This is a genomic window from Pseudomonas nitroreducens (genome assembly GCF_024170165.1).
GTDB lineage: Bacteria > Pseudomonadota > Gammaproteobacteria > Pseudomonadales > Pseudomonadaceae > Pseudomonas > Pseudomonas nitroreducens_C.
In genome coordinates this window covers 393,028-447,984 of the sequence record NZ_JALJXP010000002.1, presented here as the reverse complement: position 1 = coordinate 447,984, position 54,957 = coordinate 393,028, and the positions used below count along the sequence as shown (strand labels likewise).

Genomic DNA, 54,957 nt, shown 5'->3' with positions numbered 1-54,957 from the left:
CACATTGCCGACCCGACGGCCGAGGCGATCCGCGCGGCGGGTGTTGCCACGGTCGGCCTGCTGGGCACGCGCTTCACCATGGAGCAGGCGTTCTACAAGGATCGCCTGGTGGAGAAGTTCGGGCTGAAGGTACTGACGCCGAACGAAGCCGAGCGCCAGGTGGTGCACCGGATCATCTACGAGGAACTGTGCCTGGGGCGGATTCGCGATGAATCGCGGGAAGACTACCGGCGCATCATCGCTGCGCTGGTGGAGCAGGGCGCCGAGGCGGTGATTCTCGGCTGCACGGAGATTTCCCTGCTGGTCGGCCCGGCGGACGCTTCGGTGCCGCTGTTCGACACCACGGCACTGCATGCCCTGCACGCGGCCGACGCCGCCATTTGAGGAGAACTCACAGCATGAGCTTCATCAGCCTGAGGGTGCGTGCGGCGTTCATCATGCACGGCTACGACGAGCAGAACCGCGAGGTGATCGAGCAGGTCGCGGACCCGGACTTCGTCGAGAAGCTGGTGCGCATCGAGCGCATCCAGTCGATCAGCGAGAAGTACGTGCTGGTGACCGCCAGCGATGGCCGGCTGGCGTACTGGGAATACGACGGCGAATTCGCCGTGCTGAAGGCGCGGCTGGTGGCGGCGGGGCTGCTGGTCTGACGCCGCCCAGTAGGGCGCATAACGCGCCAGCGTTATCCGCCGCGACGGCTTCGGCGGATAACCTGTCCCAGGTTATGCGCCCTACGATCTGGTTTGAGGTTTCCGGTTGCGCAGGAGCGGACGTTGTCCGCGATAGGTCCGAATCGCACCGGATAGCGATCGCGGACGGAATCCGCTCCTACGTTGCAGGCTGCATATCGGCCGGGGAGGCGGCTATCAATCGCCGCTGGAGCCGCCCGGATAGGCACAACCGCGCATGACCTTGTTGTCCAGGCGCAACTCGGCGGACAGGTTGCTCAGCGCGCCGCTCATGCTGTCCTGGCAGCGCGCCGGAGCGACCCACAGTTCGACCTTCTCGCCGTTGGCCTCGCTGGAATAACTGGTGCTGCCGTCGGGCACGCCTTCGGCGATGTAGGGCAGCGCCAGCGATTCCTTGCCCGGCTGCTCGATCAGCATGCCCTGGCTGTTCACCAGCACGCTCCAGCCCGGCTCGTTGCCGTGGGCGCGGACCACCGCGCGCTTGAAGTTCGGGTCGTCGCAGCCGGAGCCTTCGTTCTGCAGGCGATAGACCTTGGCCACTTCCAGCTTGCCATCGGTGCCCTGGGCGCTGCTGCCGCTGAAACTGCCGCGCAGGTCGGCGTACAGCGAGCTGGCGCCGTCGTTGAACATCTCCAGCGCATCGCGGGGCAGACCGGTGTTGCCGGTGTCTTCGATACTGAAGCGGCGCTGCTCGGTGCAGCTGCGGAACACCAGCTTGCCGTCCTGGCGGGTCAGTTCGCCCTGCAGGCGGGTGGAGGCGTTAAGATCGGTCTTGTTCGGCGTCCACACCTGGCACGCGGCGAACAGGGGCAGCAGGCTGAACAGAATGAAACGGCTGGATCGCATGGAACGGGCTCCCTCGAAAGTGCGCCCACGTTACCCAGCGAAGCCGGCCACCTCAAGCTGACACGGAGGATTTCGGATGATTCGTTGCAAGCGCGCCTACGAACCGGCGGCGCAGGAAGACGGCCAGCGGGTGCTGGTGGACCGTCTGTGGCCAAGGGGGATTCGCAAGGAGGACCTGCACATGGCGCAGTGGGCCAAGGAGGCGTCGCCGTCCAACGAACTGCGCCAGCGCTTCCACCACGACCCGAGCCTGTTCGAGGACTTCCGCAAGGCCTACCACGGCGAGCTGAATGCCCACCCGGAGCACTGGATGGGCCTGCTGGACCTCGCACGCAAGGGCACGCTGACGCTGCTCTACGGGGCCAGGGACGAAGAGCACAACAACGCCCAGGTGTTGGCGGAGTTTCTCGAGGACGAGTTGGAGAAGCAGGGCGAGGGCAGCTCGCCCGTTTGCTACGCCGGAAAGTCCGAGTAGCGTACATACTCTACGTCTTCCTGATCGCTTGTACCTGGGCTTTGCCCTCTCCCCCGCCCTCTCCCTGAAGGGAGAGGGAGCCGATCGGCGCTGTCGGTTAGCACGGTGTTTCGCTTGAAGCTGAACAGTCCCCTCTCCCTTCAGGGAGAGGGTTAGGGAGCGGGAGTCCGAGCGTCGGAGTTTCTCTGGAGCGGCCATCACCAGATCTTGTACACCTGCCCGCTCTGCTTGCCTTCCACGCTGCGGGCGAAGCCCAGGGCGGCGTCGGCGGCGGGCACCGGCTTGAAGCCGCGGAAGAAAGGCCCGTATCCCTCCATTGATTCCACCAGCACGTTGGGGCTTACCGCGTTGATCCGCTGGCCGCGCGGTAGTTCCAGGGCGGCACTGCGCACGAAACCTTCCACCGCGCCATTGACCAGGCTGGCCGAACTGCCCAGCACGATGGGCTGTTCGCTGAGGATGCCGGTGGTGAGGGTGAAGGAGGCGCCGTCGTTGGCGTACTGGCTGCCGATCAGCACCAGGTTCACCTGGCCCATCAGCTTGTCCTTGAGGCCGACCGCCATTTCCGCCTCGCCCATTTCCGCAAGCTTGCCGAAGTGCACCTTGCCGGCGGCGCTGATCAGCGCGTCGAAGCCGCCGACCTGTTCGAACAGCGCGCGGATCGAGGCGCTGTCGGTGATGTCCACGCGATAGTCGCCGCTGCTGCGGCCGACGCGGATGATTTCGTGGCGCTGGCCCAGTTCGTTGGCGACGGCCTGGCCGAGGGTGCCGCTGGCACCGATCAGGATGATTTTCATGAATGCTCCGAAGGGATTTGGCTGAAGACAGCTTCAGAGTAGAGTGGTCTCCTGTTTTAATAATCACGCCAATCGACAACCTTTGGTTTTCATATGGAAACAATCCCCAGCGATCTGCAAGATCTTTCCGCCTTCGCCGTGCTGCTCGAATGCGGCAGCTTCACTAGCGCAGCGGACAAGCTCGGCTGCAGCAAGGGCCAGCTGTCCAAGCGGATTGCCGCGCTGGAGCAGGCGCTGGGCGCCACCCTGGTGCACCGCACTACAAGGCGCCTGTCGCTGACCGCCGCGGGGGCCGCGCTGTTGCCCGAGGCCCAGGCGCTCAACGCCCAGGCCGCGCGGGCACGGCAGGCGGTGCTGGCGTTGCAGGAGGAGGCGCAGGGCAAGGTGCGGCTGAGCGTGCCGGTATCCCTCGGCGAAACCTTCTTCGATGCCTGGCTGATGGAGTTCTCCCGCCAGTACCCGGACATCCGCCTGGAGCTGGACCTGTCCAACGAACGCCGCGATCTGGTGGCCGACGGCTTCGACCTGGCGATCCGCTCCGGCAGCCTGGCGGTGGACGAGCGCCTGGTGGCGCGGCCGCTGTTCGCCCTGCAGGAGCTGACCTGCGCCACGCCGGAGTACCTCGCCGAGCACGGCGTGCCGGAAGTCCCGGCGGAGCTGGCCGGGCATTCCTGCCTGCAGAACACCCATTATCAGGATAGCGACGTCTGGCTCTACCAGCGCCACCACGAACTGTTCCGCGTGACGGTGAACGGCCTGCTGGCGAGCAACCACTACACCTTGCTGAAGAAGGCGGCGCTGGCTGGCGCGGGTATCAGCCGGCTGCCGTCCTACATGATTCAGCAGGAACTGGCTGAAGGCAGCCTCGTCTGGCTGCTGCGCGACTACCAGACCCGGACCCAGCCGGTATTCCTCATCCACGCCTACCAGAGCCGCCTGCCGCGCCGCACGCAGCTGCTGGCGGACTACCTGCTGCGCTGGTTCGAGCGCAGCCGGATGCAGTTGGTCGCCCTGGAAGGCTGACTTCTTTCAGTACATTCATTCAGTCGTTCAGCTTCGTTCAGCATTGGTTCAGAGAGGGTTCAGGGGGAGTTCAGGGACCGATCGTTAGGCTTTCACCATCACTTTTGAGAGCCTTCCGAGGTCAACATCATGAACCGTCCCACTCTGCTTCTGACTGCCCTGTTTGCCAGCGCCGCTCTGCTGAGCGGCTGCGCTTCCAACCTGTCGGGTTCTTCCTACTCCCGTGCTGACGCCCGCACCGTGCAGAACGTGCGCATGGGCACCATCGAATCCCTGCGCCCGGTGCAGATCGAAGGTACCAAGACGCCCATCGGCACCCTGGCCGGCGCGGCGGTCGGCGGCATCGCCGGCAACTCCATCGGCGGTGGTCGCGGCAAGGCCATCACCACCATTCTCGGCGGTGTCGCTGGCGGTGCGGCGGGCTCGGCGGTGGAAGAGGGCATCACCCGCACCCAGGGCGTCGAAATCGTGGTCCGCGAGGACGACGGTGGCACCCGCGCCTATGTCCAGGCGGTGGATGCCAACCAGCAGTTCCGCATCGGTGATCGCGTGCGCATCATGTCCGTGAACGGCGCCAGCCGCGTCACCCTCTGAACGGAGGACGCCCCATGCGCCGCCTGTTGATTGCCGCGCTGGTCCTGCTCGGCTGTGGCATTGCCATGGCCGACGACGGGGGCTTCTGGTACCTGCAGACCAGCGTCTACACCACCCACTGGAACCACGATCCGGACCACAACAACCACCAGGAGCTGATTGGCCTCGAGCGCAACCGCGCCGATGGCGTGGTCTGGGGCGGAGCGACGTTCAAGAACTCCTTCAGCCAGCGTTCCAACTATGTCTACGCCGGCAAGCGCTTCGACTGGGAAGGCACGCCTTTCTACGCCAAGGTCACCGGCGGCGCGCTGCAGGGGTATCGCGGCGAGTACCGCGACAAGATCCCGCTCAACCACCTGGGCGTGGCACCGGCGATCATTCCTTCGGTCGGCGCGCACTACGGGCCGGTCGGCGCCGAGTTCGTCGTGCTGGGTAACGCAGCCGCCATGGTCAACGTAGGCGTGCGCTTCTGATCCTCCGATAGCTGAAACGAAACGGGCCGCGATGAGTGTTCATCGCGGCCCGCGTCGTCTCTGAAGGGAAAAAACGTCAGGCAGTAACGTCCTTCAGCGACTTGTCCAGGCAATCGATGAACAGCTCGGCATGTTCCTGCTCGAAGGCCAGCAAGGGGCGGATCTTCAGGATATTTTCCAGCGGCCCGGCCGCGCTGATCAGCACGCCGCGTTCGCGCATGCCGTTGACCACCTGGCGGGTCTGGTTGGCGGCGGGTGACTTGGACGCGCGGTCGGTGACCAGTTCGACGCCGAGGAACAGCCCCGCGCCGCGAACATCGCCGATCAACTCATGGCGCTCGGCCAACTGGCGGATGCCGTCGGCGAGGAAGGCGCCGATGCGCTGGGAGCGCTCCTGCAGTTTTTCGTCGCGGATCACGTCGAGCACTGCCTGGGCTGCCGCGCAGGACACCGGGTTGCCGCCGAAGGTGTTGAAGTAGCGCACTTCGCGACCGAAGCTTTCGAGGATTTCCGGGCGTACCACGACGCCGGCGATAGGCTGGCCGTTGCCCATGGGCTTGCCGAGGGTGACCAGGTCCGGCTGCACGCCGTGGCGCTGGAAGCCCCACATGGCGTCGCCGGTGCGGGCGAAGCCGCTCTGCACTTCGTCGGCGATGTAGAGCAGGCCCTCGTCCTGGGCGACTTTCACGGCCTCGGCGAGGAAGCCGGCCGGTCCGGCCAGCACGCCGTCGCTGGCGAAGATGCCATCGAGCAGCAGCGCAGCGGGTTTGATGCCGTGGGCGCGCATGTCGGCGATGGCGGCGCGCACGTCGGCGGCGAACAGCTTGCCGACGTTCTCCGCACCCAGCCGGTAGGCGTCCGGCGCAATCACGGTGCGCGCGTGGGCGGGCAGGGTGATGCCGGCGCCGAGGGACGGCGACAGCTCGGAAATGGTCCCGGTGACGCCGTGGTAGGCGAAGCGGGTGATGATCACCCCGGTGCCGCCGGTGTACTGGCGGGCGATGCGCAGGGCGAGGTCGTTCGCCTCGCTGCCGGTGCAGGTGAACATCACCTGGTCCAGGCCGTCGGGGAAGGTGGCGAGCAGGTCTTCGGCGTAGTCGAGGATGCCTTCCTGCAGGTAGCGGGTGTGGGTGTTCAGCACTGCTGCCTGGCTGGAGATGGCCTGCACCACGCGCGGATGGCAGTGGCCGATGGAGGCGACGTTGTTGTAGGCGTCGAGGTAGCGGTTGCCCTGGTTGTCGTAGAGCCACACGCCTTCGCCACGCACGGTGTGCAGCGGGCGCTCGTAGAACAGCCGGTAGGCCGGGCCGAGCAGGCGCGCGCGGCGTTCGATCAGGCGACGCTCCTGTTCGCTCAGGCGCTCGGCGTCGGCGGCGCTGAATCCGTTGGGCATGGTCATGGGCGGGGCTCCTGTTGGCAGGCGGTGAAGATCTGCTCCTGCGCCTGTTCCCGGCTCAAGCCGGCCAGGCCCTGCAGGCTCTGCCAGGCGTGGCGGGTGTTGCGCAGGATGTAGTCGCGGTTCTCGGGGTGCAGGCTGGCGCGCCAGGCAGTGATGCTCAGGGTCATGATCAGCCGCGTGGCGATCAGGTCGGGGAGGATTTCCTGCTCCTCGGCCAGCAGCGGGCAGCGCCGGTGATAGGCGGCGATCATTTCGCAGGCAGTGGCCAGCGGCGCGTCCGCTTCGCCCACTTGGTAGGCGGCGGCGACGCCGAGGTCGTTGATCAGCGGCGCATGGACCATGTCGCCGAAGTCGAGGATGTTGCGCACCCGGTCCGGATGCTGCGCATCGACGATGACGTTGTGCGGGTTCAGGTCGTTGTGGATGACCTGGGCGCGCAGCGTGGCCTGGTGGGGCAGGGCGTGGCGTTCGAAGTTGTCGAGGAAGCGCTCCACCAGCGCGCGCTGCTCGCGGTCTTCGATGTAGGCCAGCAGGTTGCGCAGGCGCGAGGCGTGCTTGAGGTCCCAGAGCAGTTCGTGGTCGGTGGCGGCCGGGTGTTCGAAGCCCTTGAGCGCCAGGCCCAGGCGCGCCAGGTCGTCACCCAGGTTTTCGCGCAGGGCGCGACTGCGTTGCGGGACGCGGTGCAGCGGGACACCGTCGACGAAGGAGAACAGCCGGGCAATCATCGGCTGGCCGTCGACGACCAGGGGAATCTGGTGCTCGCCGTTCAGCGCGGGGTAGACGCGCTGGACCGCCAGGGTCGGGTCCTGTGCCTCGACACGGAGCAGGGCGCGGGTCTGGAAGTCCACGACCTGCGGGTCTTCCAGCGGGTGCGAGAGCTTCAGCAGGCGGTCGTCGCCATGGCCGTGGGCGATGTGGAAGTTCAGGTCGCGCTCGCCGGCGAGGCGGTGCAGGGTGCCGTGCTGGCCGAAGTATTCCTCGGCGATGGCAGCGGCCTGGGCGTCGCTCACCTGGGCGGGGGCCGCTTCCAGCAGGTGGTCGTGAACGGGAGCGGTATTGAGAGGCACGGGTACTTCTCCAGCAGAGATAACGGGTCCAGCAGGGATAACGGGTCAAGCAGGGTTCAGCGGTACAACGGTATTGCGATGCTTCAGTGAGGTGGTTGCTCCCGCCCGGCGCCGGGCCGGGCGGGAGCTTGCGAGTTACTTGCTCGCCCAGGCGTTGAAGCGCTGTTCCAGCTCCTCGCCGTGGTCGATCCAGAACTCGGTGTCCATGGCGCGCGCGTTTGCCAGATTCTGCGGCGCGGTGGGCAGCTTCGGCGCGATGGCCGGGTCGATCAGCGGAATGGTGTTCTTGTTGGTCGGGCCGTAGGGAATGCTCTCGGCGAAGACCTTCTGGTGCTCGGGCTTGTTGGCCAGTGCGATGAACTGCTCGGAGAGTTCCTTCTTCGGGCTGCCCTTGACGATGGCCCAGTGGTCCAGGTCGTAGATGCTGCCGTCCCACTGCATGGCGAAGTCACGGCCTTCCTTCTGCGCGGTGGCGACGCGGCCGTTGTAGGCGCTGGTCATCACCACGTCACCGGCGGCCAGCCACTGCAGCGGCTGCGCACCGGCTTCCCACCACTGGATGTACGGCTTGATCTCGTCAAGCTTCTTGAATGCACGGTCCACGCCTTCCTTGGTGCCCAGCACCTTGTACAGGTCGGCCTGCTTCACGCCGTCGGCTTCGAGGGCGAATTCCAGGGTGAACTTGGCGCCACGGCGCAGGCCGCGCTTGCCGGGGAATTTCTTCACGTCCCAGAAATCGGCCCAGCCGGTGGGGGCGCTGGCGAGCTTCTTGGCGTCGTAGGTGAGCACCGTGGACCAGATGAAGATGCCCACGCCGCAGTCACTCACGGCGGCGTCGAGGAAGTCCTCGCGCTTGCCCAGCTTCGACCAGTCGAGCTGCTCGAACAGGCCTTCGCTGCAACCGCGCATCAGTTCCGGGGATTCCACCTCGACCACATCCCAGCTGGTCTTGCCGGTGTCGGCCATGACCTTGATCTTGGCCATCTCGCCGTTGTACTCGGCGCCCTGGACGGTGACCTTGGCCTGCTGCTCGAAGGGTTTGTAGAAGGCCTTTTCCTGGGCCACCTTGTTGTCTCCACCGAAGGACACCACGGTGAGTGTTTCGGCATGCAGCTGGGCGGCGCCGCCGGCCAGCATCATCAGTGCTATGGCTTTCTTGAACATGCGATGACTCCTGAGCGGGCCAATCCGGCCCATGAATAAGAGGGCAGCTTCAAGAGTGGGGCGCTACGCCGGGCCAGGCTGAAAGGCCGGCTGATACGCCCTCGGACATCAGGGAGAAGAACGGGCGGAACGGGTGTGGTCGATCATTGGAATGTGCTCCGTTTCTTGTTGTTGTTCGGATAGCTCGTTGTAGGACCAAGCTGAGTCGATTAAAACACCTTCCAAAACATGATGCATCATGTTTTTATTGGCGCCAAGGCTTCACGGATGTTCACAGATCGCGCGCCCCGACTGATGGCGCAGACAGCGCTCAGATTAGCGGCTCGAATTAGAGAGGGAAGACCATGAACCAGACCCGCACCCTGCTGCTCACCGGCGCCAGCCGCGGCATCGGCCACGCCACGGTGAAGCACTTCAACGCCGCCGGCTGGCGCGTGTTCACCGCTTCGCGCCAGGACTGGAGCGCCGAATGCCCCTGGGCCGAAGGGCTGATCAATCACATCCACCTGGACCTGGAAGACATCGACAGCGTGCAGGCCAGCCTGCCGATGATCCGCGAGAAGCTCGGCGGCTCCCTGCATGCGCTGGTGAACAACGCCGGCATTTCGCCCAAGGGCCCGGAAGGCGAGCGCCTGGGCGTACTGGGCAGCGACTACGGCACCTGGCTCAAGGTGTTCAACGTCAACCTGTTCTCCACCGCCTTGCTGGCGCGCGGGCTGTTCGACGAACTGAAGGCGGCCAAGGGCTCGGTGATCAACGTCACCTCCATCGCCGGCTCCCGCGTGCACCCGTTTGCCGGTGCCGCCTACGCCTGCTCGAAAGCCGCGCTGGCGGCGCTGACCCGCGAGATGGCCCACGACTTCGGCCCGCACGGCGTGCGCGTCAACGCCATCGCGCCGGGGGAGATCGACACGGCGATACTCTCCTCGGGCACCGAGCTGATCGTCGAGCGCGACATTCCCATGCACCGCCTGGGCAAGCCGGAGGAGGTCGCCTCGCTGATCCACTTCCTTTGTACCAGCGGTGCGTCCTACGTGAATGGCGCGGAAATCCACGTCAATGGCGGCCAGCATGTGTGATCCTGCTGGCATCGCGCGTGCGCAATCCGCATCATGCGCGCCGCAAATGCCGCAGCACGCGATGAGAAAGCGATGAACTACCCGATCGAAGGCCTGAATCACTCCTACCTTGGCAGCGGCGTCTACGCGCTGCTGCGCGAGGCTTTGATCACCGGTCGATTCAAGCCGGACGACCGCCTGCGCATCCGCGACCTGGCCCAGCAACTGGGCACCAGCGTCACCCCGGTGCGTGATGCCATCCTGCAACTGGCCAAGGAACAGGCGCTGGTGCTCAAGACCCCGCGCGACATCCGCGTGCCGCTGCTCAGCCGCGAGCAGTACCTGGAGATCCGCAGCATCCGCGTGGCGCTCGAAGGCCTGGCTGCCGAGACCGCCGCCGCACGGGCCAGCGACGGGCAGCTGGACGAGCTGGAAGCCAACATCCGCGAGAACCTCGAGGCGATCCACGCCGATGACATGGTTCTGGCGCTCAAGCTCAACCAGGCCTTCCACTTCGCCCTGGCCGACATTGCCGGCATGCCGCTGCTGCGCGCCTTCCTCGACAGCCTGTGGATGCGCACCGGCCCGCTGATCGCCCAGGCCTATGCCGACTTCAATGAACGCATGGCCATCGAGCACCACTGGGATGTCCTGCGTGCCCTGCGCGAACGCAACGGCGCTGCCGCCCGTGAGGCGATCCACGCGGACCTGCTGGATGGTAGCGAGAAGATGCTGGAGTTCATTGCCCAGACCGAAGAGCCGGAGCAGGAAGCGGGCTAAGCCTGATTGCTCCCTGTAGGAACGGGCCACGCCCGTGATCGCGGGCATGGTCTGCTCCTACAGGTTTGGATGTCAGACCGCCCCATCCTTGCGCAGCGCCGCGATGGCCGCGGCGTCGTAACCCAACCCGCTCAGCACTTCATCCGTATGCTCGCCCAGCTTCGGCCCGATCCACTCGGCGCTGCCGGGGGTGTCGGAGAGCTTGGGGACGATGCCCGGCATGCGGAAGGATTTGCCGTCCGGCAGCTTGGCCGAGAGGAACATCTCCCGCGCCAGGAATTGCGGGTCGCTGAACATGTCCTCGGCGGAGAAGATGCGGCTGGCCGGCACCTCGGCTTCGTTGAGCACCTTGAGCACGGTATCCAGCGATTCGGAACGCGCCCAGCGGTCGATGATGCCGTACAGTTCGTCGCGGCGCGCATCGCGGCCGTCGTTGCTGGCCAGGGTCGGGTCTTCGGCGAGGTCGAGGCGGCCGATGGCGGTCATGAAACGGCGGAAGATGGCGTCGCCGTTGGCGGCGATCTGCACGTGTTTGCCATCGGCCGTGGTGTGCACGGAGGAAGGGGTGATGCCGGGCATGATGTTGCCGCTGCGTTCGCGGATGAAGCCGAACACGTCGAACTCCGGGACCATGGATTCCATTATGGCGAATACCGCTTCGTAGAGCGCCACGTCCACCACCTGCCCGGCGCCGCCGTTCACCTCGTGGTGACGAAGCGCCATCAGCGCGCCGATCACGCCCCACAGCGCGGCGATGGAGTCGCCGATGGAGATGCCGGTGCGCACCGGCGGGCGGTCCTCGAAGCCGGTGATGTAGCGCAGCCCGCCCATGGACTCGCCCACCGCGCCGAAGCCCGGCTGGTCCTTGTAGGGGCCGCTCTGGCCGAAGCCGGACAGGCGTACCATCACCAGCTTCGGGTTCAGCGCGTGGATCACGTCCCAGCCCAGGCCGAGCTTCTCCAGCACGCCGGGGCGGAAGTTCTCGATGAGGATATCGGCCTCCGCCAGCAGCTTCTTCAGCACCTCGCGGCCGGACTCGTGCTTGAGGTTCAGGGTCAGCGAACGCTTGTTGCGCGCCTGCACGAACCACCACAGCGAAGTGCCCTCGTAGAGCTTGCGCCACTTGCGCAGCGGATCGCCGCCATCGGGCGATTCGACCTTGATCACCTCGGCGCCAAATTCCGCGCACAGGCGCGAGGCGAAGGGGCCGGCGATCAGGGTGCCGAGTTCGATGACCTTGAGGCCGGCGAGGGGTTTGGCGGTGCTGTTCATCGGTCTGTCCGAGCAGAGGGGAATCGCCGGACTCTAACGCTTGTGCGGCGCTTCGAACAGGCCGCCGGGCAGACGCCTGGCAACGGCGCTTTGCGCCGACCTTTGGCGCGCGTAGAGTAGCTACATTCAGATGCTTCCTACTTCAGCTCGCCCGGTTTCGGGCAGGTAAACCCTGATGCGTTCGTCCTCTTCCACACAGCCCGTAGCTCTGGCGGCATTCCTCGACGAATGCGCGCAGGCGGGTGGCGAGGGGGCTGCATGACGTTGCATTTGCCGACGCTGGTTGTCGTCGACCTCTATGTACTGACCCTGGTCGGTGTGCTGATGGCCTTCGCCTGGCACAGCGGCCGCCGCGACCCGACCCTCGGCTACATGAGTGCCGCGCTGCTGCTGGGCGCCATCGGCACCTTCCTTGCCACCTTGCGCGGCATGGGCATCGACTGGGTGGCGATCCTGCTCGGCAACGTCGTCCTGCACCTGTGCTCGGCGCTGACCTGGACGGCCATGCGGGTGTTCGCCGGGCGCAGGCCGAACTGGCCGCTGATCGGTGCGGGCGCGGCGTTCTGGGCGGTGCTCTGCCTGGTCCCGGCCTTCTATGAGTCGCTGGCGGCGCGGGTGCTGGTCAGCACGTCGATCACCATTGTCTATTGCCTGGCGTCCCTCGCCGAACTCTGGCGCAGCCGCCTCAAGCTGGAAGTGGAGCTGCGCCCGACCCTGGCGCTGCTGATCTTCCACACGCTGGTCTACGGCGTGCGCCTGGCAGTGGACCGCGGCATGCCTTTCCAGAGTGTGGCGAACAACGGCCAGGGCTCGACTTTCTTCACCTTCCTGGTCTTCGAGACCATGCTGTTCGCCATCGGCATCGCCTTCGCCACCCTGGCGATGGTCAAGGAGCGCGCCGAGCTGCAGTTCCGCAGCGCCGCCCTGAGCGACCCGCTGACCGGCGTGGGCAACCGCCGCGCCTTCATGGAAACCGGCGAGCGCCTGCTGCGCCTGTGCGCCGAGCGCGGTGAGCAGGCCTCGTTGCTGCTCTGCGACCTGGACAACTTCAAGCGCCTCAACGATTCCTTCGGCCATCCCGCCGGCGATCGCGTGCTGGTGGAGTTCAGCCGCATCACCGCCTCGCGGATGCGCAAGCACGACCAGTTCGCCCGCATCGGCGGCGAGGAATTCGCCTGCCTGCTGGTGGCCGCCGATACCGAAGGCGCCTGCCAGGTCGCCGAGCGAGTACGCCGCGAGTTCGCCGAGCTGCCGTTCATGGCCGAGGGCCAGCTCAGCGTCAGCATCGGCATCGCTACCACGCGCGAGGCCGGGCATGACCTGCTGCGCCTGCTGTCGCTGGCCGACCAGGCGCTCTACGCCGCCAAGGCCAAGGGCCGCAACCGCATCGAACTGGCCGCACCGGAGCCGGGAGCCGACCGGCGTCCACGGACTTGAGCCACGGCACCTGTGCTTTCGCGGTAGACTTGCCGCCTTCGAAAATTCGCCGGGAACCCCCATGGCCCTGTCCGCCACGCCCTACAAAGCCGATATCAGCCTGACCGACCTCGACCGTGGGGTCTACGAGACCCTGCGCTTCACCGTCGCCCGTCACCCTTCGGAAACCGAGGAACGCCTGGCGGTGCGCCTGCTCGCCTACGTCATCTGGTACAACGAGCAACTGGCTTTCGGGCGCGGCCTGTCGGACGTGGAAGAGCCCTCGCTCTGGGAAAAGAGCCTGGACGACCGCGTGCTGCACTGGATCGAAGTCGGCCAGCCCGACGCCGAGCGCCTGACCTGGTGCTCGCGCCGCTGCGAGAAGCTGACCCTGGTCGCCTACGGCAACCTGCGCGTGTGGACCACCAAGGTGCTCGACAGCGTGCGCCACCTGAAGAACCTCAACGTCGTCGCCGTGCCCCAGGAGCCGCTGGAGGAAATCTCCCGCGATCTGCCGCGCTCGATCAACTGGACCGTGATGATCAGCGAAGGGACCCTCTTCGTCACCGACGAACGCGGCCAGCACGAGCTGCAAGTGGAATGGCTGATGGGCGAGCGTTAACAGCCCGCAATGCCCGCTGCAACCAGGGCGCCGGGATCGGCGCCTGAATGAATCGACTGGAACACCCATGCGCATCGAATCCCGCCCCCTCCCGCCAACCCTGCCCAACCTGGGCGACCTGCCGCCGCTGCTGACCCGCCTCTACGCCGCCCGTGGCGTACAGAGCGCCGACGAGCTGGACAAGGGCCTGGCGCGGCTGATCCCGTACCAGCAGCTCAAGGGCGTGGACGCGGCAGTGGACCTGCTGGTCGATGCATTGGAGAAGGGCCAGCGGATTCTCTACGTCGGCGACTTCGACGCCGACGGCGCCACCGCCAGCAGCGTCGGCGTGCTGGCGCTGCGCATGCTCGGCGCGGCCTGGGTCGATTACCTGGTGCCCAACCGCTTCGAGTACGGCTACGGCCTGACCCCGGAAATCGTCGCCGTGGCGCTGGAGAAGCGCCCGGAACTGCTGGTGACCGTGGACAACGGCATCTCCAGCATCGACGGCGTCGCCGCCGCCAAGGCCGCCGGCCTGCGCGTGCTGGTCACCGACCACCACCTGCCGGGGCAGGAACTGCCCGCCGCCGACGCCATCGTCAACCCGAACCAGCCCGGCTGCGACTTCCCCAGCAAGGCCATGGCCGGCGTCGGCGTGATCTTCTATGTGATGCTCGCCCTGCGCGCGCGCCTGCGTGAGCGCGGCTGGTTCGCGGCGCGCGGCATCGCCGAGCCGAACCTCGCCGAACTGCTTGACCTGGTGTCCCTGGGCAGTGTCGCCGACGTGGTGCCGCTGGACGCCAACAACCGCATCCTGGTGCACCAGGGCCTCGCGCGCATCCGCGCCGGCCGCGCCCGTCCGGGCCTGCGTGCGCTGCTGGAAGTGGCCGGGCGTGATTGCCGGCGGATCACTTCCACGGACCTCGGCTTCATCCTCGGCCCGCGCCTGAACGCCGCCGGCCGCCTGGACGACATGTCCCTGGGGATCGAACTGCTGCTCTGCGAGGACGAGGCCGTCGCCCGCGACATGGCGGTGCAGCTCGACCAGCTCAACCAGGACCGCAAGGCCATCGAGCAGGGCATGCAGCGCGAGGCGCTGGCCCAGCTCAAGGAACTGCCGGTGGAGGAGATGCCCTTCGGCCTGTGCCTGTTCGACCCGGAATGGCACCAGGGCGTGATCGGCATCCTTGCCTCGCGCCTGAAGGAGCGTTACCACCGTCCGACCATCGCCTTCGCCGATGCCGGCGACGGCACGCTCAAGGGCTCGGCGCGGTCGGTGCCGGGATTCCATATCCGCGATGCGCTGGACGCCGTGGCTGCGCGCCATTCGGGGCTGATCAGCAAGTTCGGCGGCCACGCCATGGCCGCTGGCCTGTCGCTGCCGCAGGAAAACTTCGGCGCCTTCGCCGCCGCTTTCGATGCCGAAGTGCGCCGCCAGCTGGATGAGGAAGACCTCACCGGCCGTCTGCTCTCCGACGGCCAGCTGGGCGCGGAGGAATTCCACCTGGAACTGGCCCGCGCCCTGCGCCAGGCCGGCCCGTGGGGCCAGCATTTCCCCGAGCCGCTGTTCCACGGCATTTTCCAGATCGTCCAGCAGCGGGTGGTTGGCGAGCGTCACCTGAAGCTGGTGCTGAAGACCGAGTGCGGTTCGCTGCAGCTGGACGCCATCGCCTTCAACATCGACCGCGAAGTCTGGCCCAACCCCACCGTGCGTTGGGCGGAAGTGGCCTACAAGCTGGACGTCAACGAATTCCGCGGCAACGAGACGGTGCAGCTGATGGTGGCGCATATCGCGCCGCGTTGAGCCTTTCGCAGGAGCGAGGGGGACGCCATCGTTATTGCTCGCGAACCGGCTCGCCGGTTGTTCCGCTGCAGGGACGGGTTCGCGAGCAAGCTCGCTCCTACGCTGACGGAAACGCCTTGGCTGACCTGTAGGAGCGGGCCATGCCCGCGATCGCGCGCATGGCGCGCTCCTACAATGGACGCGTCGCTATACGCCTCAGATGCCTTTGATCTCGCTCGGCTCCACTTCCACCATGTACCCCGGCCCGACGTCGAAGAGGATGTAGAAATCCCCGCTCGGCCGCTTGAAGGTCAGGCTGGAGTCCGCGCCCAGCTTGCCGGGGATCAGCACCTGGTTGTCGCTGCTCATCACGTCCAGGGTCACGCCCGGCGCGGCGCTGCCGTCGGTGAAGCCGCCGACGCAACGGATGGTGTCGGCATCCAGCGCCGTGCATTCGCAGAAGGGCGCGTGGGCGAGGGCGCCGGCGCTGGCGGTCAGGCCGAGCAGCAGGGCGCTGTACTTGAGGATCGTGTTCATTGGTTGCTCCGGGTCTTTTCCAGCCAGGCCACCAGCGAGGGCGAGGCCTTGTCCAGGGGGATCTGCGTCTGATGCACGGCGCCGTCCCAGCCTTCCACTGTCAGCCACAGCTCGTCGGTCGGGGTGACGCGGGCCGGGATGGTGACCTCGGCGAACTGCTGGTGGCGCGCACCGGCGAACAGCCCTCCGGCGGCGCGCAGGCTGCGCGGCTGGCCGATGCGCAGGTAGGCGGCCTTCACCTGGTGAAAACAGCTGTCGCAGAAGGCCAGGGTGAATGCCTTGACGAAGCCGGCGCGGCCTTCGTCCTCGGGCTCGCCCACTTCCCATTCGGCCATGCGCGCGGTCCACGGGCCGACCTGTACGGCGCCGATCTCGCGCTCGCCCAGGCCGCGCGAACCGCGGTCCAGCCTGGCGTCATGGAAGTACTGCGGCATGAAGCCCAGCGGGATCAGCACCAGCAGGGCACTGAGGTGGAATCGCCAGCGCAGCCACTGGCGGCGCAGCTTGCTGTTGCCGCTCATTGGCTGGCCTCCGGGGTGGCCGCGACGGCGATCCGTTCGCGTGCCTTCTGCTTCTTCAGTTCCTTGGCGGTGGCGATCAGGGTGCGCTTGCTCCAGATCATCAGGCCGCTGAGCACCATCATGCTGAGGATCAGGCCGAACACGAACCAGATCAGCTTGACCCACACGCCGCCGAAATCGCCGGTGTGCAGCGGGCGCATGGACTCGGTGACGAACTCCAGGCCCGAGCGGTCGCCCAGCAGGCGGGTCGAGGCGATGCTGCCGTCATAGGGGTTCACCTGGGCGCTTTCGAACATCAGCGGGTACCAGGCCTTGCCGAAGATGGTCACCGGATCGTAGGCGCTGGAGGGCAGGCGGAAGAAGTTCGGCTCGAAGCCGGGAATGCGCTGCTGGGCGACCAGCACGGCGGCGTCCAGGCCGATGCGCGGCGGCGCCTTGCCGTCTGCGCTCACGGGGATGCTGTCGCGCTGGATGATGGTCGGCACACCCTCGCTGGAGATGGAGATGCTGTTGTCGAACAGCGTCGCCTGGATCAGGAACCAGGTGCCGGTGATGGAGATCACCGCGATGAACCAGATCGACCAGATGCCCATCAGCCGGTGCATGTCGCCCCAGAAGATGCGCGCGCCCTGGCGCAGGCGCAGGGTCGGCTTGAGGAAGCCGCGCCAGAAGCGCTTGTACACCACCAGGCCGGTGACCAGCGACGCCAGCATCGGCAGGCCGAGCAGCGACACCAGGTACCAGCCCCAGCTGAAGCCATGGTTGAACGGCACCAGCCACCAGCCGTGCAGCGCACGGGTGAACTGGCGGAAGTCGAACAGCGGCATCCTGCCCTGGATGACCCCGGTGTAGGGGTTCACGTAGAGCATGGCGGTAGCGCTGTCCGGATAGGTGACGCTGACCCGCAGCGCGAAATGCGTTTCGCTGGGCGCGCTGATCATGCGCACGGCGGCCTGCGGTTGTTGCTGGGCCATGGCCGCGAGCACCTGGTCGTAGCCCAGGCGCTGGGCGTCGTCGTCTGGCGGGTTGGCACGCACGGAGGGGTCGGCGAGCCAGATGATTTCCTGGCTCACGGTGGCCAGGGTGCCGGTGATGCACACCAGGAAGACGAAGAACCAGATGGGCAGGGCCAGCCAGCTGTGGACCAGGAACCAGAGCCTGGAGCGGGATTTCTTGGACATGGGAATCACGGCCACGCAAAAGGGGACAAAGGAAAAGGCCCCCCGCCGGACAGGGCCGACGAGGCGCGAAGACACCAAAGGAGCAGCGGTGTTCTAGGAGTAAGGACGGATGAGATCGAAAAACCGGCCATCTGCAGTTGCAAACAAATGTTTCGGCGCCGGTTTCCCGGCCTTTTCGATTTCTTTACACAATTTCTGTGCGTGTTTTTCGCGGCTCATCCGTCTTGTTATGTGAAAGCGATCGATTCGCAACGGAAGCGAGCGACGTTTCTTTCGAGTAGCGCCCTCAGACAGGAGAATCCCCCCGCATGAACGTTTCCCTTCGCCAGCCCGTGCTGCTGGCCCTGGCGCTGAGCTGTGCGCCACTGGCCAACGCGGACTACCTGTGGCTGGAACGCAGTGCCGGCCAGAGCGCGAAAAGCTATTTCAGCGAGCTGCAGCCCGGCGAGCACCTGCCGGTAGCCCAGCTGGAGAACCCCCGCGTCGTGTTGGGCGAGGGCAAGACCGCGGACATGAAGGCCGGCATCGACTCCTTCGAGATCGGCAACGCGCCCACAGGCGACCTGCGAGTTGCTGCCCAGCGTGCCGAAGGCAACACCCTGACCATCTATCAGGCGCGCGACGGGCGGACCGAAACCCGGGCGCAGAATGATCTGGAGCTGGTGCCCACGACGCCCGGCGGCAACACCTTCGCCCTGCACTGGAAAGGCACCGTGGTGCCGGCCTCGCAGGTCAACGTGTACACCTCCGAGCAGTGGACCCGCAGCCTGAAACCGGCGGCGGACGGCACGGTGACCCTGGTGACGCCGTTCCCGGCGCGCTACGTGCTGGAGGTCTCCGCCCAGGTCAACGGCGGTGCCAGCGTCGACGGCAAGCGCTATGACAGCGTGATCCATGTTTCCACACTGTCTTTCGAGGTGCGCCAATGAGAGTTGCAATCAAGGTCAGTACCCCGGTGCAGCCGCGTCTGCCGCGCCCAGCCCGGCAACTGCTGGAGCACGCCGGCCTGCGCAGCAGCCTGCCGCGGCTGAACATCCTCGATGCGCTGGTGATCTGCGGCAAGGCCACTTCGGTCGAGCTGCACGCGTACCTGGAGGAGCCGGGCTTGCCCATCTCCCTCAGCTGCGTCAGCCAGACCCTGCGCCGGTTGCACCTGTCCGGCCTGCTCGAACGCGACACGAACAAGCGCTACAGCCTGGCCCCCGGTGCGGTAGCCGCGATGGGCAAGTCGAACGAGCTGCACTGACAGCACCAGGTACGTAGGAGCGGACTCCGTCCGCGATTGTTTTCCGCAGGCACACTCTCCGTCTGGGCGACGCCCATCGCGGATAAATCCGCTCCAACGCGAGCCCCGGAGTGCCTGAGTCGGCCTGCAGAGCGGGCCATGCCCGCGATCGCGCGCATGGCGCGCTCCTACGAGGAGCGCCGGCGTTTCCATCGTACTGCAGGTGTCCCGGCTGCGACGGAGCCACCTATCATCCGGGCCTATCCTTAGGCGATCCCGGTCTACAGTTGTAGGACAAGATCTGAAGACCAGAGAGGGAGTGCCACCATGAGCCAGTTGTTCGAGCCCCTGACCCTGCGCCAGCTGACCCTGTCCAACCGCATCGCCGTTTCCCCCATGTGCCAGTACTCCGCCCAGGACGGCCTGGCCAACGACTGGCACCTGGTGCACCTGGGCAGCCGCGCCGTGGGCGGCGCCGGTCTGGTGATAGTCGAGGCCACGGCGGTCGCCCCGGAAGGGCGGATCAGCGCCGAGGACCTGGGCATCTGGAATGACGAGCAGGTCGAGCCGCTGCGGCGCATCACCCGCTTCATCGAATCCCAGGGCGCGGTGGCCGGCGTGCAGCTGGCCCACGCCGGACGCAAGGCGAGCACCTGGGCGCCGTGGCTGGGCAAGCACGGTTCGGTGCCGATCAGCGAAGGCGGCTGGACGCCGGTGGCGCCCTCGGCCATCGCCTTCGACCCGCAGCACACTGCGCCCATCGCCCTGAGCGAAGAGCAGATGGCGACCATCAAGCATCAGTTCGTGCGCGGCGCCGAGCGCGCGCTGGCCGCCGGCTTCAAGATCGCCGAGGTGCATGCCGCCCACGGCTACCTGCTGCACCAGTTCCTTTCGCCGCTCTCCAACCAGCGCCGCGATCAGTACGGTACCTGCTTCGAGAACCGCATCCGCTTCCTCCTGGAGGTCACCGAAGCCGTGCGTGCGGTCTGGCCCCAGGAGCTGCCGCTGTTTGTCCGCCTGTCCGCCACCGACTGGGTGGAGGATGGCTGGAACCCCGACGAGACCGTTGAGCTGGCGCGCCGCCTGAAGAACCTGGGGGTGGACCTGATCGACGTGTCGTCCGGCGGTACCGCGGTGAACGCCGAGATTCCCGTGGGGCCGGGTTACCAGACGCAGTTTGCCGAGCGGGTGCGCAAGGAAGCCGGCGTCGCCAGCGGCACCGTGGGGATGATCACCGAGCCGGTACAGGCCGAACACATCCTGCGTACCGGGCAGGCCGACCTGATCCTGCTGGCCCGCGAACTGCTGCGTGACCCGTACTGGCCGCTGCATGCCGCCGATGAGCTGGGCGGCCAGCAGGTGCCGTGGCCGGCGCAGTACCTGCGCGCCGCGCAACGCGGTACGCCCAAGCGCAAGGCCTACGGGCAGGCCTGATCCGCTGTAGGGGACACGCGGGCTTGCCGAGTGCCCCCGAGTCCCCAATGGCGTTCCTGACGCCGTCGCGGCGCACCCGCCACGTGCCCCTGGGTATGTGCGCCGAGATGGCCGTGAGGGCGCCGTCCGCGCAATTCATGTCTGTGTCATCGATTCAGCGGCCAACTGCCTCTTCGAAAACCGGACCCCACATGGGATGTCCCGCTTCGGCTCTTTCGAGACGGAAAGATGGATTGGTCTGCACTGCACGTTCAAAGGCGAAACGACATTGATTCGGGCGCTCGGTCACGCAGTAACTGAACGCCAGGAACTTGAGCGCCTGCAGTTGCAGCGGCGGTGAGTCGACGCTCCAGATCTTCGGCGAGAGAAATTGCTCCTCAGCCGCGGCATAGTCTCCTGCTTCGAACGATCGTGTTGCTTCGTCGAAGGCCTGCTGCGCCTGTGTCAGGTCGGCGTCCGCGGGCACTTCCGCGAGGTTGTGCCTGCAACCTGTTGCAACTGCCAGGCAGACGATCAACAGAGGCATCGAGAGTGAGCGCAGAGACTTCATGGCTTGGTCCGTGTGGGGAGAGGGGCCGCTGCGTTTACGGAAAGCGGTGGCGAAGCGTCACCGACTGGCCGGAGCCAATCTGCACCTTCTGGCTGTAGCTGGGCAGAGCTGGGTTGCGCAGTTCGACCGTGTAGACGCCGGGTGGCAGTTGCAGCTTGAGCAGCGGCGGGCTGATGCCGCGCTTGTCGCCGTCGATCCAGACTTCGGCCCACGGCTGGACGGACACGATCAGCGTGCCGACCGCGGCGGGTGCAGGCGCGCTGCGCGGTTTGCTTGGGCTGGCCGGTTTCGTGCCGGTGATGGTCAGAGCGTCGCGGGGCGCCGGGCGAACCTTCGGCTCGGTGAGGGCACGCGAGGTGGTTTTCGGCTGCTGGTGTTCCGCAGGCATCTGCGCCGAAACCGCAGCGGGAGAGGGCCTTGTTGCTGGAGCATGGGCGGGGGGGGCAACACTCTGCGCGGCGGGCTCGGTTTGCCTGACGGTGTCGGAGAAGTGCTGACGGTCGTGAGCCGCCGGGGCGGGAGGTTCGTCCGCAGCGGGCGCCGAGGAGGGAGCCAGCGCTGGCTCATCGTCCATGGGCTCCTGGGTAACGGTCACGGTGCTTTCTACCGGGCTGTCCGTGGGCTGCGTTCCTGCAGATGGCTGGGGGCTCGCTTCGTGGTTGGCCGGGGTGACGACGGTGTTGTCGAACGTGCCGGCCTTCCACAGCGCCAGCAGCAGCGCGCAGGCGGCAACGCCGACCATCAGCAACCCGTTCACCAATGGCCTGGGCGCGGGGCGGTTGGGGCTGGCCGCTGGCAGAACGGCAGGTGGCTCCTGCTGCGCCGCCTGTACGGATGGCCGGACAGGGGAAGGTGAAGCAACCGCAGGGCGTGGCATCACGGTGTAGGCGGTGCCAGGACCGTCCCAGGAACTCAGGGTATCGAAGGGAGCAGAACCGGCACGCGCAGTGCCCGGAGGTGTCCGGGTGTCGTGGGAGCGGGGGGCGTTCGCGGAGGGTTCCATCGTGCGGCATCTTCAAGGGGGTGACGAAGAGGCCTGGCCCTCGTACTGGAAGCGGGGCGCCGTGCGCGACGAGAAGCAGGCATTCAATGTTCGAAAAATGGCCGCGGATCATAGATAGCCGATTTCCACGGCTCAAATGCGCTCGGTGGTTTCCGTCGCCGGGGTGGGGATTTGAGGATCAGGTCGCGCTTTGTGGCGGCTTACGAAGTGCCCGTGCGGGAGGTGTGACCGAAAAGTCAGGAAAAGAAATGAAATGTGATATCTGTCGCGCAGTGGCGCTGTGATGCTACTCTCACCGCGCTCGCGCAAGGATTGCGCCACTACCCATCAGAGCACCTCTGGAGCACGCATGGACGCTTCTGCAACGCCTGCTGTCATCCCGCAATCGGAAATCGCCCTGCTGGCGAACATCCTCGCCCTCGCCACCCGCAACATGTCCAACCTCAGCACGCTGATCACCCAGTTGTCGGTGGAGCTCGGCCACAGCCCCGATCCGCACCTGCAGCGCGTGGGCCAGCGGGTGCTGGCGGATGTGGATGTGCTGGCGAAGTCCCTGGATACCCAGTGGGAGCTGATCGGCGCGCTGTCGCGCTTCTGCCCGCTGCTGTCGCGTACACCGCTGGTGAAGCCGGCGCTGGTGACGGAAATCCATATCACCGAGCTGCCCCAGCGGACGTAGGTCGAGCCAGGGTTCGCGAGCAAGCTCGCTCCTACAGCCTGTCCCCGCTCTGGAGCCGGCCTTGTAGGAGCGAGCTTGCTTGCGAACGGCGCCATCGTCTGGCGCTCATTCGCCGGCCTGCGCCAGCTCGAAGCTCATCATCAGCGCCCAGGGCGCATCGCTGTCGCCCACGCGGATGGGTTGCAGCAGTTGCACGCGGCGGCCCTTCACCTGTTCCCAGCTGCGGCCCTGGGCGATGGCGTTGCGCGCTTCCTGTGGCAGTTCGCTGGCCTGGTCGCCCAGACGCCTGGCATCCGGGTGGGTGACGTAGACGCCGGCGTTCGACAGCAGCGTGTACTGGCCATTGCCCATGGGCGTCAGCTTGCCGAGGTTTTCCTGCAGCTGGTGCAGGGTGTAGTCCGCGCCGAGGATGCCGAGGAAGCGGCCGTTGGCGGTCATGGGTGACATGAACGAAGTCATCAGCACGGTGCTGCCGCCGACGCTGTATTCATAGGGTTCCATGAATACGTCGCGGCCCTTGTTGCGCGGGACCTGGTACCAGTCGCCGCTGCCGTCGGCCTTGTCGTAGCCGACAAGGCATTCGCGCTGGGCCACGCCGCTGCCGCGGTGCCAGTAGGCCATCAGGCGCCCGCTGGCGTCGTGGCCGGGGGCGTCGATGAACTCGCGGTCGCGGCCGTCGAAGGCGTTGGGCTCGCAACCGCAGGCGAAGGCCAGCAGCTCGGGGTTGCGGGTCAGGTATTCGTGCATCACCGCGTCGATCTGCTCGCGCTGCGGGCCAAGGTTGCGGCTCTTCATGCCGAGGATGAAGTGCTTGAGGCCGTAGAGCGCGGTGGCCATCACGGCGAAGCGCGCCTCCAGGCGCTGGGTCTCGCTGGCCAGCACCACGCGGGCGGTGTCCAGCAGGCTGGAGTGCTCGGCCTGTTCGACATCGGCCAGGGCGCGGGCGCTCTCGCTCCTGATCGAGGCGACGACGTTGCCGATGTCGGCGGTGGCATTGGCCGACTGGGTGGCCAGGCGGCGCACCTCGTCGGCGACCACCGCGAAGCCGCGCCCGCTTTCCCCGGCGCGGGCGGCTTCGATGGCGGCGTTGAGGGCCACCAGATTGGTGTTCCTGGCGATCTGCTTGATGACTTCGGAGACCTTGCTGATCTCGGTCCAGCGCACGTTGAGGTCGGCGATCAGCTGCTTAACCTGGTCGATGGTGGAGCGCGTGCTGGAGCTGTCTTCGGCCTTGGCGGGCCGTGGTTCGAGTGTGATTGACATGGCTTGTGACACTGCAGTGGCGGAGGAGGGCAGGGGTAGGCGAGGGCTTCTTTCTGGTTATGTCGACCGCGCCCCGAGGCGTGGCCGGTGATGCTCTCTGTAGGAGCGGGCCATGCCCGCGATCGCGCCCATGGGGCGCTCCTACAAAGGCGGCGCAGGGCGGATGACGCCCTGCGTGCCCGACGTCTGTTACCAGCCCAGTTGCTTGTGCAGGCCCAGGGCGTCGTAGTAGTCGCCCTGGTAGACGATCTTGCCGTCCTTGACCTTCACGTAGCTCACGCCGTCGAACGACAGCGGCTTGTTGGTCGCCGGGGTCTGGGCATCCCAGGCGCCGGTGTTGGTGCCGCTGAAGGTCCACTGGAAGGCGATGCCGTCCTTGTCGACGATCGGCTTGCCGTTCATCTTCCACTTGAGGTCCGGAACGGCACCCACGAACACCTTGATCACATTGTCGCGCGCGGCTTCGCGGCCCTTCTGCGGGGTGCCGACGGTGACGTCGAAGTACTCCGCATCCTTGGCCAGGTAGCCGGCGGCCTTCTCGGCATCGTGGGCGTTCCACGCGGCCATGTAGGCATCGACGATCTGTTTGGGCGACTCTGCTGCCTGTACGAGGCTGGCAAAGGTGAACAGCGACAGCAGGTAAAACGCTCTGACGAGGTGACGCATGCTTGCCTCCGTTGCGGGCGTGCCCGCGGGTTGTCGGCCGGATGGCCGTTGAGTGCGGCGCCACGCAGGGCGTGGCGCCGGGTCTGTCAGGACAGTTCGCCCACCGCGCGCCAGGCTTCATCGATGGCGGCGTGGGCATAGGCGTCCCAGGCAGCATCGGAGTTGGCGATGGTGACGTTGCCGACCTGGGTGCGGGCCAGGTTCATCAGTTTTTCGCTCTCTTGCTCATCATCGAAGAGGCTGTTGGAGAAGTACGAATAGCCGTGCGACCAGCGGTTGATGGTGATCGCCTGGATATCCTTCTGATGGTCGAAGCCGGCCGGGCCGAGCATGGCCTGCAGCTGGTCGCGGATCATGCCTTCCATGTATTCGAAGCTCATGCCGTAGAGCTTGCCGCGGCCGGCGCGGGCCTGGGTCCGCGCGTCCATGCCGGAGTTGGGGCTGGTGGGCACGTAGACCATGTGCAGGCCGATGGGCTGGTTCGGGTCGCGCGGGTGGCTGTAGCCGCCGATGTCCACCGGGTAGTCCAGTTTCACGCGGCTGTACGGCTGGCTCGGCGCGTAGATCTCGTGCACGCCCAGCTTCATGAAGCTCTGCCAGTTGCGGATCACCACCTTGGTGTACACCAGCGGGAACTTCACGTTCTGCGCCAGGGCGTGGCTCTGCTCGGCGGGGAGGTCGCGCAGGATGTAGGGGATGATCATGTTGTAACAGGCCAGCACGCAGTGCCTGGCGCGCACGCGGTGCAGGGCGCCGGCGCGGCTGTAGCCGACATCCACGCCGCCATCGCGATTCTTCACGCTCACCGCGGTGCTGTTCAGGCGCAGGTTCACGGCGTTCTTCGGCTGGTCCAGCTTGGCGTAGTCGAAGGTGGCCAGGACGATGTCGTTCATGTCCTTGCCCGGCGCCACGCCGGGAATCAGGCCGCGCACCAGCAGGCGCGCGAGCGAGGCGTTGCCGTCGGGGAAGTGGTAGATGTACGGCTCTTCCATCTCCGCCTTGGCTTCCTCGCTGATGGGCGAGAGGTCCATGGCGGCGAAGCCGGGGAAGCCCACGGAGTAGGCCGAGTCGGCGGGGACGGCGTCGATGCTCAGTGCCGAGAAGTCGTTGGTGCGGCTGAGGAAGTAGCGGGTGGCGGCTTCGCTCAGGCCGACGTCCTTGCGCAGGAAGTCCTGGTAGCTGGTCTTGGCCAGGTGCGCTTCCTTCTCTTCGCGGGTCTTGCCGGCGAGGTAGTCTTTCGGTGCTTCGTGCAGGTCGATCAGCGCCTGGCGGTCGGCCTCGGGCAGCGGGAAGTCGGAGATGAACGCGCGCCAGCTGCGCGCGTTGAGTTTTTCCGGGGCGATGTCGTCGGCCACCATGGGCGTCGGGTCGCCGGACACCATCTTCGCCTCGCCGAAGCCGGCCTTGTCGAAGAACACCCCGCGGGACAGGCCCAGGTTCGGGTAGAAGTCGCGGTCGAAGGCGGTCTCGAAACGGTCCACGTCGACGTTGAGCTGCTTGAGCAGCTTGTTCACCGTGTCGCTGTACAGGTGCTTGGGCGACTGGAAGGCTTCGCTGCCGCCATAGCCGAGGATCATCCGGCCGCCGGCCTGGAATTCGTTGCGCTTGGCGTGGCCACCGAAGTCGTCGTGGTTCTCGATGATCAGCACGCGGGCCTTGGGGTGCTGCTGCCGGTAGAACCAGGCTGCGGACAGGCCGCTGATGCCACCGCCGACCACCACCAGGTCGTACTGCTCCTCGATCTTCAGGCCATCGGTGTCGAACACCTTCTTCTCCCAGCCCATCTGGTGCGCGACCTCGAACGCGCCGGGATGGCTGCCGCGCAGGCCGGTGAGGGCGGGCGGGTAGTAGCGGCCGGAGGGGGCGGCCTGGAGAAGTTGCAGCGGGGTGAGGCCCGCGCCGATGGTGAGGGCAACGCCGTTGAGGAAGTCGCGGCGGGTGATGGTCATGGGAAGTCCTTGCAAGGTGATGGCCCGGGGCACGGGCTGTCATGGTTTTGCCCTTCCGTCCGGAAGGGTTTGCGGCATGCGTGGCCGCGCGGCGGTCCCGGTCGAGCGGGGCGCCGTTTTGTAGCTTTGGATCTTTACGATGTTGCGAGGAGCCAACGACCGCGCGAGCTAGAGCAGGACGAGGCGGAAACGGGGGCGGGCCCAGGAGTTTACGAGCTGTAAATGACTGGGCCCGCCCCCGTTTCCAACGCTGTACTGCCTACGCGCAGCCGGTCGTTTTAGTGTTTGATCATGACGTGGCGGATGGCTGTGTAGTCTTCGAGACCGTACATGGACATGTCCTTGCCGTAGCCCGACAGCTTCATGCCGCCGTGGGGCATCTCGGTGGTCAGCATGAAGTGCGTGTTGACCCAGGTGCAGCCGTACTGCAGACGCGCGGACAGGCGATGGGCGCGGCCGATGTCGCTGGTCCAGACCGAGGAGGCCAGGCCGTAGTCGGAGTCGTTCGCCCAGGCCAGCGCCTGTGCTTCGTCCTCGAACTCGGTGACCGAAACCACCGGGCCGAAGATTTCGCGGCGGACCACTTCGTCGTCCTGGCGGGCGCCGGCGAGTACGGTCGGCTCGAAGAAGAAGCCCGCACGGTCGGCACGCTTGCCGCCGGTGACCACTTCGATGTGCGGCACCTGGCGGGCGCGCTCGACGAAGCCGATGACGCGCTCCAGGTGCTGTTCGGTGATGACCGGGCCCAGCTCGGTGTTCGGGTCGTCCTGCTCGCCGTACTGGATGCTGGCCACCGCTTCGCCGAGCTTCTCCACGAACTTGGCGTAGATACCCTTCTGCGCATAGATGCGGCAGGCGGCGGTGCAGTCCTGGCCGGCGTTGTAGAAGCCGAAGGTGCGGATGCCTTCCACGGCGGCGTCGATGTCGGCGTCGTCGAAGATCAGCACCGGGGCCTTGCCGCCCAGTTCCATGTGCATGCGCTTCACGGTGTCGGCGGTGCCGGCGATGATGCGGCTGCCGGTGGCGACCGAACCGGTCAGCGACACCATGCGCACTTTCGGGTGGGTGGTCAGCGGCTCGCCGACGCTCGGGCCACGGCCGAACACCAGGTTGACCACGCCGGCAGGGAAGATGGCGGCCATCAGCTCGGCCAGGCGCAGGGCGGTCAGCGGGGTCTGCTCGGAAGGCTTGAGCACCACGGTGTTGCCGGCGGCCAGGGCCGGGCCGAGTTTCCACGCGACCATCATCAGCGGGTAGTTCCACGGTGCGATGGAGGCAACCACGCCCACCGGGTCGCGGCGGATCATCGAGGTGTGGCCCGGCAGGTATTCACCGGCGGCGGAGCCCTGCATCACGCGGCAGGCGCCGGCGAAGAAACGGAACACGTCGGCGACGGCCGGCAGCTCGTCGTTCAGCGCGGCGGAGTAGGGCTTGCCGCAGTTATTGGATTCCAGGCGAGCCAGTTCCTCGGCGTTGGCGTCGATGGCGTCGGCCAGTTGCAGCAGGAGCATGGCGCGGTCCTTCGGCGCGGTCTGCGACCAGCTGTCGAAGGCGGCGTCGGCGGCCAGCACGGCGGCGTCGACCTGGGCCGGGGTGGCCTCGGCGATTTCCACCAGGGTGGTACCCAGCGATGGGTTCAGGACGGCGAGCTTCTCGCCTTCGCCAGCGACCAGTTGGCCGTTGATCAGCAGATGGGTTTGCATGGTTGAGTCCTCTTGTTCAGAAGCGTGGTGCAAATTCGGTTGGGGTGTTTCTTTTTAGGGGCCTGCCGGTTGTGGAGCGGCGGGCCTGAGGGGTTCTTTGGGTTGGGAGCGGGGGCTTTCCCTCTCCCTAACCCTCTCCCTGAAGGGAGAGGGGATATCCGTGCTGGGCGAACCTTCATGTCTGCCGGCGAACTCGGTGCTAACAGGGCACGCCGAACAGGCTCCCTCTCCCTTCAGGGAGAGGGCGGGGGGAGAGGGCCGCTTGGCACATGACTGTCACTTGCCGCTCCCCGCTACGCCCTCACCACCCTTGGTCAGGTAGTAGGCGCCGAGGATCGGCAGCATGGTCACGATCATCACCAGCATCGCCACCACGTTGGTTACCGGCACGTCGCGCGGGCGGCCCAGCTGGTTGAGCAGCCAGATCGGCAGGGTGCGTTCATGGCCGGCGGTGAAGGTGGTGACGATGATCTCGTCGAAGGACAGCGCGAACGCCAGCATGCCGCCGGCCAGCAGTGCCGAGCCGAGGTTGGGCAGGATCACGTAGCGGAAGGTCTGCCAGCCGTCGGCGCCCAGGTCCATCGAGGCTTCGATGAGGCTGTGCGAGGTGCGGCGGAAGCGCGCGATGACGTTGTTGTAGACGATCACCACGCAGAAGGTCGCGTGGCCGATGACGATGGTCAGGAAGCCCGGTTCGATGCCGAGGGTCTTGAACGCCGACAGCAGCGCGATGCCGGTGATGATGCCGGGCAGGGCGATCGGCAGGATCAGCATCAGCGAGATGCCTTCCTTGCCGAAGAAGTCGCGACGGTACAGCGCGGCCGCGGCCAGGGTGCCCAGGAGCATGGCGATCAGCGTGGCGACGCTGGCGATCTTCACCGACAGCTCGATGGCTTCGAGCACGTCCTGGCGCGCGAAGGCGACGCTGAACCAGTGCAGGGTGAAGCCCTTGGGCGGGAAGCTGAAGGCCGCGTCCTCGGTGTTGAAGGCGTACAGGAAGATGATCAGGATCGGGAAGTGCAGGAACACCAGCCCGCCCCAGGCGGCCGCTTTCAGCCCCCAGGATGCTTTCTCAGAGTGCATCGAAGGCCCCCAGACGTTTGACGATGGAGAGATAGACCGCGATCAGCACGATGGGCACCAGGGTGAAGGCGGCGGCCATCGGCATGTTGCCGATCGCGCCCTGCTGGGCGTAGACCATGCTGCCGATGAAGTAGCCCGGCGGGCCCACCAGCTGCGGCACGATGAAGTCGCCCAGGGTCAGGCTGAAGGTGAAGATCGAGCCGGCGGCGATGCCGGGGATCGACAGCGGCAGGATCACCTGCAGGAAGGTCTGCCGCGGGTGCGCGCCGAGGTCGGCCGAGGCTTGCAGCAGTGACGGCGGCAGGCGCTCCAGGGAGGCCTGGATCGGCAGGATCATGAACGGCAGCCAGATGTACACGAACACCAGGAAGCGCCCGAAGCTGGAGGTGGACAGGGTGTTGCCACCGACGCCCGGAATGCCCAGCAGCAGGTTCAGCACGGGCTCAAGACCGAGGTGCTGGACGAACCACATGGCGACGCCGCCCTTGGCCAGCAGCAGGGTCCAGGCGTAGGCCTTGACGATGTAGCTGGCCCACATCGGCATCATCACGGCGATGTAGAAGAACGCCTTGGTCTTGCCGGTGGTGTAGCGCGCCATGTAGTAGGCGATGGGGAAGGCCACCGCGCCACTGGCGATGGACACCGCGACCGCCATCAGCACGGTGCGCTGGATGATGTCGAAGTTGGAGCCACTGAGCAGCGAGCCGAAGTTGGCCCAGGTCAGGTCCGGCGTCACCGTCATGGTGAAGTCGTCGAAGGTGTAGAAACCCTGCCACAGCAGCGTCAGCAGCGAGCCGAGGTAGATGGCGCCGAACCACAGCAGCGGCGGGATCAGCAGCAGCGAGAGGTACAGCGTCGGCTTGCGGTAGAGCAGGTTGCACAGGCGGCGCAGCGGGCCATTGCTGGCCTGCGGCACCGGTGCGTTCATCGTCAGTTCCATCTCACGCGCCCTCGTTCAGCACCACCATCGCCTCGCGCGCCCAGCGGGCGGTCACGCGCTGGCCCGGCTGGTGGGCGAGGTCGATGTCGGCCCACTGGCTGTTGGCCTGGCTGAGGCAGAGGTTCTGGCCGTTGTCGAGACGGATTTCGTAGCGGGTCGCTGCGCCCTGGTATTGGATGTCGTGCAGCAGGCCGCTGATCTCGATGTCCGAGGCGCTGCGCTCGCCATTGGCGAAACGGATGTGCTCGGGACGGATGGAGAAGGGCTGGGCGTTGCCGGTCAGGCCCTGGGCGAGGTCGCCGCGCAGCACGTTGGAGGTGCCGACGAATTCCGCCACGAACGGGGTGGCCGGTTTCATGTAGAGGTTGCGCGGGGTGTCGACCTGTTCGATGCGGCCCTTGTTGAACACCGCCACGCGGTCGGACATGGACAGCGCTTCGCTCTGGTCGTGGGTGACGAAGATGAAGGTGATGCCCAGCTGGCGCTGCAGCTTCTTCAGCTCGCTCTGCATCTGCTCGCGCAGCTTGAGGTCCAGCGCGCCGAGGGGTTCGTCCAGCAGCAGCACGCGCGGGCGATTCACCAGGGCGCGGGCCAGGGCAACGCGCTGGCGCTGGCCGCCGGAGAGCTGCACCGGCTTGCGCACGCCATAGCCGCCCAGGGCGACCATGCCGAGGGCTTCCTCGGCGCGCTTGAGGCGCTCGGCCTTGCCGATGCCTTTCACTTTCAGGCCGTAGGCGACGTTCTCCAGCACGCTCATGTGCGGGAACAGCGCGTAGTCTTGGAACACCGTGTTGACGTCACGCTGGTAGGGCGGCAGGCCGGCGGCCTCCTCGCCATGGATGCGGATGGAGCCTGCGCTGGGTTGCTCGAAGCCGGCGATCAGGCGCAGGCAGGTGGTCTTGCCCGAGCCCGACGGGCCGAGCATGGAGAAGAACTCGCCGTCCTTGATGTCGATGGACACCCGGTCAACGGCCTTGACGTCGCCGAACTGGCGGGAGACCTGGGTGAATTGAACAGCGGGAGTGGTCATGGTGCACGCTCCAAGGGGCAGGAATCCGGCGTAGGGGAGCCCTGCCCGTGAATCTGAGATACGGGTGAATCGGTACGGATGTGGTTCGCGGGTAGGCGTTACGCCGAACAGCTCCCTCTCCCTTCAGGGAGAGGGTTGGGGAGAGGGCGGCCGGGCATCGGAGCCAGCGGCATCACCCTCTCCCCCAGCCCCTCTCCCTGAAGGGGGAGGGGAGCCAGTCATGCGCTCGGGGGAAACCCCTGCCTCAACGGCCGCCCATGATCCCGATGTAGTCCTGGGTCCAGCGGCTGTACGGGACGAACTTGCCACCCTCGGCCACCGGGGTCTTCCAGAACGCGATCTTGTCGAACTGGTTGTAGCCGTTGGTGGCGCAGCCTTCGCCGCCCAGCAGGGTGCTGGCCTTGCAGCCTTCGGGCACGGCCGGCACGGAGCCGAACCAGGCGGCCACGTCGCCCTGGACCTTGGGTTCCAGCGACCAGTTCAGCCACTTGTAGGCGCAGCTCGGGTGCTGGGCATCGGCGTGCAGCATGGTGGTGTCGGCCCAGCCAGTGACGCCTTCCTTCGGGAACACCGTGGCGATCGGCTGACCTTCGGCCTTCAGGGCGTTGGCCTGGTACGGCCAGGCGCTGGAAGCGGCGACGCCTTCGTTCTTGAAGTCGCTCATCTGCACGGTGGTGTCGTGCCAGTAGCGGTGGATCAGGTCATGCTGCTTGCGCAGCAGTTCGACCACGGCGGCGTACTGTTTCTCGTCGAGCTGGTACGGGTCGGTGATGCCCAGCTCCGGCTGGGTGGCCTTCAGGTACAGCGCGGCGTCGGCGACGTAGATCGGGCCGTCGTAGGCCTGCACGCGGCCCTTGTTCGGCTTGCCGTCGGGCAGGTTCTGGGCGTCGAACACGACCTTCCAGCTGTCCGGCGCGGTGGGGAAGATCTTGGTGTTGTACATCAGCAGGTTCGGGCCCCACTGGTACGGCGCGCCGTAGGTCTTGCCGTTGACCACGTACCAGGCGGCGTCCTTCAGACGCGGGTCGATGTTCTTCCAGTTGGGGATCAGCGAGGGGTCGATCGGCTGCACGCGCTTGCCGTAGATCAGGCGCAGGGAGGCGTCGCCGGATGCAGTGACCAGGTCGTAGCCGCCCTTGGCCATCAGGCTGACCATCTCGTCGGAGGTGGCCGCGGTCTTCACGTTGACCTGGCAGCCGGTGTCCTTCTCGAACTGGGTGACCCAGTCGTAGTTCTTGTCGGACTGGCCGCGCTCGATGTAGCCGGGCCAGGCGATGATGTCCAGGCGGCCTTCGCCCTTGCCGACTTCCTTCAGGGCCTCGGCAGCCTGGACGCCGGCGCTGGCCAGCAGGGCGGTGGTGATGGCACTGAGCAGTGCTGTCTTGCGCATCGGGTGTCTCCCTCTCGTTGTTGTCTCTATTGGTGGGGCAGTTCAATCGAGCAACAGCCCTCTCGCGGCTTACCGCGGGGGCGTTTCTTATGTGCCGGCGGGAGCCCCCGCCGGATGGTTCAATCCAGTTGCTGGCCGTGGCGCGCCATGATGTGGCGCACCACGCTGTAGTCCTGCAGCGAGTCGCTGGACAGGTCCTTGCCGTAGCCCGAGCGCTTGAGCCCGCCGTGGGGCATCTCGCTGGCGAGCATGAAATGGGTGTTGATCCAGGTGCAGCCGTACTGCAGGCGGTTGGCGATCTGGAAGGCCTTGTCCAGGTTCTGCGTCCACACCGAGGAGGCCAGGCCGTATTCGGAGTCGTTGGCCCAGTCCACCGCCTGTTCCAGCTGGTCGAAGCGGGTCACGGTGACCACCGGGCCGAACACTTCGCGCTGGACGATCTCGTCCTGCTGCTTGCAGCCGGCCAGCAGGGTCGGCTGGTAGTAGAAACCGGGGCCCGAATGCACGGCGGCGCCGGTGACGCGCTCGATGTGCGGCTGGCCGAGGGCGCGTTCGACGAAGCTGGCCACGCGGTCGCGCTGGCGGGCGCTGATCAGCGGGCTGATCTCGTTGTCGGCGTCGCGCTTGCGGGCGAAGCGGATGCTGGCCACGGCGTCGCCCAGCTCGGCGACGAGGCGGTCATGGATACCGGCCTGGGCATAGATGCGGCAAGCGGCGGTGCAATCCTGGCCGGCGTTGTAGTAACCGTGGGTGCGCACACCCTGGACCACGGCTTCGAGGTCGGCGTCGTTGCAGACGATCACCGGCGCCTTGCCGCCCAGTTCCAGGTGGGTGCGTTTGAGGGTGCGCGCGGCGGCCTGGAGAATCTTCTGCCCGGTGACGATGTCGCCGGTCAGGGAGACCATGCGCACCTTCGGGTGGCTCACCAGATGGCTGCCGACACCTTCGCCGCCACCGCAGACGATGTTGATCACGCCGGCGGGGAGGATTTCCGCCAGCGCCGGGGCCAGCGCCAGGATGCTCAGCGGGGTGTGCTCGGACGGCTTGAACACCAGGGTGTTGCCGGCGGCCAGCGCGGGGGCGATCTTCCACGCGGCCATCATCAGCGGGTAGTTCCACGGCGCAATCGAGGCGACCACGCCGACCGGGTCGCGGCGCACCATGCTGGTGTGGCCGGGCACGTATTCGCCGGCGAGCTGGCCCTGCTGGCAGCGCACGGCGCCGGCGAAGAAGCGGAACACGTCGGCGGTGGCCGGGATGTCGTCCTGACGCGCCAGGTGCAGCGGCTTGCCGCAGTTCAGCGATTCCAGCTGGGCGAGGTCATTGGCACGCTTGTCGATGGCGTCGGCGATGGCGAGCAGGGCGGTGGCGCGCTGTGCGGGGGTGGTGCGGGCCCAGGCGGGGAAGGCGCGGTGCGCGGCAGCGATGGCCTGCTCGACCTGATCCAGGGAGCCGTCGGCGATGCTGACGATGGTTTCGCCCGTGGTCGGGTTGATGATCGGCTCGGCCATGCCTTCGCCGGCGACCAGTTGGCCGTCGATCAGCAAGGCGGTATGCAGGGTTGCACCGGTCATCTTGGAAACTCGTCTTTTATCTGTCTTGTTTTCGGTGGCCATGTGCGTGCTCCGGAGGGGGCGATACCCGGAGCTGGCCCTTTGTATGAGGGCAGAGACTAGAGTCCGGGCGTGGGGTCGACAAATTCTAATTACTGAAAGCGGCGTTCGATTAAATCGAATGGCTGACTTTGCTGCACCGAACCCGCAGGGCGGATAACGCCCCAGGCGTTACCCGCCGTCAGCGCCATTCCGAATCCTGGCGGCGGATAACCGCAAGCGGTTATCCGCCCTGCATTCAGATGGAAAGCTTCTTCGCGTTGGGCTGCTCGCGGGCCACGGTGAGGAACGGGTCCACCAGCGGCGGCCGCGCGGTGCCGCGACGCCAGGCCAGGCCGACGTCCAGCGGCTCGGAAAGGTCCACCAGCGGCCGCGCCTCGATGATGTCGCCTTCCAGCGACCAGGGGCGGTAGGTCATGTCCGGCTGGATCGACAGGCCCAGGCCCGCGGCCACCAGGCTTCGCACCGCTTCCACCGACGCCGTGCGCAGCGTCACCTGCGGCACCAGCCCGGCCCGGGACCAGATGCGCTGGGTGTGCAGGCCCATCTCGTCGGCGTTCAGCTGGATCAATGGCTCGCCCGCCACATCGGCCAGGCCGATGCTGTCGCGCTCCAGCAGCGGGTGCTGCGCCGGCAGCCAGAGGCGGTGCGGTGAGTGGGTCAGCACCTCGGTCTGCAGGGCGTGGCGGTCTTCCAGGTTGGAGAGGATCAGCACGCCGACGTCGATCTCGCCGCTCACCAGCAGGTGCTCGATATAGGGGCGTTCGTCCTCCACCACGCGGGTCTGCACGTTGGGGTAGGCGCGCTGGAAGCGGTTGATCAGGTCCGCCAGGTAATAGCCCGCCACCAGGCTGGTCACGCCGATGGTCAGGCTGCCGGCCACCTGGTCGGTGCTCTGCTGCAGGCTGCGCTTGGCGTTCTCCACCGTGGCCAGGATCAGGTGCGCTTGGCGCAGGAACTGGTGGCCCTGGTGGGTCAGGGTCATGCCCTTGGCGTGGCGATCGAACAGGCGCACGCCGATCTCTTCTTCCAGTTGCTGGATGGCGAGGGTCAGGGTGGACTGGGAAATGAACACCGCCTGGGCGGCAGCGGAGATCGAGCCGGTCTCGGCGACGGCGATGAAATGGCGAATCTGGCGGAGCGTCATCATGGGCGGGGGACCGCTTGCGAAGTCGGTGGAACGCTCGACACCGCGAGCCAGAGCATTGTCTAGCCGGTCTCGGCGCATTTCATTGTTGATTATCGAAAATCTATAGGAGCATTCTTTTTAATCGAATGAAAGCGCCCCATTGCCTTGCGGACCCGCCGGCAAAGGGCCGCAATATCCGGAAGCACACTGTCGCTGCGTCCGAAGCCCGCGCTGGACTAGAGTCGGAATCCACAAATTTCGATAGACACCATTTCCGATAGACCAGTGGAGATCGCCATGAACACTCGCGGCCTGCTCGACCAGCTCCTCAGATCCGGCCAGGACCTCCTGCAGAACAAGGGCGTGGCCCGGCAGGACGGCGGTCAGCAAACCTCATCGTCCGGCAAGGGCGGCGTCCTGGACCTGGGCAGCCTGCTCTCCGGCGCCGGTGGCGGCGCCCTGGCGGCGGGCGCGCTGGGCCTGCTGATGGGCAGCAAGAAGGCGCGCAAGATGGGCGGCAAGGTCGTCACCTATGGTGGCCTCGCGGCGCTCGGCGTGCTCGCCTACAAGGCCTACGGCAACTGGCAGCAGAAGCAGGCCAGCGCTCCGCGCGGCGAGCCGCAGACCGTCGACCGCCTGCCCCCGGCGCAGGCCGAGCAGCACAGCCACGCCATCCTGCGGGCCATCGTTGCCGCCGCGAAGGCCGACGGACATATCGATGAGCGCGAACGCCAACTGATCGATGGCGAAATTGCCAAGCTCACCGGCGACGTCGAGTTGCAGGGCTGGCTCGAACGCGAGCTGGCCAAGCCGCTGGACCCGGCCGAAGTCGCCCGCGCCGCCACCAGCGAGGAAATGGCCGCCGAGATGTACCTGGCCAGCCTGCTGATGGTCGACGAAACCAACTATATGGAGCGCGCCTACCTTGACGAACTGGCCCGCCAGCTGAGCCTCGACGCCGGCCTCAAGGTCGAGCTGGAAGCCCAGGCGCAGAAGGCGCTGGACGCCGTACCCGCGTGACCTTCCTCGCAATCGCCGGCTGAAGTCGGCGCCGGGCGGCAATCGCCTGGCTGCCAAGCTCTCGCAGCGGCAGGCTTCGCCCCGGGTGTCCCGCCCTGACACCCGGCCGGCGAACGGCGCTGGCGCATCGGTGTGGCGGGACTATCGTTGCCCAACGCATAGCGAGAGTTGTCATCTCATGAATGCTGGATCTCTTTTCGATCAATTGCTCAAGGCAGGTCAGAGCTCATTGCTGCAACAGGTTGGCGACGCCGCCCGGCGCGCCACGCAAGCCGGCGAGGGTCACTCCATGAACACTACGGATCTACTGGAACAACTGCTGCGCGGCAGCCAAGGCGCGGCGACACAACAGGGCGGCGGCGCGGGAGGCCTCGGCGGCCTCGGCGGATTGCTGGGTGGCTTGCTGGGCGGTTCCTCCGGCGGCGCCGGTGGCGGGCTCGGCGGCCTGGGCGACGTACTCGGCGGCATGCTCGGGGGCGGCATGAACAGCGGCGGCGCGCCGCAAGGCCGGACGGGCAGCGGCGGCGGTATCAACTACGCCATGCTCGCATCCCTCGGCATGATGGCCTTCCAGGCTTATCAGAATTATCAGCGCCAGCACCCGGCTGCGGCGCCTCAGCAGCAGTCGCTGATGACCGTGGACCAGCTCTCCGGCCCCGAGGCCGAGGCCCACAGCCACGCGATCCTGCGCGCCATGATCGCCGCCGCCAAGGCCGACGGTCGCATCGACGAAAAGGAAAAGGCCGCCATCCAGACCGAGATCGCCCGGCACGCCGATGAACCTGAGCTGCAGGACTGGCTCGACGCCGAGGTGCGCAAGCCACTGGACGCCGCCGAAGTTGCCGAGTCCGCCCAGGGCGACCCGGCCGTGGCCGCCGAGATGTACCTGGTCAGCGTAATGCTGGTGGATGACCAGCAGGGCACCGAGCGCACCTACCTGGACGAACTCGCCTACAACCTCAACCTCGCCCCGGAGCTCCAGGCCCACCTGGAGCAGCAGGCCAAGGCCGGCGGTGAAGTAGCTTGATACAACTCAGCGTACGGCTGTAGGAGCGTTCGTACAATTTGACGGTCAGAGCGCTCGGACGAACGCACCCACAAGGTGCGTTCGTTCTTCATTTCTGCAAGGAGGCTTCATGCCGTTCGTACGTTTCACCCTCCCCACCGCGCTGCTGCTCAGTGCCACCGCCACCTTCGCCAACGCCGCCAAGCTGGAAGACGTCGCGCCTTATCCCAAGGCCGAGGACGGCTTCGTGCGCCAGGTCATCCACCTGCCCAGGCAGGCGCAGGAAGACAACTTCAAGGTCGAGATCCTCGCCGGCAAGACGCTGACCGTCGACTGCAACCGCCAGCGCCTGGGCGGCACCCTGGAAGAGCAGACCCTGGAAGGCTGGGGCTACCCCTACTATCGCCTGGACAAGGTCAGCGGCCCGGCCAGCACCCTGATGGCCTGCCCGGACGGCAAGACCCGCCAGGAGTTCGTCCCGGTGGTCGGCGACGGCTTCGTGCTGCGCTACAACAGCAAGCTGCCGATCGTCATCTACACGCCGAAAGACGTCGAAGTCCGCTACCGCCTGTGGTCGGCTTCCGAGAAGGTCGAGAAGGCCCGCGCGGAGTAACTCGTCCGCTCTTGTTCTTGTAGGAGCGAGCTTGCTCGCGAACAGCTCTCCCGGCGATGCCGGTGGTGGGCGGGTTCGCGAGCAAGCTCGCTCCTACAGGTCAGGCCGATGCCGTGGTTTGGCCTTGCACGAGAATCCCCTGCTCGCGCCCGCAGACTTCCACCAGAAAATCCCACACCAGTCGCAGCCGCACCGAGCGGTGCAGTTCGCGCCGGGTGCACATCCAGTATTCCCGTTCGATGAATTCCTCCGGCAGCACCGGCACCAGTCGCGGGTCGTGCAGGCCCATGTACTGCGGGAGGATGGCGATGCCGATGCCAGCCTGGGCGGCCTGTTGCTGGGCGACCACGCTGGTGCTGCGGAACACCACCTGCGGGTGGCGGCAGAAGCTGTGGTGGAACAGCAGTTCCTGGCTGAACAGCAGGTCGTCGACGTAGCCGATCCACGGGTGGCGGCTGAGGTCTTCGCGGTCGCGCAGGGGCGGGGCTTTTTCCAGGTAGGCGGGGCTGGCGAACAGGCTCAGGCGGTAGCGGGTGAGCAGGCGACTGATCACCAGGTCGGCGCTCGGGCGTTCCAGGGTGATGGCGATGTCGGCCTCGCGGTTGGTGATGCTGACGAAGCGCGGTACCGACACCAGTTCCACTTCCAGGCCGGGGTAGCGTTGCATCAGTTCGCCCAGGCGCGGGGCGAGGAACATGGTGCCCAGTCCTTCGGTGACGCCGATGCGGATCTGCCCCAGCGGCGAGATGGCCTGGCTCATTTCCTCCTGGGCGAGGAGGGCGGTGTTCTCCATGGCCTCGGCGTGCTTGAGCAGAGCCTGGCCGGCCGGGGTGAGCTGGTAGCCGCCGGTGTGCTGGGCGAACAGCTGGGTGCCGAGGTCGCGCTCGATGCTCTCTATGTGCCGCGCCACGGTGGCGTGGGTGGTGCCCAGGCGCTTGGCGGTGGTCAGCAGGCGGCCGCTGCGGTGCAGCTCCAGGAAGTAGCGCAGGTCATTCCAGTCGAACATCGCGGCAGTCCTTGTTGTTAGAAAACGCACAGCAGCTGACTCGAAACGACTGTTCTTTTATCACGAACGAACGGCTAGGCTCGGTCCTCAGATAAAAAGAACAAGCACGACGAGGTACTTCTCCATGCCCCAGGCACTGGATGCTTATGACTACCTGATCGTCGGCGCGGGCCCTGCCGGCTGCCTGCTGGCCAACCGCCTGTCCGCCGACCCCGCCAACCGCGTGCTGCTGCTCGAAGCCGGCGGCCCGGACAACTATCCCTGGATCCACATTCCCGTCGGTTACCTCTATTGCATCGGCAACCCGCGCACCGACTGGTGTTTCGACACTGAGCAGGTGCCGGGCCTGAACGGCCGCGCGATCAAATACCCGCGCGGGCGCACCTTGGGCGGCTGCTCGTCGATCAACGGCATGATCTACATGCGTGGCCAGGCGCTGGACTACGACGGCTGGGCCGCCGAGGGCAACCCCGGCTGGGGCTGGAACGACCTGCTGCCGCTGTTCATGAAGATGGAGGACCACTTTGCCGGGTCGAGCGAGCTGCATGGCGCGGGTGGTGAATGGCGGGTGGAGAAGCAGCGGCTGTCGTGGGCGATCCTCGATGCCTTCCGCGAGGCGGCGGCGCAGTCCGGCGTGCGCCCGGTGGAGGACTTCAACGGCGGCGACAATGAAGGTTGCGGCTACTTCCAGGTGAACCAGCGCTCCGGCGTGCGCTGGAACGCCTCGAAGGCCTTCCTGCGACCCATCGCCAACCGCCCCAACCTCACCGTGCTGACGAATGTCGAGGCCCTGCGCGTGCTGCTGGAGAACGGCCGCGCCGCCGGGCTGGAAGTGAACTGGCAGGGGGCGCGGCGCGAGTTGCGGGCCCGGCGTGAAGTGATTCTCTGCGCCGGCGCGATCAACACCCCGGTGCTGCTGCAACGCTCCGGCATCGGCCCGCGCGAGTTGCTGGAGAAGCACGGCGTCGGTGTGCGCCACGAGCTTTCCGGCGTCGGCGGCAACCTGCAGGACCACCTGCAGCTGCGCCTGATCTACCGCATGAACGGCGCACCCTCGCTGAACCAGATCGCCTCGACGCTGTGGGGCAAGATGGGCATGGGCCTGGAGTACCTGTTCAAGCGCAGCGGCCCGCTGTCCATGGCGCCGAGCCAGCTGGGCGCGTTCGCCAAGTCCGATCCGAACCAGCGTTCGGCCAACCTCGAATACCACGTGCAGCCGTTGTCGCTGGAGCGCTTCGGCGAGCCGCTGCACAGCTTCCCGGCGTTCACCGCGTCGGTGTGCGACCTGCGTCCGCTGAGCCGTGGCACGGTCACCCTGCGTTCGCTGGACCCGCGCGACAAGCCGGTGATCCAGCCCAACTACCTGAGCCACCCGCAGGACCTGCGTGTGGCCGCCGATGCCATCCGCCTGACCCGCCGCATCGCTGCCGCGCCCGCGCTGGCGCGCTTCAATCCGGTGGAGTTCAAGCCCGGTCCGGACTACCAGACCGAGGAAGACCTGCACCGCGCCGCTGCCGAGATCGGCACCACCATCTTCCACCCGGCCGGCACCTGCCGCATGGGGCAGGGCGAGGGCGCGGTGGTGGACAGCCAGCTGCGCGTACACGGCATTCCCGGCCTGCGCATCGCCGACGCTTCGATCATGCCCAGCCTGACCTCCGGCAACAGTTGCTCGCCGGTGCTGGTGATTGCGGAAAAGGCTGCGCAGATGATTTTGAACGAACCCGCGCGCGGCGCGGAGGTCATCCCTTCCAGTGGGCGCACACAGGAGGAAGCTCCGGTGGCGTGACGGCGATCCCGTCTCCCCACTTTTTTATCAGGCGTGTAGCAACTCAACGGTATCGCGCGGTGTGAAAACCGTGGCAGTCGAGGCTGACAAAAACAAAAGCCCCCAGAAGGGGCAGGAGAGCCCGCAATGACCGATGTAGCACAGACCAGCTCCTACGAGCGGCCCGCGACCTCGCGGCGCGACGAGCGCAAGGTGATCTTCGCCTCGTCGCTTGGCACGGTGTTCGAGTGGTACGACTTCTTCCTCTACGGGTCGCTGGCGGCGATCATTGCCAAGCACTTCTTCGCCGGGGTCAACGACACCACCGCGTTCATCTTCGCTCTGCTGGCATTCGCCGCCGGCTTCCTCGTCCGCCCGTTCGGCGCGCTGGTGTTCGGCCGCCTGGGGGACATGATCGGGCGCAAGTACACCTTCCTCGTCACCATCCTGCTGATGGGCCTGTCGACCTTCGCGGTGGGTCTGCTGCCGGCCTACGCCACCATCGGCGTGGCGGCGCCGGTCATCCTCATCGTGCTGCGCCTGTTGCAGGGCCTGGCGTTGGGGGGTGAGTACGGCGGGGCAGCGATCTACGTGGCCGAACACGCGCCGGACCACAAGCGCGGCGCCTACACCAGTTGGATCCAGTGCACCGCCACCGGCGGCCTGTTGCTTTCGCTGGTGGTGATCTGGGGTTGCCGGCAGATCACCGGACCGGAGTTCGAGACCTGGGGCTGGCGCCTGCCGTTCCTGATCTCCATCGTGCTGCTGGGCATCTCCACCTGGATTCGCCTGTCCATGCACGAGTCGCCAGCGTTCCTGAAGATGAAGGCCGAGGGCAAGGTGAGCAAGTCACCGCTCAAGGAATCCTTCACCCACTGGGGCAACCTGAAGATCGTCCTGATCGCGCTGTTCAGCATCAACGCAGGCCAGGCGGTGACCTTCTACGCCGCACAGTTCTACGTGATGTTCTTCCTCACCCAGGTGCTGAAGGTGGACCCGGCATTGTCCAACGGGCTGCTGATCATCTCCCTGGTGATCGGCGCGCCGCTGTTCGTGATCATGGGCTGGCTGTCGGACAAGGTCGGCCGCAAGCCGGTCCTGATCACCGGCCTGCTGCTGGCCACGGTGCTGTACTTCCCGCTGTTCAAGGCGCTGACCCATTACGCCAACCCGCAGATCGATGCGGCCACGCGCCAGGCGCCGGTCACCGTGATGGCGGACCCGGCTACCTGTACCTTCCAGTTCGACCCGGTGGGCAAGGCCAAATTCGACAGCGCCTGCGACAAGGCCAAGACCCTGCTGGTGAAGGGCGGCGTGCCCTACAGTTCGGTGGCCGCGCCGGCCGGCAGCGAGCTGGTGGTGACGGTGGGCGAGAAACGCCTCGAGGGCTTCGACGCCGCCGCGCTGGGCGCTGCGGTGAAGGACGCCGGCTACCCGACCGTGGCTGATTCCTCGCTGGTGAACCGGCCGATGGTGGTGGCAATCATCGTCGCGCTGATCTTCATCGCCACCTGCTGCTACGGTCCGCTGGCGGCGCTGATGGTCGAGCTGTTCCCGACGCGCATCCGCTACACCTCGCTGTCGTTGCCGTACCACATCGGCAACGGCTGGTTCGGCGGGCTGCTGCCGACCATCTCGTTCGCCCTGGTGGTGTACACCGGCAACATCTTCTACGGCCTGTGGTACCCGGTGCTGATCACGGCGATGAGCCTGGTCTGCTCGTTGCTGTTCCTGAAGGAGACCAAGGACAACGACATCCACGCGGATTGAGCCTCGGCTGCCATGAAAAAGCCCGGCTGGATGCCGGGCTTTTTCATGTCTGTCGCCAGCGCGGGAGTCCTGCGTGGCATCGGTTGCAGCTTCGCCTTAGGATGCCGTGCCCGGTGCACCGCCGGATCACTCAAGGAGCGAATACGATCATGGCCATCAAGAATGTAAAGCTGAGTCAGTACAGCTTCCTCGACGACATGGTGCGCGACAGCTACTTCCCGCCACAGCTGGTCGCCAAGGGGCAGCAGCTGCTGGTGGCGCTGTGCGAGGCCATCGAGGCGCAGGCGCCGGCGGACCTGGAGGCGCTGTACGCACTGACTCATCAAACCACCCTGGCCTTCAATGCACTGGGCGAGGAGTTCGAGGAGCAGGGCAGCGAGATCGAAACGGCCGCCCGCGACAACATCGGTGGGGACATCGCCTTCATCGCCGAGGCTTACGGTTTCGATGCCGATATCGAAGAGCTGATCGCGCCGCGCGAGTGGTAAGCCCGCGTGAACGGAAAAGGCCCGGCATCATGCCGGGCCTTTTCGTTTGTGCGGAGGTTCCATGGGCAGAGGAGCTGGATTGTAGGAGCGGGCCATGCCCGCGATCGCGCGCATGGCGCGCTCCTACAGGGACGCTCCGCAGCCAGATGCGGGACGTGTTCGCGAGCAAGCTCGCTCCCACAGGGGAGTGCGGTGTGGGGCAAACACAAAGGGCGCCCGAAGGCGCCCTTTGCGGCAGGCATCGGTGATCAGCGGAAAGCCGGCACCACGTGCTGGATGAACAGTTCCAGCGACTTCTTCTTCTCGGCATACGGCAGGCTGTTGTCGGCCCAGAAGCTGAATTCGTCCACGCCCAGTTCCTGGTAGTGGCGGATGCGCGCGATGATTTCTTCCGGGGTGCCGATCATGGTGTTCTTGCGGATGTTCTCCAGCTCGAACTCCGGGCGCTCCTTGAACTTTTCCTCGGGGCTGGGCGGCAGCAGGCCGTTGACCGGGGTCTGCTTGTTGCCGAACCAGGCATCGAAGGTGCGGTAGAAGCGCGAGATGGCCTCGGCGCCGACCTTCCAGCCTTCCGGGTCGTCGGCGGCGTGCACGTGGGTGTGGCGCAGCACCATCAGTTGCGGGCGCGGCACATCCGGGTTGTTGGCCAGGGCGGCTTCGAACTTGTTCTTCAGGTCGACGACTTCCTCGTCGCCCTTCATCAGCGGCGTGACCATCACGTTGCAACCGTTGGCCACTGCGAAGTTGTGCGAATCCGGGTCGCGGGCGGCGATCCACATCGGCGGGGTCGGCTTCTGGAGCGGGCGCGGCGAGGAGGTGGAGGTGGGGAACTTCCAGATTTCGCCTTCGTGGGCGATGTCGCCCTGCCACAGCGCCTTCACCACCGGGACCATCTCGCGCAGGTACTTGCCGCCGTCGCCGGCCGGCATGCCGTTGGCCATGCGGTCGAATTCGTACTGGTAGGCGCCGCGGGCCAGACCCACTTCCATGCGACCGTTGCTGATCACGTCGAGCAGGGCGCATTCGCCGGCCACGCGGATGGGGTGCCAGAACGGCGCGATGATGGTGCCGGCGCCCAGGCGGATGGTTTCGGTGCGCGCGGCGAGGTAGGCCAGCAGCGGCATCGGGCTCGGCGAGATGGTGTACTCCATGGCGTGGTGCTCGCCGATCCAGACGGTGGAGAAACCGCCGGCCTCGGCCATCAGGGTCAGCTCGGTGAGCTCTTCGAACAGCTGGCGATGGCTGGGCTGGTCGTCGTAGCGCTCCATGTGCACGAACAGGGAAAACTTCATATCGCTTACCTCGAACCTTTCTTGTTTCCGGCGCGGCAGCCGGCGGGAGATGCGCAGGCACGCATCACTGCTTTTCGGCGGTCAGGCGCGGCGGCGGATGAGTGGCCGTTTTCCGCGCTAGGGAATCCGTTGCATATTGGTATACCATAATACGGGATGTCTGCAAGGCGTTTCTGCCACGAGCAGACCAAGGGAGTAGGGATGAACCTCAAACAAAAACTGATCCTCGCCTTTTCCACCATTGCCAGCCTGCCTGTGATTCTTGTCGCCGTCCTGGTCATCCTCAACCTGCGCGGCGAAGCGCGAGACGGCTTCATCGACGGTAGCAGCCGCGAGATCCGCCAGGTCGAGAACGCCATGCAGATCTTCTTCGACGGCATCAGCCAGAACGTGGAATACCTGGCCAACCACCCGCAACTGGCCGCCATCGACGGCGGCCTCAAACAGTACATCGGTGCCGACGCCGCGCAGCACCCGAGCGGGGAGCTGGACAAGCGCGTCTTCGACCTCTTCACCGGCCTGGCGCAGAGCCATCCGGATTACGCCTACGTGTCCCTCGGTACCCGCGAGGGGGGCTACAGCTTCTGGCCGGGCGACGCCAAGCTGGCCAACTACGACCCGCGCACCCGCCCCTGGTACCAGGCGGCCATGGCCCAGCCGGGCAGGACCCTGCGCACCAAGGCGTACTACTGGGCGGCAGACAAGGTGGTGCTGGTGAGCAGTGTGCGCACCTTCGCCAACCAGTTCGGCCCGCAGGGCGGGGTGGTCAACATCGACGTCTCGCTCAAGCGCCTGACCGATATCGTCAAGGGCATCCGCCTGGGCGAATCCGGCTACCTGATGCTCATGGAAGGCGACGGCACCATCCTGGTCGACCCGCACAACCCGGAGAACAACTTCAAGCAGCTGGGCGAGCTGGGTGGCGATTTCCAGCGCCTGGCCAGTGCGCAGAAGGGGCTGGTGGAGCTCTCCATCAATGGTGAGCCGTACCTGGCCAACGTGTGGCCGTCCGAGACCCTCGGCTGGCGCTTCGTCGGCCTGATCAAGGAAAGCGAGGTGATGAGCGCGGCGACCCGCCTGACCTGGGGCATCGCCCTGGTGGCGTTGATCATCGCGCTGGCGTTCGCCGGCCTTGGCTCACTGTTTGCCGGTCTGGTGGTACGCCCGGTGCGCGCCGTGGCGGCTGGCCTGGAAGGCATCGCCCAGGGCGATGGCGATCTCACCGGTCGTCTTGCCGTCCGTGGCCGGGATGAAACGGCGCAGCTGGCCGGCTGGTTCAACCAGTTCCTCGATGCCATCCGCGCGCTGGTGCAGAGCATCGGTACTGCCGCCGGCAGCATCCACCAGAGCTCGGGCAGCAGCCGCGAAACGTCCCAGGCGCTGGCCGATACCGCCGCGCGCCAGCGCGAGGCGGTGGACATGGTCTCCACCGCGTTCAACGAGATGGTGATGACTGCCAACGAGGTTGCGCGCTCCTGCAGCCAGGCGGCAGACTCCGCCGATAGCGGCCAGCGCCAAGCCCACGATGGCCAGCAGCAGATCGACGAGGCGGTGGACAGCGTCGGCCGCCTGAGCGACGAGATTGCCCACTCCGCCGACGCGATGCGCCAGCTGGAGCAGGACAGCAACGATATCCAGTCGATCCTCGGCACCATCCGTTCCATCGCCGAGCAGACCAACCTGCTGGCGCTCAACGCCGCCATCGAAGCAGCGCGGGCGGGCGACCAGGGGCGGGGATTCGCGGTGGTGGCCGATGAGGTGCGCGCGCTGGCGCGGCGCACGGCGGAGTCCACCGGGGAGATCGACAACCTGCTCGGCACGCTGGCGCGCCGCACCCACGATACGGGACGGCAGATGCAGTCGAGCCTGGAGGCCTCGCAGCGCACTGTCGGTTCGATCCGCGAGGCGCGCGCTTGCTTCGGGGCGATCCGCGAATCGGTGGACGTGATCCGCGACATGAACGCCCAGATCGCCACCGCCGCCGAGGAGCAGCACCAGGTGGCGGAGGAGATCAACCGGCACATCAGCCAGATCCACCGCGACGCCCAGGAAGTCGCCGGCCTGGCGGACGCCACGCGGGGCGATGCGCAGACCCTGGGCGGGCTGTCGGACGAGCTGAACCGGCTGGTGTCGCGGTTCAGGACCTGATGGGAAAAAAGGGCTCGCGAATGCGGGCCCTTTTTCTTTGGGGCCGAGAAAGAGGCTCCCTGCAGGAGCGGGCCATGCCCGCGATCGCGCCCATGGCGCGCTCCTACACGTTGCGCCTCGCCAGTGAGCACCCTGGGAGAGCGCAGTCCGCCGCGGGGGATTTCGCGGACAAGGTCCGCTCCTACGGGCTGGGCCGCAGAAGGGGAACCGATTTGCAGGATGGGTGGAGCGCAGCGATACCCATGCTGTCGGCACGCGAGATCGATGGGTATCGCTGCGCTCCACACCATCCTACGGACGTGCCTCATGGCAACTCTGCCGCCCGGATCGGCAGGCGAGGGCAGGGCGTTTCGAAGTCAATCAGCAGACAAAAGAAAAGCCCCTTCTCACTCCCGCAAGAAGGGGCCTGCGCCGGACGGCGAAAGATCAGGCGGTCAGGCGAAAGCCTGCAGCGCGCCCATCTTTCCGCGGCAGTAAATCATCGGGGTGATCTGCTGGTCCGGCACGATCAGGTTCTTCACCGCGCCAACCAGGATGGCGTGGTCACCGCCTTCGTACTCGCGCCACAGCTCGCATTCGATGATGGCGGTGGCGTTTTCCAGCAGCGGGTTGCCGCGTTCGCTCAGGGTCCATTCGATGCCCTGGGCCTTGTCCTTGCCCTTGCTGGCGAAGGCATAGGCTTCGCCTTTCTGGTCGGCGGAGAGCAGGTGGATGGCGAACTGCTTGCGGCGGATCAGTACCGGGTAGGAGTCGGAGCTGTAGTTGGGGCAGAACAGCACCAGCGCCGGGTCCATCGACAGGGAGCTGAAGGCACTCGCGGTGAGGCCGACCACCTGGCCATCGTCGTCCATCGTGGTGATGACGGTGACGCCGGACGGGAAGGAGCCCATGACTTGTTTGTAGGCAGCGTGGTCGATCATTGCGAGTACCTGTCTTGTGAGCCGGCCATCGGGAGTGGTCGTTTCGTCTGATGGTATACCGTAATACTTCGAAAGCAAGCCCTTTCTTTTCCCGATGGATGGACGGCGAAAGCCCGACTGTCGGCTGGAGGCTGCGGAATACGTGGCTTGCGCCGATAAGCTGAGTATCCGTCAGGCACTCGGTTGGCCAGCATTCGACCAACGGCTGCTCAGAAACCCCTTGCTTGGTATTTGGAATACCATAATATTGCCTGCGTCACCGCAGCGCCGTTTCTGCCCGATCCAGGGCGCCGGATGACCCGACCTTACAAAGACAATAAGCAAGGCAAAAACGATGTCCGAGACTCCGCTGATCGAGAACCATACCGTCGATTACGTGCCGCCGGCCGAGCGCCATGGGCGCTCCCGCGACCTGTTCACGCTGTGGTTCAGCACCAACATCGCACCGCTGCCGGTGGTCACCGGCGCGATGGCGGTCCAGGTGTTCCATCTCGACCTGCTCTGGGGGCTGATCGCCATTGTCCTGGGCCATATGTTCGGCGGCGTGTTCCTCGCCCTGGCATCGGCGCAGGGCCCGCAGATGGGTATCCCGCAGATGGTCCAGAGCCGGGGCCAGTTCGGTCGTTACGGCGCCTTGCTGATCGTGTTCTTCACCGCGCTGATCTACGTCGGCTTCTTCATTTCCAACATCGTCCTGGCGGGCAAGTCGATCCAGGGCCTGGTGCCGGCGACCCCGACGCCGGTGGCGATCATCCTCGGCGCGCTGAGCGCCACCGCCATCGGCGTGATCGGCTATCGCTTCATCCACACCCTCAACCGCATCGGCACCTGGGTGATGGGCGGCGCGCTGCTGCTGGGCTTTGTCATCATGCTTGGCGGCGATCTGCCGGCGAACTTCCTCTCCCGCGGCGCCTTCAACCTGTCCGGCTTCCTGGCCACCCTGTGCCTGGGCATCATCTGGCAGATCAGCTTCGCGCCCTACACCTCGGATTACTCGCGTTACCTGCCAGCCAGTGTCGGCATCGGCAAGCCGTTCCTGGCGACCTTCGCCGGCGCGGTGGCGGGTACCAGCCTGTCGTTCAGCTTCGGCGCCGTCGCCGTGCTGGCGACCCCGGAGGGCACTGACGCGATGGTCGCGGTCAAGCAGGCCACCGGTATGTTCGGCCCGGTGCTGATGCTGCTGTTCCTGCTCAACATCATCAGCCACAACGCGCTGAACCTTTACGGCGCAGTGCTCTCCATCGTCACCTCGATCCAGACCTTCGCCGGCAGCTGGACGCCCAGCGTGCGGGTACGCGTGGTGCTGTCCTCGGTGGTGCTGGCGGGCAGCTGCCTGATGGCGCTGGGCGCCTCGGCCAACTTCATCTCGCAGTTCATCGGCCTGATCCTGGCGATGCTGATCGTTCTGGTGCCCTGGGCCTCGATCAACCTGATCGACTTCTACCTGATCAAGCGCGGCCGCTACGACATCAACTCGATCTTCCGCCGCGACGGTGGCGTGTACGGGCGCTTCAACCCGCACGCGATCATTGCCTACTTCATCGGCATCATCGTGCAGCTGCCGTTCGCCAATACCTCGCTGTTCGTCGGCCCGTACGCCAACTACATCGATGGGGTGGACCTGTCGTGGCTGGTCGGCCTGCTGGTGACCGTCCCGCTGTATTACTGCCTGGCCACCCGCGGCCAGGCCCGCGAAGTCGGCCAGCCGGTGGCGCTGGGGATTGCGGAGTAAGGTTTCGACCTGGGTTTTACACTCTCTGCCCTGCCGGGTTTCGGTGGGGCTTTTTTTTGCCTGTGCGGTTTAGAGCCTGATCCGCTATCGACGGCCTGGACGTTGGTATTTCTGCGCCGCGTCGGAGTGCGCGCGGGGTCTGTGGTTTCGCCCCCTCGGGCGACCTACTTTGGCAAACGCCCCAAAGTAGGCAAAGGTCTTGCCCCGGACATCCGGTTTTTCGCTTAGGCGAAAAATTCCCTCGTTGAATTGAAGTTTCAGGGGCACGCGTCGAAGGGCCATCCCTGGCCCATCGACGCTCTCGCGACATCCATGTCGCTCAACCCCCGAAACTCCAATTCAACGAGGCCTCCTGAACGGGGCATTCGGCGCGTGCGGACGTTTCGCTGGAAGCCTTTAAAAAACAGAGCTGGCGAGTTGGGGCGCTTTCGTAGGACCGAGGGGGACGCCTAGTCCTTGCTCGCGAACCGCATGGCACAACATTCCCTGTAGGAGCGGGCCATGCCCGCGATCCGTCGACAGGGCCGACGGCAATCCTGTTCGCGCGGGGCCGGGCCTTACCCCTCGAATCCCTCGACGATGACGATATCCGCCTTCGCCACGCCCTGCCGGTGCGCGCAGGCGTCCTGGTATTCCGCCGAGCGGTAGCAGGCCACCGCCTGCTCATAGGAATCGAACTCGATCACCACGCTACGCTGAGGAGTAGGACGCCCCTCCAGGGCCTCGGAACGGCCGCCGCGGGCGAGGAACCTGCCGCCGTACCTGGCGAACGCCGCCGGGGCGCGGCGGGTGTATTCGCTGTATTGCTCCGGGTCGGTGATATCGACGTGAGCGATCCAGTAAGCCTTCATGTTCACCTCTGCTTGCTGCTGTTTCGGATAAGAAATGTATTATGGTATACCAGATTTTTTCATCCACGATCCAGCCGAGTACCGCACCATGCCGTTCGATCGCATCGAAGACATCATCGAAGACTACCGCCAGGGCAAGATGGTGCTCCTGGTCGACGACGAAGACCGTGAAAACGAGGGCGACCTGCTGCTCGCCGCCGAGCGCTGCACGCCCGAGGCGATCAACTTCATGGCCCGCGAGGCGCGCGGGCTGATCTGCCTGACGCTGACCGACGAGCACTGCGTCCGCCTGGGCCTGGAGCAGATGGTGCCGGCCAACGGCAGCGCCTATTCCACGGCCTTCACCGTGTCCATCGAGGCGGCCACCGGGGTGTCCACCGGCATCTCCGCCGCCGACCGCTCGCACACCGTGCTTACCGCCGTGCAGCCCGGCGCCCGCGCCGAGGACCTGGTGCAGCCCGGCCACATCTTCCCCCTGCGCGCCCGCGAGGGCGGCGTGCTCACCCGCGCCGGCCACACCGAAGCGGGCTGCGACCTGGCGCGCCTGGCCGGGCTGACCCCGGCCTCGGTCATCGTCGAGGTGATGAACGACGACGGCAGCATGGCCCGCCGCCCGGACCTGGAAGCCTTCGCCAAGCGCCACGGCATCCGCATCGGCACCATCGCCGACCTGATCCATTACCGCCTGAGCAACGAGCACACCGTCGCGCGCATCGGCGAGAGCGAACTGCCCACCGTGCACGGCACCTTCCGCTTGGTCACCTACGAGGACCGCATCGAAGGCGGCGTGCACATGGCCATGGTGATGGGCGACATCAAGCGCGAAGAGCCCACCCTGGTGCGCGTGCACGTGATCGACCCGCTGCGCGACCTGGTCGGCGCCGAGTACACCGGGCCGAAGAACTGGACCCTCTGGGCCGCCCTGCAGAAGGTCGCCGAAGTCGGCCACGGCGTGGTCGTGGTGCTGGCCAACAACGAGTCGTCGCAGGCACTGCTGGCCCGCGTGCCGCAGCTGACCCAGGCACCGCGGCAGTTCACCCGCTCGCAGTCGCGGATCTATTCCGAGGTCGGTACCGGCGCGCAGATCCTGCAGGACATCGGCGTCGGCAAGATCCGCCACTTGGGTGCGCCGCTGAAGTACGCCGGCCTCACCGGCTATGACCTGGAAGTGGTGGAGACGCTGCCTTTCGAGGGCTGATCCGTTCGTCCGCTCGCCGTGCTGGCGTTTCGCCAGAAATTTTCAGCACGGCGAGTGTGAGAAAAGATTTCCTTACCAATCAATAACCTGAGCAACACGAGGAACGACGGGGGGTTCACCCAGGCTTCGCCGCTACGATGGCCGGTGTCGCCGAGGACTTGCGGAAAGTTTGGAATACCATAATATGACATTCCGTAGGCCTTACATTTTCTGCCAATCAGCGTGCCAACCGCCGCTGCCTGCAAGACGCTACGGCCACCTGCTCCAGACAGGCGATCCACGAAGGTCGCCGTGAACAATCACAACAACGAGGGCAAGCAAGATGGTGTTCAAGAAACGTGCGATGGCGGTCCTGACCGCTGCATTCCTCGGCGCAACCGGCACCGCTGCCTTCGGCGCCGACAGCCTCAGCTTCGTCAGCTGGGGTGGCACCACCCAGGATGCGCAGAAGCAGGCCTGGGCCGAACCCTTCAGCCAGTCCACCGGCATCCCGGTGGTGCAGGACGGCCCCACCGACTACGGCAAGCTCAAGGCCATGGTCGAGAGTGGCAACGTCCAGTGGGATGTGGTCGACGTCGAAGCCGACTTCGCCCTGCGCGCCGCCGCCGAGGGCCTGCTGGAACCGCTGGACTTCAACACCATCAAGCGCGACCGCATCGACCCGCGCTTCGTCTCCGACCATGGCGTCGGCTCCTTCTACTTCTCCTTCGTGCTCGGCTACAACCAGGGCAAGGTCGGCGGCAAGCAGCCGCAGGACTGGTCGGCGCTGTTCGACACCGCCAACTACCCGGGCAAGCGCGCGCTGTACAAATGGCCGAGCCCCGGCGTTCTGGAACTGGCCCTGCTGGCCGACGGGGTGCCGAAGGACAAGCTCTACCCGCTGGACCTGGACCGCGCCTTCAAGAAGCTCGACACCATCAAGAAGGACATCGTCTGGTGGGGCGGCGGCGCGCAGTCGCAGCAGCTGCTGGTTTCTGGCGAAGCGACTCTCGGGCAGTTCTGGAACGGCCGCATCTACGCCCTGCAGCAGGACGGTGCTCCTGTCGGTGTGAGCTGGAAGCAGAACCTGGTCATGGCCGATTTCCTCGTCATTCCCAAGGGCGCGAAGAACAAGGACGCGGCGATGAAGTTCCTGGCCAACTCCAGCAGCGCCAAGGGTCAGGCCGATTTCGCCAACCTGACCGCCTACGCCCCGGTGAACCTGGACAGCGTCGGCCAGCTCAAGGCTGACCTCGCGCCGAATCTGCCCACCGCCTACGCGCAGGAGCAGATCACCCTCGACTACGCCTACTGGGCGAAGAACGGCCCGGCGATCGCCGCACGGTGGAACGAATGGCTGGTCAAGTAAAAATGGCTGTGATGCAGCCGGGCCAGGCAACCGGAGGCGCATCCCGCGCCGCCGGCACGCCGGCCCCGAAGGCAGAACCCATGCGACAGGACGAAGTGCTCACCCACCGCTGGCGGGGTTTCCGCAACCTGCTGCCGGCGCTGCTGTTCCTCGGCCTGTTCTTCCTCGCGCCGCTGATCGGCCTGCTGCTGCGCGGCGTGCTGGAGCCGACGTTGGGCTTCGAAAACTACGCCCAGCTGTTCGCCAACTCGGCGTACTCGCGGGTGCTGTTCAACACCTTCGCGGTCGGCGCGCTGGTCACCGTGATCAGCCTGCTGCTGGGCTTCCCGCTGGCCTGGGCGATCACCCTGGTGCCGCGCGGCTGGGGCCGCATGCTGTTGAACATCGTGCTGCTGTCGATGTGGACCAGCCTGCTGGCGCGCACCTACTCCTGGCTGGTGCTGCTGCAGGCCTCGGGGGTGATCAACAAGACGCTGATGGCGCTGGGCATCATCGACCAGCCGCTGGAAATGGTGCACAACCTCACCGGCGTGGTGATCGGCATGAGCTACATCATGATCCCGTTCATCGTGCTGCCGCTGCAGGCGACCATGGCCGCCATCGACCCGATGGTGCTGCAGGCCGGCTCGATCTGCGGCGCCAGCCCCTGGACCAACTTCTTCCGGGTGTTCATCCCGCTGTGCCGGCCGGGGCTGTTCTCCGGTGGCCTGATGGTCTTCGTCATGTCCCTGGGCTACTACGTCACCCCGGCGCTGCTGGGCGGGGCGCAGAACATGATGCTGCCGGAGTTCATCGTCCAGCAGGTGCAATCCTTCCTCAACTGGGGCCTGGCCAGCGCCGCCGCTGCGCTGCTGATCGCCATCACCCTGGTGCTGTTCTACCTCTACCTGAAGCTGCAGCCGGAGTCTCCGGTGGCTTCCAGTAGCGCGAGGTAAGCCATGCTGCTCTCACCCAATGCCATGAGCCGGCGCATGCGCGTCGGTCTCTACCTCACGACGGGCACCATCGCGGCCTTCCTGCTGCTGCCCATCGTGTTCATCGTCCTGCTGTCGTTCGGCTCCTCGCAGTGGCTGGTGTTCCCGCCGCCGGGCTGGACGCTGAAGTGGTACGGCCAGTTCTTCTCCAACCCCGAATGGATGAGCGCGGCGCTGGCCAGCCTGAAGGTGGCGATCCTCACCACCATCTGCTCGGTTGCCCTCGGCCTGCCCACCGCGTTCGCCCTGGTGCGCGGCAAGTTCCCCGGCCGCGAGCTGCTCTACGGGCTGTTCACCCTGCCGATGATCGTGCCGCTGGTGATCATCGCGGTGGCGGTCTACGCGCTGTTCCTCAAGCTCGGCTACACCGGCACGCTGTTCTCCTTCGTGGTCAGCCACGTGATAGTCGCGCTGCCGTTCACCATCATCTCGATCATCAACTCGCTGAAGCTGTTCGACCAGTCCATCGAGGACGCCGCGGTGATCTGCGGGGCGTCGCGCCTGCAGGCGGTGATGAAGGTGACCTTCCCGGCGATCCGCCCCGGCATGGTCGCCGGCGCACTGTTCGCCTTCCTGGTCTCCTGGGATGAAGTGGTGCTGAGCGTGATGATGGCCAGCCCGACCCTGCAGACCCTGCCCGTGAAAATGTGGACCACCCTGCGCCAGGACCTGACCCCGGTGATCGCCGTCGCTTCGACGTTGCTGATCGGCCTGTCCGTCCTGGTGATGGTGATCGCCGCCGCCCTGCGCCGGCGCAACGAAATCCGCGCCTGAGCGCCGAGGTAAATGCCATGAGTGCCGTGATCCAAGAATCCCGCGAGCAGAAGACCCTGGTCAGCCTGCGCAACCTGAACAAGTTCTATGGCGACTTCACCGCCGTGGACAACATCTCCCTCGACATCCAGGACGGCGAATTCCTCACCTTCCTCGGCTCCAGCGGCTCGGGCAAGAGCACCACGCTGTCCATGCTGGCCGGCTTCGAGACGCCCAGCAGCGGCGAGATCCTGGTCCAGGGCCAGTCGCTGGTGAACGTGCCGCCGCACAAGCGCGACATCGGCATGGTGTTCCAGCGCTACTCGCTGTTCCCGCACCTGTCGGTGCGCGACAACATCGGCTTCCCGCTGGACATCCGCAAGCAGAAGGGAGCCGAGCGTGACCGCCGTGTCGACGCCATGCTCAAGCTGGTGCAGCTGGACAAGTTCGCCCACCGCCGCCCGGCGCAACTCTCCGGCGGCCAGCAGCAACGCGTCGCCATCGCCCGCGCGCTGGTCTACGAACCGCGCATCCTGCTGATGGACGAACCTCTCGGCGCGCTGGACAAGAAACTGCGCGAAGACCTGCAGGACGAACTGCGCCACCTGCACCGCCGCCTGGGCATCACCATCGTCTACGTGACCCACGACCAGGAAGAAGCCATGCGCCTGTCCCAGCGCATCGCCATCTTCAGCCACGGCAAGATCGTCGGCCTGGGCAGCGGCTACGACCTCTAC

Annotated in this window: 53 protein-coding genes and 2 pseudogenes (2 of these 55 cut by a window edge); 29 read left to right on the top strand and 26 right to left on the bottom strand. The window is 66.2% G+C overall.

Going from position 1 to position 54,957, the window contains the following annotated elements:
- Positions 1-384 carry the 3' portion of an aspartate/glutamate racemase family protein gene (locus tag J2T47_RS06365; protein ID WP_253443523.1) on the top strand. 306 nt of this gene lie to the left of the window's left edge, so the window shows 384 of its 690 coding nt (coding positions 307-690); the start codon falls outside the window, past its left edge; the stop codon is at positions 382-384.
- 14 nt (positions 385-398) lie between these two features.
- Positions 399-650 (top strand): hypothetical protein, encoded by a 252-nt coding sequence (locus J2T47_RS06360; RefSeq protein WP_081517755.1) that lies wholly within the window; start codon positions 399-401, stop codon positions 648-650.
- Between the two features lie 216 nt (positions 651-866).
- Here J2T47_RS06360 and J2T47_RS06355 read toward each other — a convergent pair whose 3' ends face one another.
- Complete coding sequence (locus tag J2T47_RS06355; protein WP_253443521.1) at positions 867-1,535, bottom strand: COG3650 family protein; 669 nt, start codon at positions 1,533-1,535, stop codon at positions 867-869.
- Between the two features lie 76 nt (positions 1,536-1,611).
- On the opposite strand from J2T47_RS06355, the gene J2T47_RS06350 reads away from it, so the two are divergent.
- Positions 1,612-2,010 carry a DUF488 domain-containing protein gene (locus tag J2T47_RS06350; RefSeq protein ID WP_253443519.1) on the top strand — a complete coding sequence of 133 codons (399 nt, stop codon included), beginning with the start codon at positions 1,612-1,614 and terminating at the stop codon, positions 2,008-2,010.
- Positions 2,011-2,207: 197 nt separating this feature from the next.
- Here the strand turns inward: J2T47_RS06350 and J2T47_RS06345 are convergent, their stop codons facing one another.
- Positions 2,208-2,807 carry a short chain dehydrogenase gene (locus tag J2T47_RS06345; RefSeq protein ID WP_253443517.1) on the bottom strand — a complete coding sequence of 200 codons (600 nt, stop codon included), beginning with the start codon at positions 2,805-2,807 and terminating at the stop codon, positions 2,208-2,210.
- Positions 2,808-2,900: 93 nt separating this feature from the next.
- Here J2T47_RS06345 and J2T47_RS06340 point away from each other — a divergent pair, with 93 nt between their 5' ends.
- From J2T47_RS06340 to J2T47_RS06330, 3 genes are all read left to right on the top strand, one after another.
- Complete coding sequence (locus J2T47_RS06340; RefSeq protein ID WP_253443508.1) at positions 2,901-3,830, top strand: LysR family transcriptional regulator; 930 nt, start codon at positions 2,901-2,903, stop codon at positions 3,828-3,830.
- 129 nt (positions 3,831-3,959) lie between these two features.
- Positions 3,960-4,424 carry a glycine zipper 2TM domain-containing protein gene (locus J2T47_RS06335; RefSeq protein WP_253443506.1) on the top strand — a complete coding sequence of 155 codons (465 nt, stop codon included), beginning with the start codon at positions 3,960-3,962 and terminating at the stop codon, positions 4,422-4,424.
- A gap of 14 nt (positions 4,425-4,438) precedes the next feature.
- Positions 4,439-4,897, top strand: coding sequence for a sn-glycerol-3-phosphate transporter (locus tag J2T47_RS06330; protein ID WP_253443496.1), 459 nt, complete (start codon positions 4,439-4,441; stop codon positions 4,895-4,897).
- A 76-nt stretch (positions 4,898-4,973) separates the two neighbouring features.
- Here J2T47_RS06330 and J2T47_RS06325 read toward each other — a convergent pair whose 3' ends face one another.
- The 3 genes from J2T47_RS06325 to J2T47_RS06315 form a co-directional block, all read right to left on the bottom strand.
- Complete coding sequence (locus tag J2T47_RS06325; RefSeq protein ID WP_253443494.1) at positions 4,974-6,296, bottom strand: aspartate aminotransferase family protein; 1,323 nt, start codon at positions 6,294-6,296, stop codon at positions 4,974-4,976.
- Positions 6,293-7,363 carry a phosphotransferase gene (locus tag J2T47_RS06320; RefSeq protein ID WP_253443492.1) on the bottom strand — a complete coding sequence of 357 codons (1,071 nt, stop codon included), beginning with the start codon at positions 7,361-7,363 and terminating at the stop codon, positions 6,293-6,295. Before J2T47_RS06320 ends, J2T47_RS06325 begins: the two co-directional genes overlap by 4 nt.
- Before the next feature lie 135 nt (positions 7,364-7,498).
- Positions 7,499-8,527 (bottom strand): ABC transporter substrate-binding protein, encoded by a 1,029-nt coding sequence (locus J2T47_RS06315; RefSeq protein ID WP_253443483.1) that lies wholly within the window; start codon positions 8,525-8,527, stop codon positions 7,499-7,501.
- Positions 8,528-8,871: 344 nt separating this feature from the next.
- Here J2T47_RS06315 and J2T47_RS06310 point away from each other — a divergent pair, with 344 nt between their 5' ends.
- Together J2T47_RS06310 and J2T47_RS06305 are read left to right on the top strand one after the other, a co-directional pair.
- Positions 8,872-9,606: an SDR family NAD(P)-dependent oxidoreductase gene (locus J2T47_RS06310; protein ID WP_045209895.1), complete on the top strand. Its 735-nt coding sequence runs from the start codon at positions 8,872-8,874 to the stop codon at positions 9,604-9,606.
- Between the two features lie 72 nt (positions 9,607-9,678).
- Positions 9,679-10,365 (top strand): GntR family transcriptional regulator, encoded by a 687-nt coding sequence (locus J2T47_RS06305; protein WP_253443481.1) that lies wholly within the window; start codon positions 9,679-9,681, stop codon positions 10,363-10,365.
- Between the two features lie 72 nt (positions 10,366-10,437).
- On the opposite strand, the gene J2T47_RS06300 is transcribed toward J2T47_RS06305, so the two are convergent.
- The gene (locus J2T47_RS06300) at positions 10,438-11,637 is read right to left on the bottom strand and encodes a CaiB/BaiF CoA transferase family protein (protein ID WP_253443479.1); all 1,200 of its coding nucleotides are present in this window, start codon (positions 11,635-11,637) and stop codon (positions 10,438-10,440) included.
- A gap of 258 nt (positions 11,638-11,895) precedes the next feature.
- Here J2T47_RS06300 and J2T47_RS06295 point away from each other — a divergent pair, with 258 nt between their 5' ends.
- The 3 genes from J2T47_RS06295 to recJ all read left to right on the top strand — a co-directional run bounded on the left by J2T47_RS06295 (position 11,896) and on the right by recJ (position 15,458).
- Positions 11,896-13,074 carry a GGDEF domain-containing protein gene (locus J2T47_RS06295; protein WP_253443477.1) on the top strand — a complete coding sequence of 393 codons (1,179 nt, stop codon included), beginning with the start codon at positions 11,896-11,898 and terminating at the stop codon, positions 13,072-13,074.
- A gap of 61 nt (positions 13,075-13,135) precedes the next feature.
- Complete coding sequence (locus J2T47_RS06290; RefSeq protein WP_253443475.1) at positions 13,136-13,675, top strand: YaeQ family protein; 540 nt, start codon at positions 13,136-13,138, stop codon at positions 13,673-13,675.
- Between the two features lie 67 nt (positions 13,676-13,742).
- On the top strand, positions 13,743-15,458 hold the full coding sequence (gene recJ / locus J2T47_RS06285) for a single-stranded-DNA-specific exonuclease RecJ (protein ID WP_253443473.1): 1,716 nt from the start codon (positions 13,743-13,745) through the stop codon (positions 15,456-15,458).
- A 195-nt stretch (positions 15,459-15,653) separates the two neighbouring features.
- Here the strand turns inward: recJ and J2T47_RS06280 are convergent, their stop codons facing one another.
- Genes J2T47_RS06280 through J2T47_RS06270 form a run of 3 tightly spaced genes read right to left on the bottom strand, consistent with a single transcriptional unit; the run spans position 15,654 to position 17,676 of the window.
- Complete coding sequence (locus J2T47_RS06280; protein ID WP_253443471.1) at positions 15,654-15,974, bottom strand: hypothetical protein; 321 nt, start codon at positions 15,972-15,974, stop codon at positions 15,654-15,656.
- Positions 15,971-16,495, bottom strand: coding sequence for a thiamine pyrophosphate-binding protein (locus J2T47_RS06275; RefSeq protein ID WP_253443469.1), 525 nt, complete (start codon positions 16,493-16,495; stop codon positions 15,971-15,973). The genes J2T47_RS06280 and J2T47_RS06275 overlap by 4 nt, the downstream gene beginning before the upstream one ends.
- On the bottom strand, positions 16,492-17,676 hold the full coding sequence (locus J2T47_RS06270) for a PepSY-associated TM helix domain-containing protein (protein WP_253443463.1): 1,185 nt from the start codon (positions 17,674-17,676) through the stop codon (positions 16,492-16,494). Before J2T47_RS06270 ends, J2T47_RS06275 begins: the two co-directional genes overlap by 4 nt.
- A 308-nt stretch (positions 17,677-17,984) precedes the next feature.
- Here J2T47_RS06270 and J2T47_RS06265 point away from each other — a divergent pair, with 308 nt between their 5' ends.
- The 3 genes from J2T47_RS06265 to J2T47_RS06255 all read left to right on the top strand — a co-directional run bounded on the left by J2T47_RS06265 (position 17,985) and on the right by J2T47_RS06255 (position 20,335).
- The gene (locus J2T47_RS06265; protein WP_253443461.1) at positions 17,985-18,605 is read left to right on the top strand and encodes a hypothetical protein; all 621 of its coding nucleotides are present in this window, start codon (positions 17,985-17,987) and stop codon (positions 18,603-18,605) included.
- On the top strand, positions 18,602-18,922 hold the full coding sequence (locus J2T47_RS06260) for a transcriptional repressor (RefSeq protein ID WP_253443459.1): 321 nt from the start codon (positions 18,602-18,604) through the stop codon (positions 18,920-18,922). The genes J2T47_RS06265 and J2T47_RS06260 overlap by 4 nt, the downstream gene beginning before the upstream one ends.
- A gap of 306 nt (positions 18,923-19,228) precedes the next feature.
- Positions 19,229-20,335, top strand: coding sequence for an NADH:flavin oxidoreductase/NADH oxidase (locus J2T47_RS06255; RefSeq protein ID WP_253443456.1), 1,107 nt, complete (start codon positions 19,229-19,231; stop codon positions 20,333-20,335).
- A gap of 154 nt (positions 20,336-20,489) precedes the next feature.
- On the opposite strand, the gene J2T47_RS06250 is transcribed toward J2T47_RS06255, so the two are convergent.
- Positions 20,490-20,885 carry a TssQ family T6SS-associated lipoprotein gene (locus J2T47_RS06250; protein WP_253443453.1) on the bottom strand — a complete coding sequence of 132 codons (396 nt, stop codon included), beginning with the start codon at positions 20,883-20,885 and terminating at the stop codon, positions 20,490-20,492.
- 34 nt (positions 20,886-20,919) lie between these two features.
- A complete protein-coding gene (locus J2T47_RS06245) occupies positions 20,920-21,627 on the bottom strand; it encodes a PEGA domain-containing protein (RefSeq protein ID WP_253443451.1) in 708 nt (235 codons plus the stop codon).
- A gap of 610 nt (positions 21,628-22,237) precedes the next feature.
- Between J2T47_RS06245 and J2T47_RS06240 the strand changes: the two genes are divergently transcribed.
- Positions 22,238-22,567 (top strand): hypothetical protein, encoded by a 330-nt coding sequence (locus J2T47_RS06240; protein ID WP_253443449.1) that lies wholly within the window; start codon positions 22,238-22,240, stop codon positions 22,565-22,567.
- A 105-nt stretch (positions 22,568-22,672) separates the two neighbouring features.
- Here J2T47_RS06240 and J2T47_RS29315 read toward each other — a convergent pair whose 3' ends face one another.
- The 11 genes and pseudogenes from J2T47_RS29315 to J2T47_RS06190 all read right to left on the bottom strand — a co-directional run bounded on the left by J2T47_RS29315 (position 22,673) and on the right by J2T47_RS06190 (position 35,354).
- A complete protein-coding gene (locus J2T47_RS29315; RefSeq protein WP_437180958.1) occupies positions 22,673-23,470 on the bottom strand; it encodes a PDC sensor domain-containing protein in 798 nt (265 codons plus the stop codon).
- A gap of 66 nt (positions 23,471-23,536) precedes the next feature.
- Positions 23,537-23,830: pseudogene (locus J2T47_RS29430) on the bottom strand (methyl-accepting chemotaxis protein); the annotation flags it as partial.
- 189 nt (positions 23,831-24,019) lie between these two features.
- Positions 24,020-24,496, bottom strand: coding sequence for an ester cyclase (locus tag J2T47_RS06230; protein WP_253443447.1), 477 nt, complete (start codon positions 24,494-24,496; stop codon positions 24,020-24,022).
- A gap of 86 nt (positions 24,497-24,582) precedes the next feature.
- Positions 24,583-26,445, bottom strand: a complete 1,863-nt coding sequence (locus J2T47_RS06225) for an NAD(P)-binding protein (RefSeq protein ID WP_253443445.1) — start codon at positions 26,443-26,445, stop codon at positions 24,583-24,585.
- Between the two features lie 278 nt (positions 26,446-26,723).
- Positions 26,724-28,148 (bottom strand): gamma-aminobutyraldehyde dehydrogenase, encoded by a 1,425-nt coding sequence (locus tag J2T47_RS06220; RefSeq protein ID WP_253443443.1) that lies wholly within the window; start codon positions 28,146-28,148, stop codon positions 26,724-26,726.
- Between the two features lie 276 nt (positions 28,149-28,424).
- Entirely contained in the window at positions 28,425-29,231 is an 807-nt protein-coding gene (locus tag J2T47_RS06215) for an ABC transporter permease (RefSeq protein ID WP_024766933.1), read from the bottom strand.
- Positions 29,221-30,171 (bottom strand): ABC transporter permease, encoded by a 951-nt coding sequence (locus J2T47_RS06210; protein WP_253443441.1) that lies wholly within the window; start codon positions 30,169-30,171, stop codon positions 29,221-29,223. Before J2T47_RS06210 ends, J2T47_RS06215 begins: the two co-directional genes overlap by 11 nt.
- Before the next feature lies 1 nt (position 30,172).
- A complete protein-coding gene (locus tag J2T47_RS06205; RefSeq protein ID WP_138212585.1) occupies positions 30,173-31,201 on the bottom strand; it encodes an ABC transporter ATP-binding protein in 1,029 nt (342 codons plus the stop codon).
- A 244-nt stretch (positions 31,202-31,445) separates the two neighbouring features.
- Positions 31,446-32,591, bottom strand: coding sequence for a putative ABC transporter substrate-binding protein YdcS (gene ydcS / locus J2T47_RS06200; protein ID WP_253443439.1), 1,146 nt, complete (start codon positions 32,589-32,591; stop codon positions 31,446-31,448).
- 119 nt (positions 32,592-32,710) lie between these two features.
- Positions 32,711-34,165, bottom strand: coding sequence for a gamma-aminobutyraldehyde dehydrogenase (locus tag J2T47_RS06195; RefSeq protein ID WP_437180954.1), 1,455 nt, complete (start codon positions 34,163-34,165; stop codon positions 32,711-32,713).
- 277 nt (positions 34,166-34,442) lie between these two features.
- Positions 34,443-35,354 carry a LysR family transcriptional regulator gene (locus tag J2T47_RS06190; RefSeq protein ID WP_081517787.1) on the bottom strand — a complete coding sequence of 304 codons (912 nt, stop codon included), beginning with the start codon at positions 35,352-35,354 and terminating at the stop codon, positions 34,443-34,445.
- 276 nt (positions 35,355-35,630) lie between these two features.
- On the opposite strand from J2T47_RS06190, the gene J2T47_RS06185 reads away from it, so the two are divergent.
- The 3 genes from J2T47_RS06185 to eco all read left to right on the top strand — a co-directional run bounded on the left by J2T47_RS06185 (position 35,631) and on the right by eco (position 37,972).
- A complete protein-coding gene (locus J2T47_RS06185; protein ID WP_253443435.1) occupies positions 35,631-36,353 on the top strand; it encodes a tellurite resistance TerB family protein in 723 nt (240 codons plus the stop codon).
- Positions 36,354-36,642: 289 nt separating this feature from the next.
- Positions 36,643-37,380, top strand: a complete 738-nt coding sequence (locus J2T47_RS06180) for a tellurite resistance TerB family protein (RefSeq protein WP_253443433.1) — start codon at positions 36,643-36,645, stop codon at positions 37,378-37,380.
- A gap of 109 nt (positions 37,381-37,489) precedes the next feature.
- Positions 37,490-37,972, top strand: coding sequence for a serine protease inhibitor ecotin (gene eco, locus J2T47_RS06175; RefSeq protein WP_253443431.1), 483 nt, complete (start codon positions 37,490-37,492; stop codon positions 37,970-37,972).
- Between the two features lie 100 nt (positions 37,973-38,072).
- Here eco and J2T47_RS06170 read toward each other — a convergent pair whose 3' ends face one another.
- A complete protein-coding gene (locus tag J2T47_RS06170) occupies positions 38,073-38,978 on the bottom strand; it encodes a LysR family transcriptional regulator (protein ID WP_253443429.1) in 906 nt (301 codons plus the stop codon).
- Positions 38,979-39,102: 124 nt separating this feature from the next.
- On the opposite strand from J2T47_RS06170, the gene J2T47_RS06165 reads away from it, so the two are divergent.
- From J2T47_RS06165 to J2T47_RS06155, 3 genes are all read left to right on the top strand, one after another.
- Positions 39,103-40,767: a GMC family oxidoreductase gene (locus J2T47_RS06165; protein WP_253443427.1), complete on the top strand. Its 1,665-nt coding sequence runs from the start codon at positions 39,103-39,105 to the stop codon at positions 40,765-40,767.
- A 126-nt stretch (positions 40,768-40,893) separates the two neighbouring features.
- Entirely contained in the window at positions 40,894-42,516 is a 1,623-nt protein-coding gene (locus J2T47_RS06160; RefSeq protein ID WP_253443425.1) for an MFS transporter, read from the top strand.
- Between the two features lie 149 nt (positions 42,517-42,665).
- On the top strand, positions 42,666-43,004 hold the full coding sequence (locus J2T47_RS06155; protein ID WP_253443423.1) for a DUF5713 family protein: 339 nt from the start codon (positions 42,666-42,668) through the stop codon (positions 43,002-43,004).
- Between the two features lie 248 nt (positions 43,005-43,252).
- Here the strand turns inward: J2T47_RS06155 and J2T47_RS06150 are convergent, their stop codons facing one another.
- On the bottom strand, positions 43,253-44,296 hold the full coding sequence (locus tag J2T47_RS06150; RefSeq protein WP_253443421.1) for an LLM class flavin-dependent oxidoreductase: 1,044 nt from the start codon (positions 44,294-44,296) through the stop codon (positions 43,253-43,255).
- A gap of 156 nt (positions 44,297-44,452) precedes the next feature.
- Between J2T47_RS06150 and J2T47_RS29425 the strand changes: the two are divergent.
- Positions 44,453-45,589, top strand: a pseudogene (locus J2T47_RS29425) (cache domain-containing protein); the annotation flags it as partial.
- 126 nt (positions 45,590-45,715) lie between these two features.
- Complete coding sequence (locus J2T47_RS29420; RefSeq protein WP_437180957.1) at positions 45,716-46,444, top strand: methyl-accepting chemotaxis protein; 729 nt, start codon at positions 45,716-45,718, stop codon at positions 46,442-46,444.
- Positions 46,445-46,878: 434 nt separating this feature from the next.
- On the opposite strand, the gene J2T47_RS06140 is transcribed toward J2T47_RS29420, so the two are convergent.
- Entirely contained in the window at positions 46,879-47,364 is a 486-nt protein-coding gene (locus J2T47_RS06140) for a flavin reductase family protein (protein WP_184587568.1), read from the bottom strand.
- Between the two features lie 334 nt (positions 47,365-47,698).
- Here J2T47_RS06140 and J2T47_RS06135 point away from each other — a divergent pair, with 334 nt between their 5' ends.
- Positions 47,699-49,096, top strand: a complete 1,398-nt coding sequence (locus tag J2T47_RS06135; RefSeq protein WP_253443417.1) for a purine-cytosine permease family protein — start codon at positions 47,699-47,701, stop codon at positions 49,094-49,096.
- Positions 49,097-49,653: 557 nt separating this feature from the next.
- Here J2T47_RS06135 and J2T47_RS06130 read toward each other — a convergent pair.
- Positions 49,654-49,947, bottom strand: coding sequence for a DUF1330 domain-containing protein (locus J2T47_RS06130; RefSeq protein ID WP_253443415.1), 294 nt, complete (start codon positions 49,945-49,947; stop codon positions 49,654-49,656).
- A gap of 88 nt (positions 49,948-50,035) precedes the next feature.
- Here J2T47_RS06130 and ribBA point away from each other — a divergent pair, with 88 nt between their 5' ends.
- The 5 genes from ribBA to J2T47_RS06105 all read left to right on the top strand — a co-directional run.
- On the top strand, positions 50,036-51,145 hold the full coding sequence (gene ribBA / locus J2T47_RS06125; RefSeq protein ID WP_253443413.1) for a bifunctional 3,4-dihydroxy-2-butanone-4-phosphate synthase/GTP cyclohydrolase II: 1,110 nt from the start codon (positions 50,036-50,038) through the stop codon (positions 51,143-51,145).
- Positions 51,146-51,467: 322 nt separating this feature from the next.
- Positions 51,468-52,493: a polyamine ABC transporter substrate-binding protein gene (locus tag J2T47_RS06120; protein WP_253443411.1), complete on the top strand. Its 1,026-nt coding sequence runs from the start codon at positions 51,468-51,470 to the stop codon at positions 52,491-52,493.
- On the top strand, positions 52,478-53,428 hold the full coding sequence (locus J2T47_RS06115; RefSeq protein WP_253443410.1) for an ABC transporter permease: 951 nt from the start codon (positions 52,478-52,480) through the stop codon (positions 53,426-53,428). Before J2T47_RS06120 ends, J2T47_RS06115 begins: the two co-directional genes overlap by 16 nt.
- 3 nt (positions 53,429-53,431) lie before the next feature.
- Positions 53,432-54,241, top strand: a complete 810-nt coding sequence (locus J2T47_RS06110; RefSeq protein ID WP_045209934.1) for an ABC transporter permease — start codon at positions 53,432-53,434, stop codon at positions 54,239-54,241.
- Between the two features lie 17 nt (positions 54,242-54,258).
- Positions 54,259-54,957, top strand: the 5' portion of a protein-coding gene (locus J2T47_RS06105; RefSeq protein WP_253443409.1) for an ABC transporter ATP-binding protein. 444 nt of this gene lie beyond the right edge of the window; 699 of the gene's 1,143 nt are visible here — the first part of the coding sequence; the start codon lies at positions 54,259-54,261; its stop codon lies off the right edge, out of view.

Excerpts from the sequence above, each read along its gene's own strand:
- J2T47_RS06185 (WP_253443435.1), top strand. The coding sequence starts at position 35,631 with ATGAACACTCGCGGCCTGCTCGACCAGCTCCTCAGATCCGGCCAGGAC.
- recJ (WP_253443473.1), top strand. The coding sequence starts at position 13,743 with ATGCGCATCGAATCCCGCCCCCTCCCGCCAACCCTGCCCAACCTGGGC.
- J2T47_RS06180 (WP_253443433.1), top strand. The coding sequence starts at position 36,643 with ATGAACACTACGGATCTACTGGAACAACTGCTGCGCGGCAGCCAAGGC.
- J2T47_RS06240 (WP_253443449.1), top strand. The coding sequence starts at position 22,238 with ATGGACGCTTCTGCAACGCCTGCTGTCATCCCGCAATCGGAAATCGCC.
- J2T47_RS06260 (WP_253443459.1), top strand. The coding sequence starts at position 18,602 with ATGAGAGTTGCAATCAAGGTCAGTACCCCGGTGCAGCCGCGTCTGCCG.
- J2T47_RS06215 (WP_024766933.1), bottom strand. The coding sequence starts at position 29,231 with ATGCACTCTGAGAAAGCATCCTGGGGGCTGAAAGCGGCCGCCTGGGGC.
- J2T47_RS06335 (WP_253443506.1), top strand. The coding sequence starts at position 3,960 with ATGAACCGTCCCACTCTGCTTCTGACTGCCCTGTTTGCCAGCGCCGCT.
- J2T47_RS06230 (WP_253443447.1), bottom strand. The coding sequence starts at position 24,496 with ATGCGTCACCTCGTCAGAGCGTTTTACCTGCTGTCGCTGTTCACCTTT.
- J2T47_RS06290 (WP_253443475.1), top strand. The coding sequence starts at position 13,136 with ATGGCCCTGTCCGCCACGCCCTACAAAGCCGATATCAGCCTGACCGAC.
- J2T47_RS06150 (WP_253443421.1), bottom strand. The coding sequence starts at position 44,296 with ATGAAGTTTTCCCTGTTCGTGCACATGGAGCGCTACGACGACCAGCCC.
- J2T47_RS06210 (WP_253443441.1), bottom strand. The coding sequence starts at position 30,171 with ATGGAACTGACGATGAACGCACCGGTGCCGCAGGCCAGCAATGGCCCG.
- J2T47_RS06360 (WP_081517755.1), top strand. The coding sequence starts at position 399 with ATGAGCTTCATCAGCCTGAGGGTGCGTGCGGCGTTCATCATGCACGGC.
- J2T47_RS06270 (WP_253443463.1), bottom strand. The coding sequence starts at position 17,676 with ATGTCCAAGAAATCCCGCTCCAGGCTCTGGTTCCTGGTCCACAGCTGG.
- J2T47_RS06115 (WP_253443410.1), top strand. The coding sequence starts at position 52,478 with ATGGCTGGTCAAGTAAAAATGGCTGTGATGCAGCCGGGCCAGGCAACC.
- J2T47_RS06190 (WP_081517787.1), bottom strand. The coding sequence starts at position 35,354 with ATGATGACGCTCCGCCAGATTCGCCATTTCATCGCCGTCGCCGAGACC.
- J2T47_RS06110 (WP_045209934.1), top strand. The coding sequence starts at position 53,432 with ATGCTGCTCTCACCCAATGCCATGAGCCGGCGCATGCGCGTCGGTCTC.
- J2T47_RS06300 (WP_253443479.1), bottom strand. The coding sequence starts at position 11,637 with ATGAACAGCACCGCCAAACCCCTCGCCGGCCTCAAGGTCATCGAACTC.
- J2T47_RS06275 (WP_253443469.1), bottom strand. The coding sequence starts at position 16,495 with ATGAGCGGCAACAGCAAGCTGCGCCGCCAGTGGCTGCGCTGGCGATTC.
- J2T47_RS06205 (WP_138212585.1), bottom strand. The coding sequence starts at position 31,201 with ATGACCACTCCCGCTGTTCAATTCACCCAGGTCTCCCGCCAGTTCGGC.
- J2T47_RS06325 (WP_253443494.1), bottom strand. The coding sequence starts at position 6,296 with ATGACCATGCCCAACGGATTCAGCGCCGCCGACGCCGAGCGCCTGAGC.
- J2T47_RS06355 (WP_253443521.1), bottom strand. The coding sequence starts at position 1,535 with ATGCGATCCAGCCGTTTCATTCTGTTCAGCCTGCTGCCCCTGTTCGCC.
- J2T47_RS06345 (WP_253443517.1), bottom strand. The coding sequence starts at position 2,807 with ATGAAAATCATCCTGATCGGTGCCAGCGGCACCCTCGGCCAGGCCGTC.
- J2T47_RS06225 (WP_253443445.1), bottom strand. The coding sequence starts at position 26,445 with ATGACCATCACCCGCCGCGACTTCCTCAACGGCGTTGCCCTCACCATC.
- J2T47_RS06280 (WP_253443471.1), bottom strand. The coding sequence starts at position 15,974 with ATGAACACGATCCTCAAGTACAGCGCCCTGCTGCTCGGCCTGACCGCC.
- eco (WP_253443431.1), top strand. The coding sequence starts at position 37,490 with ATGCCGTTCGTACGTTTCACCCTCCCCACCGCGCTGCTGCTCAGTGCC.
- J2T47_RS06340 (WP_253443508.1), top strand. The coding sequence starts at position 2,901 with ATGGAAACAATCCCCAGCGATCTGCAAGATCTTTCCGCCTTCGCCGTG.
- J2T47_RS06250 (WP_253443453.1), bottom strand. The coding sequence starts at position 20,885 with ATGAAGTCTCTGCGCTCACTCTCGATGCCTCTGTTGATCGTCTGCCTG.
- J2T47_RS06315 (WP_253443483.1), bottom strand. The coding sequence starts at position 8,527 with ATGTTCAAGAAAGCCATAGCACTGATGATGCTGGCCGGCGGCGCCGCC.
- J2T47_RS06255 (WP_253443456.1), top strand. The coding sequence starts at position 19,229 with ATGAGCCAGTTGTTCGAGCCCCTGACCCTGCGCCAGCTGACCCTGTCC.
- J2T47_RS06350 (WP_253443519.1), top strand. The coding sequence starts at position 1,612 with ATGATTCGTTGCAAGCGCGCCTACGAACCGGCGGCGCAGGAAGACGGC.
- J2T47_RS06170 (WP_253443429.1), bottom strand. The coding sequence starts at position 38,978 with ATGTTCGACTGGAATGACCTGCGCTACTTCCTGGAGCTGCACCGCAGC.
- J2T47_RS06310 (WP_045209895.1), top strand. The coding sequence starts at position 8,872 with ATGAACCAGACCCGCACCCTGCTGCTCACCGGCGCCAGCCGCGGCATC.
- J2T47_RS06265 (WP_253443461.1), top strand. The coding sequence starts at position 17,985 with ATGAACGTTTCCCTTCGCCAGCCCGTGCTGCTGGCCCTGGCGCTGAGC.
- ribBA (WP_253443413.1), top strand. The coding sequence starts at position 50,036 with ATGCCGTTCGATCGCATCGAAGACATCATCGAAGACTACCGCCAGGGC.
- ydcS (WP_253443439.1), bottom strand. The coding sequence starts at position 32,591 with ATGCGCAAGACAGCACTGCTCAGTGCCATCACCACCGCCCTGCTGGCC.
- J2T47_RS06305 (WP_253443481.1), top strand. The coding sequence starts at position 9,679 with ATGAACTACCCGATCGAAGGCCTGAATCACTCCTACCTTGGCAGCGGC.
- J2T47_RS06140 (WP_184587568.1), bottom strand. The coding sequence starts at position 47,364 with ATGATCGACCACGCTGCCTACAAACAAGTCATGGGCTCCTTCCCGTCC.
- J2T47_RS06165 (WP_253443427.1), top strand. The coding sequence starts at position 39,103 with ATGCCCCAGGCACTGGATGCTTATGACTACCTGATCGTCGGCGCGGGC.
- J2T47_RS06220 (WP_253443443.1), bottom strand. The coding sequence starts at position 28,148 with ATGCAAACCCATCTGCTGATCAACGGCCAACTGGTCGCTGGCGAAGGC.
- J2T47_RS06155 (WP_253443423.1), top strand. The coding sequence starts at position 42,666 with ATGGCCATCAAGAATGTAAAGCTGAGTCAGTACAGCTTCCTCGACGAC.
- J2T47_RS06245 (WP_253443451.1), bottom strand. The coding sequence starts at position 21,627 with ATGGTCGGCGTTGCCGCCTGCGCGCTGCTGCTGGCGCTGTGGAAGGCC.
- J2T47_RS06130 (WP_253443415.1), bottom strand. The coding sequence starts at position 49,947 with ATGAAGGCTTACTGGATCGCTCACGTCGATATCACCGACCCGGAGCAA.
- J2T47_RS29420 (WP_437180957.1), top strand. The coding sequence starts at position 45,716 with ATGGTCTCCACCGCGTTCAACGAGATGGTGATGACTGCCAACGAGGTT.
- J2T47_RS06195 (WP_437180954.1), bottom strand. The coding sequence starts at position 34,165 with ATGACCGGTGCAACCCTGCATACCGCCTTGCTGATCGACGGCCAACTG.
- J2T47_RS06160 (WP_253443425.1), top strand. The coding sequence starts at position 40,894 with ATGACCGATGTAGCACAGACCAGCTCCTACGAGCGGCCCGCGACCTCG.
- J2T47_RS06135 (WP_253443417.1), top strand. The coding sequence starts at position 47,699 with ATGTCCGAGACTCCGCTGATCGAGAACCATACCGTCGATTACGTGCCG.
- J2T47_RS06330 (WP_253443496.1), top strand. The coding sequence starts at position 4,439 with ATGCGCCGCCTGTTGATTGCCGCGCTGGTCCTGCTCGGCTGTGGCATT.
- J2T47_RS06120 (WP_253443411.1), top strand. The coding sequence starts at position 51,468 with ATGGTGTTCAAGAAACGTGCGATGGCGGTCCTGACCGCTGCATTCCTC.
- J2T47_RS06295 (WP_253443477.1), top strand. The coding sequence starts at position 11,896 with ATGACGTTGCATTTGCCGACGCTGGTTGTCGTCGACCTCTATGTACTG.